Origin of the sequence: Clostridium sp. OF09-36, from assembly GCF_003481985.1 — a bacterium.
GTDB lineage: Bacteria > Bacillota > Clostridia > Lachnospirales > Lachnospiraceae > Brotaphodocola.
This window is the reverse complement of record NZ_QUMD01000002.1, coordinates 1-57,671: the sequence shown is the minus strand read 5'-3', so window position 1 is coordinate 57,671 and position 57,671 is coordinate 1. Positions and strand designations below refer to the sequence as shown.

The 57,671-nt window shown below is 48.2% G+C and carries 46 protein-coding genes, 1 tRNA gene, 1 rRNA gene and 7 pseudogenes (1 of these 55 running past the window's edge); 42 read left to right on the top strand and 13 right to left on the bottom strand.

Translation table 11 applies throughout. The annotated features are described in order from the left end of the window. Positions 1 to 1,517: the 3' portion of an ATP-dependent zinc metalloprotease FtsH gene (gene ftsH, locus DXA97_RS01960; RefSeq protein WP_118718403.1), read on the top strand. Its footprint begins 565 nt before the window's first position; only the last 1,517 of its 2,082 coding nucleotides appear in the window; its start codon lies beyond the left edge, outside the window; its stop codon occupies positions 1,515 to 1,517. Between the two features lie 45 nt (positions 1,518 to 1,562). Here ftsH and DXA97_RS01955 read toward each other — a convergent pair whose 3' ends face one another. Further along, positions 1,563 to 2,000 carry a hypothetical protein gene (locus DXA97_RS01955; RefSeq protein ID WP_118718402.1) on the bottom strand — a complete coding sequence of 146 codons (438 nt, stop codon included), beginning with the start codon at positions 1,998 to 2,000 and terminating at the stop codon, positions 1,563 to 1,565. A gap of 122 nt (positions 2,001 to 2,122) precedes the next feature. Here DXA97_RS01955 and DXA97_RS21795 point away from each other — a divergent pair, with 122 nt between their 5' ends. The 12 genes and pseudogenes from DXA97_RS21795 (at position 2,123) to DXA97_RS01925 (ending at position 12,808) form a co-directional block, all read left to right on the top strand. Continuing rightward, a complete protein-coding gene (locus tag DXA97_RS21795; protein WP_347561422.1) occupies positions 2,123 to 2,461 on the top strand; it encodes a hypothetical protein in 339 nt (112 codons plus the stop codon). Next, positions 2,359 to 4,335 carry a 3'-5' exonuclease gene (locus DXA97_RS21790; protein ID WP_347561421.1) on the top strand — a complete coding sequence of 659 codons (1,977 nt, stop codon included), beginning with the start codon at positions 2,359 to 2,361 and terminating at the stop codon, positions 4,333 to 4,335. Before DXA97_RS21795 ends, DXA97_RS21790 begins: the two co-directional genes overlap by 103 nt. Further along, positions 4,286 to 5,617, top strand: coding sequence for a PD-(D/E)XK nuclease family protein (locus DXA97_RS21785; protein ID WP_347561420.1), 1,332 nt, complete (start codon positions 4,286 to 4,288; stop codon positions 5,615 to 5,617). The genes DXA97_RS21790 and DXA97_RS21785 overlap by 50 nt, the downstream gene beginning before the upstream one ends. Continuing rightward, positions 5,599 to 6,486: a UvrD-helicase domain-containing protein gene (locus DXA97_RS20625; RefSeq protein WP_243107518.1), complete on the top strand. Its 888-nt coding sequence runs from the start codon at positions 5,599 to 5,601 to the stop codon at positions 6,484 to 6,486. Before DXA97_RS21785 ends, DXA97_RS20625 begins: the two co-directional genes overlap by 19 nt. Then, entirely contained in the window at positions 6,483 to 7,367 is an 885-nt protein-coding gene (locus DXA97_RS20620) for a UvrD-helicase domain-containing protein (RefSeq protein WP_243107517.1), read from the top strand. The genes DXA97_RS20625 and DXA97_RS20620 overlap by 4 nt, the downstream gene beginning before the upstream one ends. Continuing rightward, a complete protein-coding gene (locus tag DXA97_RS20615; protein WP_243107516.1) occupies positions 7,364 to 7,594 on the top strand; it encodes a 3'-5' exonuclease in 231 nt (76 codons plus the stop codon). Before DXA97_RS20620 ends, DXA97_RS20615 begins: the two co-directional genes overlap by 4 nt. Further along, positions 7,591 to 8,826 (top strand): 3'-5' exonuclease, encoded by a 1,236-nt coding sequence (locus DXA97_RS20610; protein WP_243107515.1) that lies wholly within the window; start codon positions 7,591 to 7,593, stop codon positions 8,824 to 8,826. The genes DXA97_RS20615 and DXA97_RS20610 overlap by 4 nt, the downstream gene beginning before the upstream one ends. Beyond that, entirely contained in the window at positions 8,757 to 9,230 is a 474-nt protein-coding gene (locus DXA97_RS20605; protein WP_243107541.1) for a PD-(D/E)XK nuclease family protein, read from the top strand. Before DXA97_RS20610 ends, DXA97_RS20605 begins: the two co-directional genes overlap by 70 nt. A 190-nt stretch (positions 9,231 to 9,420) precedes the next feature. Further along, positions 9,421 to 10,763, top strand: a pseudogene (locus DXA97_RS01940) (MATE family efflux transporter). A 64-nt stretch (positions 10,764 to 10,827) separates the two neighbouring features. Beyond that, positions 10,828 to 11,019 carry a DUF6472 family protein gene (locus DXA97_RS01935; RefSeq protein ID WP_118543430.1) on the top strand — a complete coding sequence of 64 codons (192 nt, stop codon included), beginning with the start codon at positions 10,828 to 10,830 and terminating at the stop codon, positions 11,017 to 11,019. Positions 11,020 to 11,105: 86 nt separating this feature from the next. Further along, positions 11,106 to 11,357, top strand: a complete 252-nt coding sequence (locus tag DXA97_RS01930; RefSeq protein WP_118718401.1) for a DUF4321 domain-containing protein — start codon at positions 11,106 to 11,108, stop codon at positions 11,355 to 11,357. A gap of 68 nt (positions 11,358 to 11,425) precedes the next feature. Continuing rightward, complete coding sequence (locus DXA97_RS01925; protein WP_243032000.1) at positions 11,426 to 12,808, top strand: MATE family efflux transporter; 1,383 nt, start codon at positions 11,426 to 11,428, stop codon at positions 12,806 to 12,808. Between the two features lie 128 nt (positions 12,809 to 12,936). On the opposite strand, the gene DXA97_RS01920 is transcribed toward DXA97_RS01925, so the two are convergent. Continuing rightward, entirely contained in the window at positions 12,937 to 13,707 is a 771-nt protein-coding gene (locus DXA97_RS01920; protein ID WP_147355532.1) for a YwaF family protein, read from the bottom strand. A 157-nt stretch (positions 13,708 to 13,864) separates the two neighbouring features. Between DXA97_RS01920 and yqeC the strand changes: the two genes are divergently transcribed. The 8 genes and pseudogenes from yqeC (at position 13,865) to DXA97_RS01880 (ending at position 21,858) form a co-directional block, all read left to right on the top strand. Further along, a complete protein-coding gene (gene yqeC, locus DXA97_RS01915) occupies positions 13,865 to 14,692 on the top strand; it encodes a selenium cofactor biosynthesis protein YqeC (protein ID WP_182436772.1) in 828 nt (275 codons plus the stop codon). 50 nt (positions 14,693 to 14,742) lie between these two features. Continuing rightward, a complete protein-coding gene (gene yqeB / locus DXA97_RS01910; protein WP_118718397.1) occupies positions 14,743 to 16,182 on the top strand; it encodes a selenium-dependent molybdenum cofactor biosynthesis protein YqeB in 1,440 nt (479 codons plus the stop codon). A gap of 22 nt (positions 16,183 to 16,204) precedes the next feature. Next, positions 16,205 to 16,834, top strand: a complete 630-nt coding sequence (locus tag DXA97_RS01905; protein ID WP_118718396.1) for a hypothetical protein — start codon at positions 16,205 to 16,207, stop codon at positions 16,832 to 16,834. After that, complete coding sequence (locus DXA97_RS01900) at positions 16,835 to 17,323, top strand: dihydrofolate reductase (RefSeq protein ID WP_118543436.1); 489 nt, start codon at positions 16,835 to 16,837, stop codon at positions 17,321 to 17,323. Positions 17,324 to 17,468: 145 nt separating this feature from the next. Then, a pseudogene (locus tag DXA97_RS01895) lies at positions 17,469 to 18,352 on the top strand (sulfide/dihydroorotate dehydrogenase-like FAD/NAD-binding protein). Positions 18,353 to 18,503: 151 nt separating this feature from the next. Then, positions 18,504 to 19,891, top strand: a pseudogene (gltA, locus tag DXA97_RS01890) (NADPH-dependent glutamate synthase). Positions 19,892 to 20,137: 246 nt separating this feature from the next. Continuing rightward, on the top strand, positions 20,138 to 20,830 hold the full coding sequence (locus DXA97_RS01885) for a hypothetical protein (protein ID WP_118530060.1): 693 nt from the start codon (positions 20,138 to 20,140) through the stop codon (positions 20,828 to 20,830). Between the two features lie 18 nt (positions 20,831 to 20,848). After that, a pseudogene (locus DXA97_RS01880) lies at positions 20,849 to 21,858 on the top strand (GGGtGRT protein). A 76-nt stretch (positions 21,859 to 21,934) separates the two neighbouring features. On the opposite strand, the gene DXA97_RS01875 reads toward DXA97_RS01880, so the two are convergent. From DXA97_RS01875 to DXA97_RS01865, 3 genes are all read right to left on the bottom strand, one after another. Next, complete coding sequence (locus tag DXA97_RS01875) at positions 21,935 to 22,474, bottom strand: Uma2 family endonuclease (RefSeq protein ID WP_118718395.1); 540 nt, start codon at positions 22,472 to 22,474, stop codon at positions 21,935 to 21,937. Between the two features lie 154 nt (positions 22,475 to 22,628). After that, positions 22,629 to 23,177, bottom strand: coding sequence for a Uma2 family endonuclease (locus DXA97_RS01870; protein ID WP_118718394.1), 549 nt, complete (start codon positions 23,175 to 23,177; stop codon positions 22,629 to 22,631). A 323-nt stretch (positions 23,178 to 23,500) separates the two neighbouring features. Beyond that, entirely contained in the window at positions 23,501 to 24,121 is a 621-nt protein-coding gene (locus DXA97_RS01865) for a metal-dependent hydrolase (protein WP_182436771.1), read from the bottom strand. A 352-nt stretch (positions 24,122 to 24,473) separates the two neighbouring features. Here DXA97_RS01865 and DXA97_RS01860 point away from each other — a divergent pair, with 352 nt between their 5' ends. The 11 genes from DXA97_RS01860 (at position 24,474) to DXA97_RS01820 (ending at position 37,694) form a co-directional block, all read left to right on the top strand. Continuing rightward, positions 24,474 to 26,057 (top strand): glucose-6-phosphate isomerase, encoded by a 1,584-nt coding sequence (locus DXA97_RS01860; protein WP_347561419.1) that lies wholly within the window; start codon positions 24,474 to 24,476, stop codon positions 26,055 to 26,057. Positions 26,058 to 26,335: 278 nt separating this feature from the next. After that, on the top strand, positions 26,336 to 27,724 hold the full coding sequence (locus DXA97_RS01855; RefSeq protein WP_118718391.1) for a Wadjet anti-phage system protein JetA family protein: 1,389 nt from the start codon (positions 26,336 to 26,338) through the stop codon (positions 27,722 to 27,724). Then, the gene (locus DXA97_RS01850) at positions 27,717 to 28,334 is read left to right on the top strand and encodes a DUF4194 domain-containing protein (protein WP_118718390.1); all 618 of its coding nucleotides are present in this window, start codon (positions 27,717 to 27,719) and stop codon (positions 28,332 to 28,334) included. The genes DXA97_RS01855 and DXA97_RS01850 overlap by 8 nt, the downstream gene beginning before the upstream one ends. Beyond that, positions 28,315 to 31,698 carry an SbcC/MukB-like Walker B domain-containing protein gene (locus tag DXA97_RS01845; protein WP_118718389.1) on the top strand — a complete coding sequence of 1,128 codons (3,384 nt, stop codon included), beginning with the start codon at positions 28,315 to 28,317 and terminating at the stop codon, positions 31,696 to 31,698. The genes DXA97_RS01850 and DXA97_RS01845 overlap by 20 nt, the downstream gene beginning before the upstream one ends. 138 nt (positions 31,699 to 31,836) lie before the next feature. Further along, positions 31,837 to 32,880, top strand: coding sequence for a Wadjet anti-phage system protein JetD domain-containing protein (locus DXA97_RS01840; RefSeq protein ID WP_118718388.1), 1,044 nt, complete (start codon positions 31,837 to 31,839; stop codon positions 32,878 to 32,880). A gap of 27 nt (positions 32,881 to 32,907) precedes the next feature. Continuing rightward, a complete protein-coding gene (locus DXA97_RS19995; RefSeq protein WP_182436770.1) occupies positions 32,908 to 33,045 on the top strand; it encodes a hypothetical protein in 138 nt (45 codons plus the stop codon). A gap of 676 nt (positions 33,046 to 33,721) precedes the next feature. Beyond that, complete coding sequence (locus tag DXA97_RS21780; RefSeq protein WP_347561418.1) at positions 33,722 to 34,021, top strand: hypothetical protein; 300 nt, start codon at positions 33,722 to 33,724, stop codon at positions 34,019 to 34,021. Positions 34,022 to 34,094: 73 nt separating this feature from the next. Then, positions 34,095 to 35,261: a sugar diacid recognition domain-containing protein gene (locus tag DXA97_RS01830; protein ID WP_118718387.1), complete on the top strand. Its 1,167-nt coding sequence runs from the start codon at positions 34,095 to 34,097 to the stop codon at positions 35,259 to 35,261. An 86-nt stretch (positions 35,262 to 35,347) separates the two neighbouring features. Further along, positions 35,348 to 35,929, top strand: a complete 582-nt coding sequence (locus DXA97_RS21455) for an SLC13 family permease (protein WP_279221118.1) — start codon at positions 35,348 to 35,350, stop codon at positions 35,927 to 35,929. 68 nt (positions 35,930 to 35,997) lie between these two features. Continuing rightward, positions 35,998 to 36,690 carry a hypothetical protein gene (locus tag DXA97_RS21450; protein ID WP_279221117.1) on the top strand — a complete coding sequence of 231 codons (693 nt, stop codon included), beginning with the start codon at positions 35,998 to 36,000 and terminating at the stop codon, positions 36,688 to 36,690. Between the two features lie 248 nt (positions 36,691 to 36,938). Then, positions 36,939 to 37,694 (top strand): hypothetical protein, encoded by a 756-nt coding sequence (locus DXA97_RS01820; protein ID WP_347561417.1) that lies wholly within the window; start codon positions 36,939 to 36,941, stop codon positions 37,692 to 37,694. 609 nt (positions 37,695 to 38,303) lie between these two features. On the opposite strand, the gene rsmG is transcribed toward DXA97_RS01820, so the two are convergent. From rsmG to rpmH, 8 genes and pseudogenes are all read right to left on the bottom strand, one after another. Continuing rightward, positions 38,304 to 39,038: a 16S rRNA (guanine(527)-N(7))-methyltransferase RsmG gene (gene rsmG, locus DXA97_RS01815; RefSeq protein WP_118718386.1), complete on the bottom strand. Its 735-nt coding sequence runs from the start codon at positions 39,036 to 39,038 to the stop codon at positions 38,304 to 38,306. A gap of 165 nt (positions 39,039 to 39,203) precedes the next feature. Further along, positions 39,204 to 41,086, bottom strand: a pseudogene (gene mnmG / locus DXA97_RS01810) (tRNA uridine-5-carboxymethylaminomethyl(34) synthesis enzyme MnmG). Positions 41,087 to 41,176: 90 nt separating this feature from the next. Then, positions 41,177 to 42,564, bottom strand: a pseudogene (mnmE, locus tag DXA97_RS01805) (tRNA uridine-5-carboxymethylaminomethyl(34) synthesis GTPase MnmE). Positions 42,565 to 42,719: 155 nt separating this feature from the next. After that, on the bottom strand, positions 42,720 to 43,841 hold the full coding sequence (jag, locus tag DXA97_RS01800; RefSeq protein ID WP_118718385.1) for an RNA-binding cell elongation regulator Jag/EloR: 1,122 nt from the start codon (positions 43,839 to 43,841) through the stop codon (positions 42,720 to 42,722). A 12-nt stretch (positions 43,842 to 43,853) separates the two neighbouring features. Next, on the bottom strand, positions 43,854 to 45,161 hold the full coding sequence (locus DXA97_RS01795) for a YidC/Oxa1 family membrane protein insertase (RefSeq protein WP_118718384.1): 1,308 nt from the start codon (positions 45,159 to 45,161) through the stop codon (positions 43,854 to 43,856). Between the two features lie 19 nt (positions 45,162 to 45,180). Next, the gene (yidD, locus tag DXA97_RS01790) at positions 45,181 to 45,396 is read right to left on the bottom strand and encodes a membrane protein insertion efficiency factor YidD (protein ID WP_347560216.1); all 216 of its coding nucleotides are present in this window, start codon (positions 45,394 to 45,396) and stop codon (positions 45,181 to 45,183) included. A gap of 25 nt (positions 45,397 to 45,421) precedes the next feature. Then, entirely contained in the window at positions 45,422 to 45,766 is a 345-nt protein-coding gene (rnpA, locus tag DXA97_RS01785; protein WP_118718382.1) for a ribonuclease P protein component, read from the bottom strand. Between the two features lie 90 nt (positions 45,767 to 45,856). Next, entirely contained in the window at positions 45,857 to 45,991 is a 135-nt protein-coding gene (gene rpmH / locus DXA97_RS01780; protein WP_118532075.1) for a 50S ribosomal protein L34, read from the bottom strand. A gap of 435 nt (positions 45,992 to 46,426) precedes the next feature. On the opposite strand from rpmH, the pseudogene dnaA reads away from it, so the two are divergent. From dnaA to DXA97_RS01730, 10 genes and pseudogenes are all read left to right on the top strand, one after another. Continuing rightward, positions 46,427 to 47,805, top strand: a pseudogene (dnaA, locus tag DXA97_RS01775) (chromosomal replication initiator protein DnaA). Positions 47,806 to 48,145: 340 nt separating this feature from the next. Beyond that, a complete protein-coding gene (gene dnaN / locus DXA97_RS01770) occupies positions 48,146 to 49,261 on the top strand; it encodes a DNA polymerase III subunit beta (protein WP_118718381.1) in 1,116 nt (371 codons plus the stop codon). Between the two features lie 123 nt (positions 49,262 to 49,384). Continuing rightward, positions 49,385 to 49,594, top strand: a complete 210-nt coding sequence (locus DXA97_RS01765; protein WP_118718380.1) for an RNA-binding S4 domain-containing protein — start codon at positions 49,385 to 49,387, stop codon at positions 49,592 to 49,594. Further along, on the top strand, positions 49,591 to 50,676 hold the full coding sequence (recF, locus tag DXA97_RS01760) for a DNA replication/repair protein RecF (RefSeq protein WP_118718379.1): 1,086 nt from the start codon (positions 49,591 to 49,593) through the stop codon (positions 50,674 to 50,676). The genes DXA97_RS01765 and recF overlap by 4 nt, the downstream gene beginning before the upstream one ends. Before the next feature lie 44 nt (positions 50,677 to 50,720). Next, complete coding sequence (gyrB, locus tag DXA97_RS01755; RefSeq protein ID WP_118544000.1) at positions 50,721 to 52,634, top strand: DNA topoisomerase (ATP-hydrolyzing) subunit B; 1,914 nt, start codon at positions 50,721 to 50,723, stop codon at positions 52,632 to 52,634. 109 nt (positions 52,635 to 52,743) lie between these two features. Continuing rightward, positions 52,744 to 55,260 (top strand): DNA gyrase subunit A, encoded by a 2,517-nt coding sequence (gyrA, locus tag DXA97_RS01750; RefSeq protein WP_118718378.1) that lies wholly within the window; start codon positions 52,744 to 52,746, stop codon positions 55,258 to 55,260. Between the two features lie 244 nt (positions 55,261 to 55,504). After that, the gene (locus DXA97_RS01745) at positions 55,505 to 56,347 is read left to right on the top strand and encodes a fumarate hydratase (RefSeq protein WP_347561434.1); all 843 of its coding nucleotides are present in this window, start codon (positions 55,505 to 55,507) and stop codon (positions 56,345 to 56,347) included. Positions 56,348 to 56,359: 12 nt separating this feature from the next. Then, the gene (locus DXA97_RS01740; RefSeq protein WP_118718376.1) at positions 56,360 to 56,917 is read left to right on the top strand and encodes a Fe-S-containing hydro-lyase; all 558 of its coding nucleotides are present in this window, start codon (positions 56,360 to 56,362) and stop codon (positions 56,915 to 56,917) included. Between the two features lie 158 nt (positions 56,918 to 57,075). Next, positions 57,076 to 57,163 (top strand) — tRNA-Ser (locus DXA97_RS01735). 400 nt (positions 57,164 to 57,563) lie between these two features. Then, a 16S ribosomal RNA gene (locus DXA97_RS01730) occupies positions 57,564 to 57,671 on the top strand; the annotation flags it as partial.

Sequence of the window (57,671 nt, the reverse complement as noted above, 5' to 3'; positions counted from 1 at the left end):
TAGAGCTGGTGGATTTCCTTCATAACCCTGGAAAATATACGCACATCGGTGCGAAGCTGCCAAAGGGTGCCCTGCTCGTAGGCCCTCCGGGAACCGGTAAGACATTGCTCGCAAAGGCAGTAGCCGGTGAGGCGGAGGTTCCGTTCTTTTTCCTTTCCGGTTCGGATTTCATGGAAATGTATGTCGGCGTCGGCGCATCCCGTGTCCGCAATCTGTTTAAGCAGGCACAGCAGAACTCCCCGTGTATCATCTTTATCGATGAGATCGATTCCATTGGCCGGAGCCGCAGCGGCGGAAGCGGCGGCGGGGAGTCAGAGCAGCAGCAGACCTTAAACCAGCTTCTTTCCGAGATGGATGGTATGGATACCTCTAAGGGTCTTCTGATCCTGGCAGCTACCAACCGCCCGGAGGTTCTGGATCCGGCACTTCTCCGTCCGGGACGCTTTGACCGCCGTGTCGTTGTTGACCGCCCGGATCTCAAGGGCCGTGTGGAGATCCTAAAGGTTCACGCGAAAAATGTAGCCCTGGATGAAACGGTAGATCTGCATGCAATCGCCCTTGCAACCGCAGGTGCGGTTGGTTCGGACCTGGCAAATATGATTAATGAGGCTGCAATCCTGGCTGTTAAAAATGGCCGTGCGGCTGTGTGCCAGAAGGACCTTTTTGAGGCTGTAGAGGTAGTTCTGGTCGGAAAGGAAAAGAAAGACCGGGTGCTCAGCAGGGAGGAACGGAGCATTGTTTCGTACCATGAGGTAGGACATGCACTGGTCAGTGCCTTGCAGAAGGACGCTGAGCCGGTCCAGAAGATCACCATTGTGCCGAGAACAATGGGGGCACTGGGATATGTCTTAAATGTTCCAGAGGAAGAAAAGTATTTACAGAGTAAAAAAGAGTTGCAGGCACAGATGGTAGTTGCACTGGCTGGCCGCGCTGCAGAAGAAATTGTGTTCGATTCTGTGACAACAGGTGCATCCAATGATATTGAAAAAGCGACTGGGATCGCCCGGGCTATGATCACCCAGTACGGTATGTCCGAAAAATTTGGTTTAATGGGAATCGCAAAGCAGCAGGATCAGTACCTGTCTGGCCGCGTGGTCATGGATTGCGGCGAGGCAACGGCAGCAGCAGTCGATGACGAAGTCATGCGGATCTTAAAGGATGCTTACGAAGAAGCAAAACGGCTTCTGACAGAGAACCGCGATGTCATGGACCAGATCGCCGTATTCCTGATTGAAAAAGAGACGATCACTGGAAAAGAATTCATGCAGATTTTCCGCAAGTGCAAGGGAATCCCGGAGCCGGAGGAGCATCCGGAGGGAGAAGCCCAGAGCGGACAGCTGGCTGGAGCACCGGAGCAGGCTGGCACGGAAGACGTGACTGACGCACTGGAGAACGAAGGCATGCAAGAAGTGACTGGCGTACCGGAGCATGCAAGCACGGAGGCAGCAGCCGACGCGCAGAAGCAGGAAAGCACAGAGGCAGCGACCGATGCTTCAGAGAACGAAAAAACAAAATAGATATTATGCATGAAAGCTGCATCTGCAGCCTGGCCAGATTGCTGGTCAGGCTGTGGGTGCAGCTTTTTTTAGTGCTTTTTTAATGGCCTGTAAAAGTACCTGGGAGGTGTAGCGGGTTTCCTCTGGAAAGGATATGTTTTCGAGGGACTGGCTGTCTAGGATCTGGCTGGTCAGGTTATTTAAGGATGGCTGCATCAGCGGGTACATGGTCGCAACCGCATCACTTAACGGGACCAGGGTGACCGAGGTGATGCGGTTCGCATCCACGCTTACCTCTACGTTCACCTCCTGGGCCCCAAGGGTAATGGAGGAGGCATAGACGCCTGGTATGTATTGTGCGCTTGCAGGTGCGGCGCTGCTTTCCTTTTTCGGGCGGAACATAACCAGCAGAAGCAGGATCAGAAGAATTCCAAGGCCAATGAAAATCGCAGTATAGATAATTTCTTTCATGCGCAGGACAACGATTTTTGTTTTGGAACTCATGGGGAGACCTCCGGTGATGTTTGCTATAATCTATTCTCAGAAATAGGGTTTTATGCTATACTGGATGGAACGGATTCTGATAAGGATTAAATAACGATTATGAACAGGAAAGGACAAACAACATGGCATTGCAATTGATCTTAGGCGGAGCAGGTTCCGGAAAAACCACCCTTTTATATGACGAGCTGATCCGCCTGTCCATGGAGCACCCTAAGCAGCAGTTTTTTCTGATCGTGCCGGAGCAGTTTACCATGCAGACCCAGAAGGACATTGTAACCAGACATCCTTGCCATGGCACCATGAATATCGATATTGTCAGCTTTGCCCGGCTTGCATACCGGTTTTTGAGGAGCTGGCAGTGGAAAATCTGGCAGTTCTGGATGACATGGGCAAGTCTATGGTGCTGCGCAAGGTGGCAGCTGCCCAGAAGCGCCAGCTCGTCCTGTTTGGCGGGCAATTAAATAAATCCGGCTTTGTCGGACAGTTAAAGTCGATGCTGTCGGAATTTTACCAGTACGGGATCACTCCTGAGGCTCTGCGGGAAATGGCTCCGGAGGCAAAATCACCGCTTTTAAGACAGAAGCTGGAGGATCTGGCCCTGGTAGAGCAGGGATTTCAGGAATATATTGAAGGACACTATATTACCACGGAGCAGGTGCTGGATGTGCTCTGCCGCCTGCTCCCAGAATCAAAGCTGATCAGAAACAGTGTGATCGCACTGGACGGTTATACAGGCTTTACCCCGGTCCAGTACCGGCTGGCGGAATTATTTCTTGTTTATGCAAAGAAGGTTTATGTGACGGTAACGGCAGATGCGCATGCAGGGGTTTATGGAAAGATGGGAATCCAGAACCTGTTTTATATGAGCCGCCAGGTAGTATTCCGTCTGTCGGAGCTTGCGGAGAAAAACCAGGTTCCAAAGCTGCCGGATGTTTTACTGACAGACCAGAAAAGCCGGCGCTTTGCAAAAAGCCCGGAGCTTGCCTGGCTGGAGCAGCATCTGTTCCGCTATGGGGCAGAAAACAGATATAAGACAGATGGTCTCAGGCAAAACGAAGGAAAAGAAGCTGCCGGAGTGCAGCAAAAAGGAGACACTGGAATCCAGAAAAAAGAAAATCCAGAGAGACTGGAGGCAGGGAGCATTGCGTTCTGGCAGGCCTCCAATCCGTCGGGAGAGGTAAACCAGATCGTTCACCAGATCCAGAAGCTGGTGCAGGAAAAGGGTGTGCGTTACCGTGAGATCGCTGTGATCACCGGGGATCTTCCCGGATATGGAAAGGAAATCGTACACCAGTTTACCCAGAATGGGATCCCGCATTTCCTGGACGATAAGAAAAGCATTCTGGATAACAGTCTTGTGGAGCTGGTCCGCGCAGCACTGGAAGCTGTGCGCCAGGACTTTTCCTACGAGAGTGTGATGCGCTTTTTGCGGTCCGGACTGGTAAGCCTGGAGCGGGAGAAGCTGGACCGTCTGGAAAATTATATCCTTGCTATGGGAATCCGCGGCGGCAGACGGTACCGGGAGGTCTGGGAGAATACTTACCGTGGGGCAGGAGAGTTAAATGTAACGGAGCTGAACCAGTTTAAAGACCAGGTGCTGGCTCCTTTGCTTGCGATGCAGGAGGCATTCCGCAGGGAGCACCTTACGATCGCGGACATGACTGCGGCTGTGCTGCAGCTTTTAAAGGACTGCCAGGCGGAAAAACGGTTAAGCAGCTATCAGGAGTATTTTGAAAAAACCGGGGAACACCGTCTGGCAAAGGAGTACAGCCAGGTATATGGACTTGTGACGGACATGCTGAAGCGGCTTTCTGATCTTCTGGGTGAAGAGTGCGTAAGCCGGAAGGAGTATCTGGAAATCCTGGATGCCGGCTTTGCAGAGCTGAAGGTGGGTGTGATCCCGGCAGTGGCAGACCGGGTTGTGGTGGGAGATATTACCCGGACACGCCTGGCACACATTAAGGTACTCTTTTTTGCTGGTGTTAATGACGGGATCGTACCATCGCGGGGAATCCGGAAGCCTGCTTTCGGACCGGGACCGGGAATTTTTGGGAGCCCACCATATGGAGCTGGCTCCGACTGCCAGGGAAGAAAGCTTCCAGCAGCGGTTTTACCTGTACCTGATGATGACAAAGCCATCGGACCGGCTCATTTTGTCGTGGTCCAGAACGGGGGCCGACGGAAAAAGCCGCAGGCCGTCTTTTCTGGTCGGGGAGCTTCGCGGCATGTTCCTGGATGCACCATTCGAAGACCAGGAAAGTGCGAACAGCCAGGAGATCTATTCCGTGACGGAGGCAAAGAGAAGGCTTGCAGATGGCCTGAATGCATACCGTGACGGAAGCACCAGTGAGCAGTTTCTGGAATTGTACCGCTGGTTTGCTTCCTCAGAAACCTATGCGGAAGCACTGCACCATTTTATGGATGCGGCCTTTTTCGTCTATAAGAAACAGGGAATTTCCCATGCAGTGGCCAATGCTTTATACGGAAATATCTTAAGTGGAAGCGTGACACGCCTGGAGCAGTATGCAGCCTGTGCATATGGCCATTTTCTCAAGTATGGTCTGGAGCTTTTAGAGCGGAAACGCTATGAGCTGGCATTTTCCGATATCGGAACGCTGTTCCACGAATCGATCGATCTATGCTTCCGCGAGGTAAAGGAGCGGGAATATGACTGGCATACCATGAGCGATGAGACACGGGATGCGCTGGTGGAAGAGTGCGTAGCTGCTGTCACGGGAAGCTATGGAAATACCATTTTAAAAAGCTCAGCAAGAAACGAGTATCTGACCCGCCGTGTCGGGCAGATCGCAAAACGTACGGTGTGGGCCCTGCAACAGCAAATCCAGAAGGGCGATTTTGTACCGGCTGGGTTTGAGGTATCCTTTTCGTCGGCAGATAACCTTCAGGCGATGAAAATCGCGCTGTCAGACCAGGAGGCGCTGCATCTGCGCGGACGGATCGACCGCATGGATGTATGCGAGGATAGGGACAAGGTGTATGTTAAGATCATTGATTATAAATCAGGGAAAACCTCGTTCGACCTTCTGGCTCTTTATTATGGACTGCAGCTGCAGCTGGTTGTTTATATGGATGCGGTGACGGAGCTGGCGAAGAAGCAGTATCCGGAAAAGGATATTGTGCCGGCAGGAATTCTCTATTATAACATTGATGATCCGCTGGCAGACAAAAATGGAGAGCCAGATCAGGAGCAGATTGATGCGCAGATCCTAAAAAAGCTCTGCATGAACGGCCTGGTGAACAGTGAACTGGAGGCGGTGCGGCATCTGGACCATACCATTGAAAAGGAATCGGATGTGATCCCGGTTGTCTTAAAAGATGGTAAGGTGCAGGAAGCGAAATCTTCTGTGGCGGACCGGAAACGCTTTGAACGGCTGAGCCAGTTTGTCCACCGGAAGCTGAAGGAGGCGGGCCGGGAGATCCTGGATGGAGAGATCGGGGTAGAGCCTTACAAGAATGGGAAAAAAACAGCCTGTGATTACTGTCTGTACCATGCGGTGTGCGGGTTTGACCGGAAAACCTCCGGCTATGAATTTAACAGGTGGAAAAAGAAAAAAACAGAGGAGATCTGGGAGAAAATATGCAGGGAACAGCAGTAAACTGGACAAGGGAACAAAGCCAGGTCATTGAAAGCCGGGGGAAAAATCTTTTAGTCAGTGCAGCAGCCGGAAGCGGAAAGACAGCAGTGCTGGTAGAACGCATCATCCGTATGGTGACGGAAGGGGAAAATCCGCCGGGGATCGATGAGCTTCTGGTCATGACGTTCACCAATGCGGCAGCCGCAGAAATGCGGGAGCGGATCGCATCAGCGATTGAACAGAAGCTGAAGGAGCATCCGGAAAATGAGCATCTTCAGATGCAGGCTACGCTGGTCCATCATGCCCAGATCACGACGATCGACAGTTTTTGCCTGAATGTGATCCGGGAACATTTCAACCAGCTGGATCTGGACCCATCCTTCCGCATCGGGGATGAGGGAGAATTGCTTTTAATGCGGGCAGATGTCATGGAAGAACTTCTGGAAGCATTTTATGCTTCCGGTGACAGCCGCTTTGAGCGTTTTGTGGAGACCTTTGCCCAGGGAAAGACCGATGCAGGAATCGAAGACTATATTAGGCAGGTTTACGATTTTTCCCAGAGTAATCCCTATCCGGAGCAGTGGATCGAAGCCTGCAGAAATGAGCTTGCGGATGAGGAATCCGGAAGATGGATGGATTTTCTGATGGAGGATCTAAAGCGCCAGGTCATGGAATTAAAAGACCAGATGGAGGAGGCCAGGGACATCTGTCTGGAGGATGAATTTTTGTGTGCCTATGAGCCGGCATTTTCAGAAGATGTCCATATGCTAAAGGGCCTCGCAGAGGCAGAAGCTTTCCCGGCCTTCCATGAACGGCTTTTTGCTGCTGGCTTTGGGCGTCTTGCAACGGTGCGCAGCAGGAGGCAGATCCGGAGAAAAAGGCTTATGTGACCGGCTGCAGGAACCGTGTAAAGGAAGCAGTCAAGGAAATGAAGAAAATGTACTGTTTTGATTCTGTGGAGTCTATGTTTGCGGATCTTTGCGGTACCAGGGAAGCAATTGGTATGCTGCTTGATCTGGCAGAGGACTTTGCAAGGCGGTTTCAGGAAAAAAAACGGGATAAAAACCTGGTAGATTTTAACGATCTGGAACATGAGGCCTTAAAGGTCCTGATCCGCAGGGAGGATGGAAAAACGGTTTATACCGATGCAGCCGATGAGCTGAGCATGCAGTACCGGGAGGTGCTGGTCGATGAATACCAGGACAGTAATCTGGTGCAGGAAGAGCTGTTAAGAGCTGTTTCGAGGGAACGCTTTGGTCAGCACAACGTGTTTATGGTAGGTGATGTGAAGCAGAGTATTTACCGCTTCCGCCTTGCGAGACCGGAGCTCTTTTTGGAAAAATATACGGCGTATCCGCTGGAACCGGAGACAGATGGTCCAGACCAGAAGATTGAGCTTCACCAGAATTTCCGAAGCCGCGATACGGTTCTTATGGGGATCAATGACATCTTCTACCGGATCATGACGGAAAACATGGGAAATATCCGTTATACAAAGGAAGCGGCATTAAATCCCGGAGCGGTTTTTGCTGAGCCGCCGGCCGGGAGCCATACTGGCGGGATCCCGGAGCTTCTTATGGTCGATACAGGGGCAAAGGCCCTTGAAGACCTGGATGAAGATGCGGCTGATTATACTGCAAAGGAGCTGGAGGCGAAGCTGATCGCATCCAGGATCCGGAGACTGACAGATCCGGACCAGGGCCTCTGGTATGGGATAAAAAGCTCTCTGGGACTGGCGGCTACCGCACGGCGCAGTACCGGGACATCGTGATCCTGCTGCGCAGCACGGGGGAATGGACAGAGACTCTTTTACAGGTCCTGATGAATGCAGGAATCCCGGCTTATGCGGAGTCACGTATGGGGTATTTTAATACGCTGGAGGTGGAAACAGTTCTTGCTATGCTGGCGGTGATCGACAACCCCATGCAGGATATTCCGCTGGCGGCAGTACTCAGATCCCCGGTGGTTGGAATGAGCGATAAGGAGCTTGCCGGATGATGGCTGCTTACCGCAGCCAGGCTGACAAAGGACAGGACCGCGGTATCTATGCGGCGGCCATGTGCTGGGAAGGCCTAAAGGGCTTTTTTGAAAGGCTGGAGCGCTTCCGTCTGCTGGCCTCTTATCTGCCGATCCATGAGCTCATCTACCGCCTCTATGAGGAGACTGGGTATTATGATTATGTATCTGCGATGCCAGCCGGGGCTACCAGACGGGCAAATCTGGATATGCTGGTAGAAAAAGCGGCAGCTTATGAAAAAACCAGCTATAAGGGATTGTTCCACTTTATCCGCTACATCGATAACCTGAAAAAGTACAATTCTGATTTCGGGGAGGCTTCTGTTGTTGGCGAGGAAGATAACACGGTACGCATCATGAGCATCCATAAAAGTAAGGGCCTGGAATTCCCGGTTGTTTTTCTTGCGGGAATGGGAAAGAAATTTAACAAACAGGATGTGCATGGAAAAGTCCTGATCGATCCGGAGCTTGGCATTGCGACAGATTATCTGGATGTGGAGCACCGTGTGAAAACCTCTACGCTCAAGAAAAATGTCCTGCGCAGAAAAATGGAACTGGACAGCATGGGAGAGGAGCTAAGGGTCCTCTATGTTGCGATGACCCGCGCCAAGGAACAGCTGATCATGACGGGGACTGATAAAAGCCTTCAGAGGACGCTGGAAAAATACAGCCAGGTCCCGCTTGTGGATGGACAGATCCCTTACACGATCCTTTCCGAAGCGGCATCGTATCTGGACTGGATTCTGATGTGCACGGGAAAAACAGGAAACGGTCTCCGGGTCCTGGTGGATGAGGTTCCGCTGGCAGATTTTATCGGGGAAGAACTGGAGCAGCAGGTTTTGAAAAAAAGTGCTAAGGAACAGCTTTTAAAGCTTGATCTGGACCAAACATATGATGCAGAATTTGCAGAACGTCTGGGGCAGCATCTTGGCTTTGCATATCCCCATGCTGCAGATGTGACACTGCATGTAAAAATGTCGGTCTCAGAACTAAAAAAGATGGGCCAGCTGACCGATGAGGAGGAAGCAGAGCAGCCTTTGCACCGGTGCTTACCTGGACGGAGGAGGACAGCGGAGCAGACCAGGCGGCAGAGCCTGAGCCACAATCCGATGGTGCCACAAGGGGAACGGCGTACCACCGTGCGCTGGAGCTTCTGCCATTTGACCAGATCCATAGCCAGGAGGATGTGGAGTACTGGCTGGAGCAGTTTGTAGCAGAAAAACAGTATACGCAGGAAAATAAAAATCTGGTCGATACCGGCATGATCTGGGAATTTCTGCAGTCCGGGATGGGAAAACGTATGGCGAAGGCCCAGGCAGCAGGAATGCTTCACAAGGAGCAGCAGTTTGTTATGGGAGTGCCGGCCAGGGAGGTTGGCCCGGTGGACAGTGGAGAGCTGGTGGTGATCCAGGGTATCATCGATGCTTATTTTGAGGAAGACGGAGAGCTAGTCCTGGTCGATTATAAGACGGATAAGACCAGAAGCAGCCGCATCCTTCTGGAGCATTACAAACGCCAGCTGGATTATTATGAGCGCGCCTTAAGCCAGATGACAGGTAAGAAGGTCCGGGAAAAGTGGATTTATTCCCTGACCCTCCAGCGGGCTATCCCATGTTGAAAATGAGAGAGGTTTTCTGAAAAAATATTCCAAAACCGTTGCTGGATACGCACGCGTGTGCAGCAACCGCAAAATCTGAATTGCATAATTTGTAAAAAAGTGGTAGCATTCTAAGGATGCGGCTTTTGGCGCCGGAGCTGATCCGGGCGAAAGCTGCTTTAGATTGAAAGGAATGTGAGGAAAACGTATTATGATGAAAGACCTGACAGAAGGAAACCCGCAAAGCCTGTTATGGCGCTTTACCATTCCCATGTTTATCAGTGTGATCTTCCAGCAGCTGTATAACATTGCAGACAGCGTCATTGCCGGCCGGTTTGCCGGGGAAGATGCATTGGCAGCAGTGGGTGCTTCCTATCCCATCACCATGATCTTTATGGCAATTGCAGTTGGAAGCAATATCGGCTGTTCCGTAGTCATATCCCAGTTCTTTGGGGCGAAACGGTATGAGCAGATGAAAACCTCGGTCTATACGACCCTGATCTCAGCTTCTGTGCTGTCGGTCGTGCTGACCGTATTTGGACTTTTTGGAAGCCGGGCGCTGATGCGCATGATCCAGACACCGGAAAATATATTCAGTCTGGGTGATCTTTATTTAAGAATCTATATCGGTGGTTTTGTGTTCCTGTTTTTGTATAATGTGGCAACCGGTATTTTTACCTCTCTGGGAGATTCCAAAACACCGTTGTATTTCCTGATCGGATCTTCGCTTGGAAATATTTTCCTGGACTACTGGTTTGTGGCGGGGCTGCACTGGGGTGTAGCCGGTGTGGCATGGGCAACCTTTATAGCCCAGGGAATTGCCTGTGTTCTGGCCTTATTCACTATGGCAGGACGCTAAAACAGATAAAAACAGAGAAAAGGGCTGCTTATTTTTCCATGGATATGCTGAAGCGGATCGCACGAATCGCGATTCCAAGCATCCTGCAGCAGAGCTTTGTATCCATCGGAAATATTTTTGTGCAGGGACTGATCAACTCCTTCGGCTCCTCTGTCATTGCCGGGTATTCTGCAGCAATCAAGCTGAATACCTTTACGATCACCAGCTTTACAACGCTTGGAAACGGAATCTCCAGCTTCACGGCACAGAACATCGGAGCGGGAAAGGTGGACCGTGTAAAGCAGGGAATGCGTGGTGGTGTCAGAATGGGACTTCTTCTGGCGGTGCCGTTCATTGTGGCATTTTTCGGCTTTGGACGTCTGATGATGTCTCTGTTCATGCAGGAGGAAAGTGCTGTGGCCATGGAGACCGGTATCCAGTTTTTGCGCATTGTATCACCGTTTTACCTGGTGATCGCCTTAAAGCTGGCATCCGACGGAATGCTTCGCGGTGCCGGGGCCATGAAGGAATTTATGCTGGCAACCTTTTCTGACCTGATCCTCAGGGTAGTGCTTTCTTTTGTGTTTGCATCTTTTCTGGGTGTGACCGGAGTCTGGCTGTCCTGGCCGTTTGGCTGGAGCGTTGGAAGCATCTTATCCCTGTGGTGCAACCGTAATGTGACAAAGCGGCTGGAAAAAAACTTTGCAGGCGCATGAGGCAGTAAATGTTGTGAAAGGTAACTGCGAAGGAACCGGACAGTTACGTGAAAGGAATAAATTCATGAAAAAAAAGAAACAGCAGGGAAGCTGCGAAAGCTGTATGTATTATGAGTATGATGAAGACTACGAGTGCTATGTGTGCGAGGTAAATCTCGACGAGGATGAGATGGCACGTTTCATGGAGGATAAATTCTATGACTGCCCCTATTACCGTCTGGGAGACGAGTACATGATTGTGCGCAAGCAGATGTAATGCGTTTGTGCAGCGCGTGAATCGTAACCTTGCTGCAGCTGTGAAGGTATGGAAGCGTTACAGGATATATATGGAGGGGACAGACGATGAAAAACAAAAATTTCTGGATATTGCTTTTGCTGCTTTTAGCAGGGATCGTGCTCGGTGGTTTTCTCGGGGAAGCAACGAAGACGATCAGCCTGTTATCCTGGTTGAATTTTGGACAATCCTTTGGGCTGGATACCCCACTGGTTTTAAATCTCGGGCTTCTGGTCATTACCTTTGGCCTGACGATCCGCATTACGATGGCAAGTATCATCGGTGTGGCGGTTGCACTTTTGATCTACCGTTATTTATAAAGATTCAGGTCCTGCATTGCAGGAATCAGAAATAGAGATACAGGTTTTTGGAGGGAAATAGGAGAAGAATGATGGAACAGACAGCGAAAAAAAGGGGAAAAACCTATGAAATGGACATGTGCAACGGACCGCTTTTCCCAAAGATCATAGCTTTTGCGGTACCACTGATCCTTTCTGGTATCTTACAGCTGTTGTTTAATGCCGCTGATATCATTGTGGTCGGGCATTTTGCGGGCAGGGAATCACTTGCTGCAGTTGGATCTACCACAGCGCTGATCAACCTGATGATCAACGTGTTTGTGGGCTTGTCGATCGGTGCGAATGTTCTGGTGGCCCAGTATTCCGGTGCCCAGAAGCACAAGGATCTGGAGGAAACCGTACACACAGCGATGATGATCGCACTGGCAGGCGGGATATTGCTGATCTTTATCGGCGTATGCTTTTCAGGGCCAATGCTGACACTGATGGGAACGCCGGATGACGTATTGCCGCTGGCTGCCCTGTATTTGAAAATCTATTTCATTGGCATGCCGGCCACGCTGACCTACAACTTTGGCAGTGCGATCTTAAGGGCGGTGGGAGACACCAAAAGGCCGCTCTATTTTCTGCTTTTTGCAGGTGCGGTGAATGTGGTGCTGAATCTGTTTTTTGTCATTGCCCTGTCTATGGGAGTTGCTGGTGTTGCGACGGCAACGGTTGTATCTGAGTGCATTTCCGCTGTGCTGATCGTGCGCTGCCTGGCTCATTCGGATTCCTCTTACCGTCTTTGCCGGGAGAAGCTGAGACTGACAGAGTCGAAGGTAAAGCTGATCTTAAAGATCGGCCTGCCGGCTGGATTCCAGGGTGCGATCTTCTCCGTATCGAATGTGCTTATCCAGTCCTCTATTAACTCGTTCGGTTCCATCGCCATGGCGGGAAGCACGGCTTCTGCAAACGTGGAGGGCTTTGTATATAATGCGATGAATGCGGTATACCAGACTGCATTAAGTTTTACCAGCCAGAACTACGGAGCTGGGAAGATGAAGCGGGTTACCAGAATCCTTTTGTACTGCCTTGGGGTAGTCATTGTGGTAGGCGTGGTCATGGGCGGCGGTGCCGTGCTGACCGGACCAAAGCTTTTACAGATCTATTCCTCTGATCCAGAGGTAATTTCCTACGGGATGATGCGAATGCGGATCATCAACGGAACGTATTTTCTGTGCGGCATCATGGATACCATGGTAGGCGGATTAAGAGGCCTTGGATATTCTGTCGTGCCGATGCTGGTGTCCCTGACTGGCGCCTGCCTCTTCCGTGTAATCTGGATCTTTACGGTTTTTGCGATGCATCGGACACTGACCACGCTTTATATTTCTTATCCGGTCACCTGGGTCATTACCTTTACGGCACATATCATCTGTTATATTGTGATCCGGAAAAGGATAGCGGCTAAGAGAAACAAAGCATCATGAAATATACAAAGCAATGAAAAAAGGTCTCATGCATAAATGCGTGGGACCTTTTTCCATTGCCTGACGGGAAGCTGCCAGTGGCGCATCCACGGATTTTCCCGTTACGGTTCATGCGCTGCGTAAACAATTCATCTGCTTTTATACTGTGGAATATGCAGCCAGGCGGAAGCCTTGCAAAACAAAGCATGAAGAATGGCCGCACCGACACAGACTGTGAGCAGGTAGAGCAGATTAGCGGGCATAATGCCGATGTACAGGGCGATTTCATGGAACACCGGCTGGGTGCTTGGGTAGTAGGGTGAGATATAAAACATATCGGCCTGTCCATGACCGGGAGCCAGAATGTTGATCAGGAAAGCGGCCGCACAGCTTAGAAAGAAAAGTGGGAGTGTGCGGAGATAGCCCTTCCGGCTCAGGTCGGAACGGCCGCCACAGAAAACAAACAGGCCGATGCATACTAAAAGCATATGCCATACATAGCCGTGCAGGGTCAGCGTCCAGTGGATACCGCGAAAACCATCTGACACGATCAGGGCAGCCAGACCGCCGAGCAGGTTGAAGTCCTGCAAAAAGGTATAGACCGCCGTCTTTTTGGGCCCGGGTTTAAAGGCAGGAAGTAAAAGACACAGATACATGGGCAGGCTGCAGAGCTGGAAAGGAAAAAACCACCAGTCATAGTGCCCATGGTCAATGATAAAATATAAAAAGCATTGCTTGTAGAGCTCTGTCAAAAGCAGGAACAGACCACAAAAAAAGAGAATCCGGTCATAAGTCTTGTCTGAAAGGGCGCGAAAATGATAGAATGGGTTCATGATCGTTTGTAATAGAATGATGTTGGGGTTAACGGTTACCGGTTGAAGTGGACGTAGTGCCAATAATCCAGTACCATAGTATAGCACGGGAAGGGGAAAAGAACAAGGACGGTTGAAGAATCTGGGAGTGGAACAAAAACAGAAAATGAAACAAAATCAATGGATAAAACGAAAACAACAGACAGAACAACAGATAAAACACGGGTATCAGGCGGAGCAAAAACAACAAAGAAAAGCGCCGTTTGTGGAATGCTGGGATCCGGAAAAACACAGTTTTGCGAGAGCGGAGAGCCTTTTGGAGGCACTTGGTTTTGCAGATTGGCACAGTTTGCCGCGTGTGGTCTCCCTGGTTGGAGCTGGCGGAAAGACCAGCACGATGTATGATCTGGCCGGGGAATTGGCAGACAGGGGCGCCAGAGTGCTGGTCACGACCAGTACCCATATTTTTAAGCCGGACCAATATGAAACAGTAGTACTTCCAAGACTGTCCGGGCTTTTTGGGCAGGATAAACCGGACCAGCAAAAATACAGGCTGGAGGAAGGACGGATCCTTGCCGCCGGAAAGCGGACGGAAAAAGAAGGAGGAGAGGGGAAGCTTTGCAAGCCGGAGGATCTGGGAGAAGAGACGGTGATGGAAATGCTGCTTTCCTGGTTCGATGTGATCCTGATCGAAGCAGATGGTTCTAAATGTCTGCCAGTGAAGGTGCCTTCCTCTGCGGAGCCGGTACTGATCCCGCAGACCGGCCTGGTCGTGGCATGTGCAGGGCTGACGGCGCTGGGCGAAACGTTTGAAAGCAGCTGCTTTCGCTTTTCAACGCATGGGCCGTGGCTGAAACGGAACGCGTCAGACCGGATAGAGCCGGAAGATCTTGCACTGATCCTGATGGATGAGCGGGGAAGCCGGAAGGGAGCAGGGGGCCGGTATTACCGGATCATTCTAAACCAGGCAGATACAGAAAGAGAACGAGGCTTTCTGAAATGGTTGTACATGCACTTCCGGAAAAGCTGCAGCAGGCCTGCGTCCGGACAACGAGGGAGGCATGCTCTGCAGGAGAAGATAAAGCTGCGGTAAAATAAGGGCAGCACAGAGCAAAAAGATAAAATGGAGGGGAACAAAATCAGATGGAAACAAAGAAAACAGAAAAAATAATGGAAGCTTCCAGAAATACGGGGAGGGTCCTGGTCAAGGGCTCCGGTGACCTCGCCAGCGGCATTGCGCTGCGCCTTTACCGTGCCGGATTCCAGATCCTTATGACGGAAATCGCAGTGCCGACAACGGTGCGGCGCACAGTCGCATTTTCCCCGGCTGTGTATCTGGGACGGATGCAGGTGGAAGATGTCACCGGAGTGCTGTGTGATTCGGTGGACATGGCAGAAAAAGAAATCGGGAATGGAAATATTGCAGTCATGGTAGATGAGCATGCAGACTGTATCCGGGAGTTTCAGCCGGATGTGCTGGTCGATGCCATTCTGGCAAAGCGAAATCTTGGAACGCACATGACAGATGCACCATTTGTGATCGGAGTAGGTCCTGGATTTACGGCCGGAGAGGACTGCCACTGCGTCGTAGAGACGAAGCGCGGGCACTACCTGGGGCGGTGCATCTGGTCTGGCAGTGCCATCCCCAATACCGGGATTCCGGGCCTGATCGGCGGATACGGGCTGGAGCGTCTGATCAAGGCACCGGCAGACGGAACATTCCGTGGATGCGTCGAAATTGGCGCACAAGTGAAGGCTGGAGACATTGTTGGATATGTGGATGAAACACCGGTAAAGGTTCAGATCGACGGTGTGCTGCGGGGATTATTGCAGGACGGAGTGGAAGTAACGACTGGCCTGAAATCCGGCGATGTCGATCCACGGTGTGAGGTAAAGCATTGCTTTACGGTATCGGACAAAGCTTCATCGATCGGAGGCGGTGTGCTGGAGGCAATTTTGAACCATCGGTACCAGCCTTATGCGCATATTCCGGTTGCCATGGTGCTTCTTGCTGCAGGAGACAGCCGGAGATTTGGGGATGGAGACAACAAGCTTCTTGCCATGGTTGGGGATAAGCCGATGTACCGCCATGTGGCAGACGAGATAAATATGGTCACGCCAGACTGTTTTGCAAAGAAAATCGTAGTCAGCCAGTATGATGAAATTTTACAAGACCTGGAACAGGATGGGTTTGAAGCAGTGAAAAATACTGAAAGCATTCTTGGAATTTCGCATTCCATCCATCTTGCACTAGAGCAGATTCCGGAGCATTATGCAGTCTGCTTCTCGGTCTGCGACCAGCCGTGGCTGACAGGGGAAACGATAAAGGGGCTGCTATCCGCGTTTCGCAAAAACAGAAAAGGCATTGCCTGTGTGACGTGGCAAGAACAAGACGGAAATCCGGTCTTGTTTGCACCGGAGTACCGGAATGAATTGTTAAAGCTGACGGGAGATGTGGGTGGTAAGAGGATCCTTCTGGTTCATCCGGAAGACGTGATCCGCTACCCGGCAAATAACAGCCGGGAACTGGCAGATGTTGACGAGAAATCCCAGCTTTGCTATAATCAAGAACGATTGAGTTGAAACCATAAGGAAGGAATAGAGAATGATTAAATTAGAACGTACCAGCGTCATGAATCTGGAAAATGCCATGCGTGGGGCACGCAATCCCATGAACAGCTGGGACCGGATGGACAGCTTCTATGACGAAGACGGAAATTATGTGCTTGGCCCGAATGATCTGGGCTTGGCAAAGCGTCTGCGCCGTGCCGGAAGCGACCATCGCAAATATATTCGTCAGGTGTTCGTTTCGGTAGATATTACGGCACCGATGTACTGGTGGAAAGAGTACGATACTTATAAAGTGGCCACAGTAGCAAACTCGACCAGCACCATGCATAAGATCCACAGCAAGCCATTCGAACTGGACGATTTCAGCCACGATCATCTGACACCGGAGAGTGAAGCCTATATGCAGACCATCGTGGATCATCTGGAAACCATCCGTTTAAAGTATGTGGAAACAAAGGACAAAGCGTACTGGTATGATATGATCCAGCTTCTGCCGTCCAGCTATAACCAGATGCGGACCTGCACTTTAAACTATGAGACACTGATCAACATTTATTTTGCCAGAAAGAACCATAAACTGGATGAATGGCACACCTTCTGTGACTGGATCAGGACACTGCCTTACGCAAAAGAACTGATCCTGGCAGAGGAAGAGGAGGATTAAGTGAAACTGATTGCAGCGGTAGATAAAAACTGGGCGATCGGAAATAAGGGGCAGCTCCTTGTATCCATTCCCCAGGATCAGAAAATGTTCCGGGACCAGACACTCGGAAAGGTCATCGTGATGGGGCGCAAAACCTTGGAAAGCCTGCCTGGCGGACAGCCGCTTTATGGCCGGACCAACATTGTGCTGAGCACAGATCCGGCATATCAGGTAAAAGGGGCAACGGTCTGTCATAGCCTTGAGGAAGTGCAGGACCTGCTTACAGCGTATCATTCTGACGATGTTTATATCATCGGCGGAGAAAGCATTTACCGTCAGTTCCTGCCTTTTTGCGAGGAAGCGCAGATCACCTGGATTGACTTTGCTTATGCGGCAGACACGCACTTCCCGAACTTAGATCAGGATAATTCGTGGGAACTGGCAGAGGAGAGCGACGAACAGACATATTTTGACCTTTGTTACGAATATCGACTGTACAAAAGGAAATAAATCTGTATAATATATGTTATGTTATTAACAATAATGTATTGCTATTCAAAACCAGACGTGCTAAAATACTTTTAGCACGTCTGAAAATAAGTTATATTCATGGATGGCATACAGAATTTGCAGATTGCAAAACAGGAGGAAGGAAATGTATAAGATTTTAAAAGCAGAAAAGCTTGCGGAGAAGATTTTCCTGATGGATGTGGAAGCTCCGAGAGTGGCAAGATCCTGTCAGCCGGGAGAATTTGTCATTGTAAAAATGGATGAGAAGGGAGAGCGTATCCCGCTTACCATTTGCGATTTCGACCGCGAGAAGGGCACCGTTACCATCGTGTTCCAGATCGTAGGTGCATCTACCTTAAAAATGTCTGAGTTAAAAGCAGGCGATGCATTCCAGGACTTTGTCGGACCGCTTGGTCAGCCGTCTGAGTTTGTCAAGGAAGATTTGGAAGAGGTAAAGAAACGCAAATACTTATTCGTTGCAGGTGGCGTTGGTACCGCACCGGTTTATCCGCAGGTAAAGTGGATGAAGCAGCACGGCATCGATGTCGATGTAATCGTAGGCGCAAAGAACAAAGATCTTCTGATCCTGGAAGACATGATGAAGGAGCAGGCTGGAAATCTTTACATTACCACCGATGACGGTTCCTATGTGCGCAAGGGCATGGTAACCGAAGTGATCAAAGACTGGTAGAGAACCAGGGCAAACAGTACGATGTATGCGTAGCCATCGGACCGATGATCATGATGAAATTTGTATGCAAACTGACTAAAGAGCTGAATATCCCGACCATCGTCAGCATGAACCCGATCATGGTAGACGGAACCGGTATGTGCGGAGCATGCCGCTTAACCGTAGGCGATGAGGTGAAGTTCGCATGTGTAGACGGACCGGAGTTTGACGGTCATCTCGTGAACTTTGACGAGGCGATGAAGCGTCAGCAGATGTACAAGACCGAAGAGGGCAGAGCGATGTTAAAGGCTGTCGAGGGCGACACCCATCATGGCGGCTGCGGACAGTGCAACGGCTAATAGAAAAACGCTGAAAGCCGGAATAAGATACTGTTCACGCGTTGCGCAAACAGTGACGGAAAAAGTCTGCAAACAGCTGCGGACAGGCCAAAGCAGATTCGGATTCATTAGGCAAGGCAGCAAAAAGCTGTCTGCGATCGGAGGATAAGAAATGGACGTATTAAAGAAAACTCCTGTCAGAGAGCAGGACGCAAAAGTGCGCGCTACCAACTTTGAGGAAGTGTGCTATGGATATAACAAAGAAGAGGCGATGGAAGAAGCTTCCAGATGCTTAAAGTGTAAGAACAACGCAAAGTGCATGGGCGGCTGCCCGGTTTCCATCAACATTCCTGGATTCATCAAAGAAGTAGAGGCTGGAAACTTCGAGGCTGCAGCGAATGTTATTGCAGAGTCTTCTGCACTTCCGGCAGTCTGCGGCCGTGTATGCCCGCAGGAAAGCCAGTGTGAGGGACAGTGCATCCGCGGCATCAAGGGCGAGCCGATCTCCATCGGTAAGCTGGAGCGTTTCGTGGCAGACTGGTCCAGAGAGAACGGCTTCGTTCCGAAAGCATCTGACGTAAAGAACGGCAAGAAGGTTGCAGTTGTCGGCTCCGGCCCTGCAGGCCTGACCTGTGCAGGTGACCTGGCAAAGCTTGGTTACGATGTCACCATCTTCGAGGCACTTCATGAGCCGGGCGGAGTACTGACCTACGGTATCCCGGAGTTCCGTCTCCCGAAAGAGACCGTTGTCCGCTCTGAGATCGAAAACGTAAAGAAGCTGGGCGTTAAGATCGAGACTGACGTCATTATCGGTAAGTCCGTTACTATTGACGAACTGATGGACGAAGAGGGATTCGAGGCAGTCTTCATCGGTTCCGGTGCAGGTCTTCCGAAGTTCATGGGAATCCCGGGCGAGAACGCAAACGGCGTATTCTCCGCAAATGAGTACTTAACCAGAAATAACCTCATGAAAGCATTCCGTGAGGATTACGATACCCCGATCGTTGCAGGCAAGAAGGTAGCCGTTGTCGGCGGCGGAAACGTAGCCATGGATGCTGCAAGAACCGCACTGCGTCTCGGCGCTGAGGTACATATCGTATACCGCCGCAGCGAGGCAGAGCTTCCGGCGCGTGTAGAGGAAGTACACCACGCAAAAGAAGAGGGCGTTATTTTTGACCTGCTGACCAACCCAGTAGAGATCCTGACCGATGAAAACGACTGGGTTAAGGGCATCAAGGTTGTGAAGATGGAGCTTGGCGAGCCGGATGCATCCGGAAGACGCCGCCCGGTAGATATTCCGGGTTCTGAGTACGTGATGGATGTAGACACCGTCATCATGTCTCTTGGTACCTCCCCGAACCCACTCATTTCCTCCACCACCGAGGGACTTGAGATCAATAAGCGCAAATGTATCGTGGCGGAAGCTGCAAACGGACAGACCTCCCGCGAGGGCGTGTTCGCAGGCGGCGATGCCGTAACCGGCGCAGCAACCGTAATCCTGGCTATGGAGCAGGAAAGCACGGTGCAAAGGGCATTCACGAGTACTTAAGCAATAAATAAAAATAACAAAATAATAGACAAAATGCTAAAAAAGGAGCAGGTGGCACAAATCTTTGTGCCACCTGCTCTTAAATTTCTACAAAAAAATACTGGACTATTTGTCTCTTTTATGAGAAAATAACATCAAGTATGGTGTGATGTTTTTGACAATCTCATATCGTTGCCGGGTACAGGGCAATGCAGATTTTCGGAAGCATCATTTAGCACGTACTTTCAGGACATTACATAGTTGAAAGGAGTTTTAACATGATTTATTCACATGAAGTAGAAGAGATGTGCACAGTTGCACAGGGCGTTCATCATGGCGCTGCTCCGATCCCGGAAGAAGCAAAATGGGTACAGTCCAAACAGGTTTCCGACATTTCCGGTTTGACCCATGGTGTGGGCTGGTGTGCTCCGCAGCAGGGTGCCTGCAAGCTGACCCTGAACGTAAAAGAGGGTATTATCCAGGAGGCTCTGGTAGAGACCATCGGATGCTCCGGTATGACCCACTCCGCTGCAATGGCAGCTGAGATTCTTCCTGGCTTAACTGTTCTGGAAGCTCTGAACACCGACCTGGTATGTGACGCAATCAACACCGCTATGAGAGAGCTGTTCTTACAGATCGCATATGGCAGAACCCAGAGTGCATTCTCTGAGGACGGTCTGCCGATCGGCGCTGGCCTGGAGGACTTAGGTAAGGGTCTTCGTTCCCAGGTTGGTACCATGTACGGAACCTTAAAGAAAGGTCCTCGTTACCTGGAGATGGCTGAGGGCTATGTAACCGGTATCGCTCTGGATGCAGACGATCAGATCATTGGTTATCAGTTCGTAAGCCTTGGCAAGATGACTGACTTCATCAAGAAGGGTGACGATCCGAACACCGCTTGGGAGAAGGCAAAAGGTCAGTATGGCCGTGTTGCTGATGCAGTTAAGATCATCGACCCGAGACAGGCGTAAAGAAGGAGGACTATAATCATGGCATTATTTGAATCATATGAGAGACGTATCAAACAGATCAATGAAGCATTAAACAGCTATGGCATCGCTTCCATTGAAGAGGCAGAGAAGATCACCAAAGACGCAGGTCTTGACGTATACAAAATGATCGAGGGCATTCAGCCGATCTGCTTCGAGAACGCAAAATGGGCTTACACCGTAGGCGCAGCAATCGCAATCAAAAAAGGCTGCAGAAAAGCATCTGAGGCAGCAGCAGCAATCGGCGAGGGCCTTCAGGCATTCTGTATCCCGGGTTCCGTTGCAGATACCCGTAAAGTAGGTCTTGGCCATGGTAACCTGGGCAAGATGCTTCTGGAAGAGGAGACCGAGTGCTTCGCATTCCTGGCAGGCCACGAGTCCTTCGCAGCAGCAGAGGGCGCAATCGGTATCGCTGAGAAAGCAAACAAAGTTCGTCAGAAACCGCTTCGCGTTATCTTAAACGGTCTTGGAAAAGACGCAGCTCAGATCATCGCACGTATCAACGGCTTCACCTACATCGAGACTGAGTACAACCCATACACCAATGAGGTTAAGGAAGTATTCCGTAAATCCTACTCTGAAGGCCTTCGTGCAAAAGTAAACTGCTACGGCGCAAACAGCGTTCCGGAAGGCGTTGCAATCATGTGGAAAGAGAACGTAGACGTTCCATCACCGGTAACTCTACCAACCCGACCCGTTTCCAGCATCCGGTAGCAGGTACCTACAAGAAGGAGAGACTGGAAGCAGGCAAGAAGTACTTCTCCGTAGCTTCTGGTGGTGGTACCGGACGTACCCTGCATCCGGATAACATGGCAGCAGGCCCGGCTTCCTACGGTATGACCGATACCCTTGGCCGTATGCATTCCGATGCACAGTTCGCAGGTTCTTCTTCCGTGCCTGCTCACGTTGAGATGATGGGTCTGATCGGCGCTGGTAACAACCCGATGGTCGGCATGACCGTTGCAGTTGCAGTTGCGATTGAGGAAGCAGCTACCGCTGGTAAATTCTAATTGAAAATGGCTTAAAATAAAGTGAAAAGGGACTTTCAGAGATTGCTCTGAAAGTCCCTTTTTTAACGCGCTTCAGTTACAGTAAATCATTGATTTTGATTGTCAGTCCCGGATAGATTCCGACCGGAATATCCTGTGTAAAGGAGTAGATCACTGGTGCTGCATCTTCTTCGTAATGGTAAACAGTAACGCGTTCTTTTGCTGGATCGACAATCCAGTATTCCCGGACGCCTGCGTCGGAATAGAGTGTATTTTTTCGGTTATAATCCATTCTCCGACTTGATGGAGATACAATTTCGAAAACCAAATCCGGAGCTCCGGAACATCCACGATCAGTCAGCTTATTTGAATCACAGATTACAGAGACATCCGGTTCTACCCAATCTTTGTCATCAGCGTCGAGATTGACAGCAAATGGAGCAGGATAGACTTCACAAGAGCCGTGGTGATCTGAAATGTATTGATCAATGATAGAAGTCAATTTAGAGACCAGTTTCTGATGAATCCGGCTTGCTGGTGCCATATCGTAGAATTTTCCATCGATCAACTCCGCACGTTCGCCCTCTGGCAGATTCCAGTAATCTTCTGCGGTGTAGTAGTCTTTTAATAGCGGCATAAAAACATTTCCTTTCTGCAATAATATTGCTCTTCAAAATTTTCATATGACGATTAGCGATGGATAGTTTTACGCTTTATAAGCTAATTATCAATAGATCGATCCCTCTGGATGAGAAATTCTGAAGAAAATTTTTTTTATGAGGGTTTACCGGTCAAGGCGTTTGTAATAAATCTGCAATAGTAATGCTTAAATCGGGATAAATACCTACAGCAATAGGGGTATCAAAAGGATAGAATATAGGTGTAGCGTCTTCGTCGTAACAGTAGACTAAAGTGCTTTTTCTCATAGGATCTACAATCCAGTATTCTTTTACTCCGGCATCTAAGTATAAAGCATTCTTTTTGATATAATCTATTTTACGGCTGGATGGAGATACAATCTCGATGATCAGATCTGGAGCACCAATGCAACTGCGTTCTGTGAGCTTGTCTCTGTTGCATACGACCATAACATCCGGCTCAACCCAGTTTTTATCATTGGCGTCGAGATTAACTGCAAATGGAGCTGTAAGAGCACGGCATGAGCCACCCTTGGATTTTATATAATTACGAAATGTAGATGCAAGTTCAATGGATAAAGTTTGATGCGTAAGACTTGGCGGTGCCATATTGTAGAATTTTCCATCAATTAGCTCTGCACGTTCACCCTCTGACAGATTCCAGTAATCTTCTGCGGTGTAGTAGTCTTTCAATAATGGCATAAAAACACTTCCTTTCTGCAATAGTATAGTTCTTTAAAATATTTCTATATTCTCTTTTCTGATGTAATCATCTGTATCTATAAATAATGCTACCATAAAAATGAAAAGAAGACAACGAGACATTGAGCAATATGATTAAGGTGATCAGGGCGGCGTCAGCGCAAAAACGAATGTCAGGAAAGGTCATGCGTCCTACCGCCACAAAGGCGGATATGGAAGAGCTATGCGCTACACGGCGCATGACCAGAGAAATGTTGACCATCTGGAGGAGCAATAAGAAGGGCTGGTCAATGGTGATTGCTGATGAAGCGGGTTTTACGGTTCTACCTGTGTGCCGCAATCACCATACCAGCCAAAAGCTTTAAGATTACTCCTGCCGACATGACTGAGCCGCAAAGAAGAAAGATCTTATTGATCAGTCCGGACGCGGAACAGATTCCGAGGCTGAAACGTTTCTGGTAAGGATAAAAAAGCTGTTCTCCTTTGCGATTCAGCAAATCCAGAATCAGGTGGGAAAGGAATGCGGCTCCAAAGTAAGGTACCAGCGTCGGAAGAAATACGGCTACGGAGCTGGAAAGGAGCCCGCCTGCCAGAAACGAATGCATAAAAGAACGGTGCGGTGTTTTCTTTCCATAGGCGCATATGGCCAGAAATGCAGCACATGCTAAGATGATGCGGCTGACAGAACTGTTGCTCATAAGTTTCTGGTAGAGACCGATATGCCAGTGCGCTTCGACAGCAGCAATTCCGATCACGATTGTTTCTGCTGCAAATATAATCTTGTCTGCTCTGCGGCTGCTTTCCGAGGAACTGCAGTCGATATCACTGATTACGGAACCGATTGCCGCTGCCCCGGCTCCAAAAATCAGTTCTGGTAATGTATTTGGTTGAAAAAGCAGCATGGATGCGGCAACTCCAACTGCCATATGTGTTTTTCCTAACATGGTTTTCTCTTCCTTTGTGTGATTGTGTCTCATCTTGTTTTGTCTTACCTGGCTGTCATATTTTTCTGCCGGAAAGGAAAACTATCGGAGTTTTATTAAAAATTCAGGAACTTACAGTATATCACAGAAAAGAAAATTTTCAAGGGAATCATCGTGATACTTTGCTGAGTGTATATTGCCGGAAAACATAAGTTTTAGAGAGATTGTTCGTGCATTGCGCAAACAGGTGATCTTATAGTTGTACAGCGTATCCTTGAAATCTCTTGAAATCCCCCGTATTCAATAGTATAATTATCATGATTGACAGAAAATTATCGGCTGAAGATCAGTATAATGTATTGAAGGAGGAATCATGATGATTACCTGGAACAACCTGGACACTCTTACTTCCTATCAGGAGCTGGAAAAAGCATCCCGCGTAAACCTTGCGGAGGCTATGACCGGAGATAACGGCGCAGAGCGCGTGAAAAAATACAGCGTGCCGATGGCAAAGGGACTTGTTTACCACTACGCAGCAAAGCAGGTCGATGACAATGTACTGGAGGCATTAAAGAAGCTGGCTGCAGAGGCTCAGCTGGCAGAGAAATTTAAAGCTCTTTACAATGGTGAGGTGATCAATACCGGTGAGAAGCGACTGGTACTGCATCACATGACCCGCGGACAGCTTGGTGACGCAGTCACTGCAGATGGTGTGGACAAGCGTACCTTCTACAAAGAGCAGCAGGAGCGCATTGCTGAGTTTGCAAACAAGGTTCACAGCGGTGAGATCACCAATGCGGCAGGAGAAAAGTTTACCACGGTTGTTCAGATCGGTATCGGAGGAAGTGACCTTGGACCGAGAGCAATGTATCTGGCGCTGGAAAACTGGGCAAAGAAGAATGGTACATTTAAGATGGAAGCAAAATTCATCAGCAATGTAGACCCGGATGATGCAGCAGCAGTTCTGCATGGAATCGATGTCGCACATTCTATTTTCGTACTGGTTTCCAAGTCTGGCACAACCCTTGAGACCCTGACGAATGAGTCTTTCGTAAAGGACGCATTAAAGAATGCAGGTCTGGATGCATCGAAGCATATGATCGCAGTAACCAGTGAGACCTCCCCACTTGCGAAGAGCAGCGATTATCTGGCTGCATTCTTCATGGATGATTATATTGGCGGCCGTTATTCCTCTACCTCCGCAGTTGGCGGTGCAGTTCTCTCCCTGGCTTTCGGACCGGAGGTGTTTGCACAGTTTTTAGAGGGTGCAGCAGAGGCAGACAAACTGGCAACAGAGACCGATGTAACGAAGAATGCAGCAATGTTAGACGCACTGATCGGTGTATACGAGCGCAACGTGCTTGGCTATCCGTGTACCGCAGTGCTTCCGTACTCCCAGGCACTGAGCCGCTTCCCGGCACATCTGCAGCAGCTTGACATGGAGTCCAATGGTAAGTCCGTAAACCGTTTTGGCGAGCCGATGAACTATGTGACCGGACCGGTAATCTTTGGTGAGCCTGGAACCAATGGCCAGCATTCCTTCTACCAGCTGCTGCATCAGGGAACTGACATTGTTCCGCTGCAGTTCGTTGGCTTTAAGAAAAACCAGATGGAGACTGATGTTGTCATTCAGGGCAGCACCAGTCAGCAGAAGCTTTGTGCAAACGTGGCAGCACAGATCATGGCATTTGCATGCGGCAAGGCCGATGAAAACCGCAATAAAAACTTTGAGGGCGGACGTCCATCGAGCATCATCATTGGTGAGCAGGTAAATCCGGGTGCTCTTGGCGCACTGCTTGCACACTTCGAGAATAAGGTAATGTTCCAGGGCTTTTTATGGAATGTAAACAGTTTTGACCAGGAGGGCGTACAGCTTGGTAAGGTCCTTGCAAAACGTGTTCTGGCTCATGAAACCGATGGAGCATTGAAGGCATTCAGTGATCTGTTAGAAATTTAAGGATTGTTTTGAAAAAAGTTGCTGTTGGCACCGTGCGTGAACAGGAACAAAATCTCAGATACAACGATAGGATAAATAAAAGTTTGTTTATCATGGAGAAGTAACAGATGCTGCTGCAGCAGGCATGACCTGGGCAGCAGCATTTTTCGACAAACGGTAGCAAGGATTCTCCTATTCTCTATAAATAGTGAGATGAATTACAAACAGAAACAAACCACAGTCAGTCTCCGTGAAATTACTGACTATGCATTGCAACAAAAAATAAGGAATCAATTACTATGGCAAATCAGTTTTTAGAAATACCGGATTCGTTCTGGGGTCTGTTCCGTTCCAGAAACCGGCAAGTTTATATTGACGCGCTTTTGCAGATCAATGACGAATACCAGTACAGCAATTACTTTTTAAGCCGGGAAATCTGCATTCAGACCCTGAGCGATTATTTTGCGAAGGCCCGCGTGGTGATGGTACAGGACGAGCTGGAAGATGAACTGGATATGCTGGAGCCGCTTTCTACCCGCATTTTAAACTGGCTGCTAAAGGCCGGGTGGCTCCGGAAGGTGGATGATTACCACAATATGACAGTGAACATTGTCATTCCGGATTACGCTGCTGTGTTTGTGGATGCGTTTATGCATCTGGCCGGGGAGGATGAGGATGACAGCCAGGTCTACATCCAGAATGTCTATGCAATCCTGTTCGCATTCAAGAACGATCCAAGGTGCAACATTTCTCTCTTGAAAACCGCTCTGGTCAATACGAGAAAGCTCAATAAGACGCTGCAGGATATGCTCCACAATATGGACCGTTTCTTCGCCAGCCTTCTGGAACAGAAAAATTACGGGGACCTTTTGAAAGAGCATCTGGACGGATATGTACAGGAAATCGTGCAGAAGAAATATCACATTTTAAAAACCTCCGATAACTTTTATCTGTATAAGACCGATATTAAAAAATGGCTGGTCCAGATGCGCCAGGATACTTCCTGGCTGGAGACAGTTTGTGTGCGCAATAAGCAGCTGCGAGGGTTGGATATTACGCCGGAAGACATTATCAGCCAGCTTGACCTGATCGATCGTGGCTTTGATGATATCGAGCACCGCATTTTAAATATGGATACAGAGCACACGAAATACATCCGTGCTACCGTGACAAGGCTCAATTACCTCCTGAACCAGGAGGACAACATGAAGGGGCTGGTGATCCAGATCTTAAATGAATTGTCTGGTTTACCGGATGAATCATTCGATGAAAAACTGGCGCTTACAGCCTCAAAGATGAATTTTTCCCAGTTTACCGTCATTTCAGACCGGTCATTATATAAGCGCAGAAAATCCCGTCAGGATTTTACGGCAGAGTTACAGCCGGAGGAGGAAATCGTGGAGCTGTCTAAGGATGAAATCCTGCAGCTAAACCGCATGAAGAACCGATATAGCCGGAAACAGATCCGTTCCTTTGTACTGGATCAGATGGTGAATGGGAAATTTACAGTAACCAGTGACACCGTATCTTCCCTGGAGGACTTTGAGAAGCTGGTGCTTGCATACGATGATTCGGTACGCAAGGACAGTCCGTACCGCGTCCTGGACCAGGAGGCGCCGATGGTGGAGCATGCAGGCTACCGTTATCCGGGACTGGTATTTGTGAGAAAGGATAGAAAGAATGATTGATTATTTTGAGACACTTTCCAGCTCGGAGCAGGAGCAGGTTTCGGAAAGCATCCGTCTGTTATACCGGCAGACCTTTTTGCTGGAGCGGACCTATGACCGGAAAACAAAGCGCTACCAGACGAACCCGGAATTTTACCAGTGCAACCAGCATCTGGAATTCATCCAGAAGTATTTCTCTATTATGGGAATCGAGGTAGTGGAAAACAGTCAGATGGGACTCATTTACATCCGCGGCGAGCAGGTGGTGGGAGAGAAGCTGCCGAAGCTGGCTACGCTGTATGTGCTGGTCTTAAAGCTGATCTACGACGAGCAGATGTCATCGGTCTCTACTTCGGTGAATGTCATAACGACCTTAAGCGAGATCCACGAAAAGCTTGGAACTTACCGGTTATTAAAAAAGCAGCCGTCGGTGTCGGAAATCCGGAGAAGTCTGGCAATGCTGAAAAAGTACCAGGTTGTAGAACCGTTAGATGTTCTGGAAGAGCTGGACGGCTTCAGCCGTCTTGTGGTATATCCGACCATCAATGTCATTTTGCTGGGAGACGATGTCCGTGCGCTGCTTGAAACATTCCGCGAAGGAGAAGAGGAAGATGGAGAACCAGAGATTTGAAGCACTGTCCAGGATCTGCCTGAACAACTGGCATTACATAAAACACAGAACCCTGTCCTTTGATGACGGGATCAATTTTTTTACCGGTCATTCCGGAAGCGGAAAATCTACCGTGATCGATGCCATGCAGATCGTGCTGTATGCGAATACCGATGGCCGCGGATTTTTCAATAAGGCCGCAGCGGATGATTCGGACCGAAGCCTGATCGAGTATCTGCGCGGCATGATCAACATTGGTGATGACAATAGTTTTTCATATTTACGGAACCAGAATTTTTCCAGTACCATTGTGCTGGAACTGCGTCAGACAGATACCGGGGTCTGCCAGTGCGTGGGTGTGGTCTTTGATGTAGAAACCGCTACGAATGAGATTAGCCGTATGTTTTTCTGGCATAAGGGACCGATGCCGGACCATGAGTACCGTAAGTCCGACCGCACTATGTCCATCGATGAGGTGAAAAACTGGCTATTATCGAATTTTTCAAAAGAAGACTGCTATTTCGGCTCGCACAATGAACGCTTCCGCAAACAGCTTTACGATATTTATTTAGGCGGTCTGGATGCGGAAAAGTTCCCGCTTTTGTTCAAGCGTGCCATTCCGTTCCGCATGAACATCAAGCTGGAAGACTTCGTGAAGGAATATATCTGCATGGAGCAGAACATCCACATTGAGGACATGCAGCAGAGCGTGACGGAGTATGGCCGCCTGCGCCGCCGGATCGAGGACACCTGCCGGGAGATCGAGAGCCTGAAGAAGATCTGTGCGCAGCATGAAGCGATGACTGCAGTGCGCGAAAATAAAGAAATGTATGGGTATTTTGCGCAGAAGCTGGATATCTTAAATGACCGCAGAAAAATCCGGGAAAGCCAGGAAAAGATCCAGAACCTGAAGGCGGATTATGAAAAAGCTAACCAGGAAATTGCCGGACTTGAGACGGAGATCCAGGATATGACCGCGCAAAGTGAGGAGCTGCTTCGCAAGATTTCAAGCAGTGGTTATGAAGAATTAAAGAGCCAGTTAAAGGCTGTGAATGAGCTGGTGGAGCACCTGGGAAGCAGCCAGGCCCGCTGGAAACAGACTGCCGAAAAGCTTCATGCCTGGGATGATGAGGAAATCACTTCAAACCGGACTTTGTGGGATATTGAGGCTTTTGATAAGGGAGATATCACCGAAGAAGCATTAAAGCGCCTGCAGGATGACCTTGCCCAGATGCGGAAAGAAACAGAGCGCCAGATGCAGGAGGCCCGCAGCCAGATCCGGGAACTGAACCGCGAGCTGGAAAAAGCACAGGAGGAAGTGGCACAGTTAAAAGCTGGAAATAAAGCCTATCCGAAGGAATTAGAGGCAGTACGCGAAATCCTGAAAACGCAGCTGTTTTTGAAGACCGGAAAAAGTGTCGATGTGGAAGTGCTTGCCGATCTTTTGGAGGTGCGGGATGATGCATGGCGTAATGCGGTCGAGGGTTATCTTGGCAATAACAAATTGCTGCTGACCGTAGAGCCGAAGTATGCAAAAACGGCGATGGAAATCTATAAGGAGCTGGATCCGAAGAAATATTACCGGGTTGCGGTCCTGGATACCGAGCGTGTGATGGCAGATGAACAGGCGGTCCAGGATGGAGCGCTGGCAGAAGAGGTAGAAGCAAGCCGCGATTATGCGCAGGCCTACATCAATTTCCAGCTTGGCAAGGTGATCAAATGTGAGAGCGTGGATGAACTGCGCAGCCACCGCATTGGTATTACCAAAGAATGCGTTCTGTACCACAGCTACCGGATCCAGCACATTAACCCAGATCTGTACACAAAATCGGCATACATTGGAAAGAAGAGTGTGCGCCAGAGAATCAGGCTTCTGGAAGAATCCATGGAAACCATGAAGCAGGAGCTTGAACCGCTGCAGACACTTCTGGCAGATGGGGAACGTGTGCTTGGACATGAGGCACTGGGCCAGGAGCTGGAGGTTTATCTTGGCTGGCAGAAGGATAAGGCAGCTTATCTGGAAAAACAGGAAGAGCAGAAAGACTTGCGGGCCCGTCTGGAGCAGTTAAAGAGCCAGAATGTTGCCGCCTGGGTAGAAGAACGCACAGCACTTGACAATTTGCGTGACAGCCGGAAGGCAATGTTGCGGGAAAAAGAGCGCCAGTCAGCCCGGCTGCAGGAAAACTGTGAATCGGAGAACAAAAATCTATTCCAGTTCAATGAAATTGTTACGGGAAAAGAGCGGAATCTGGAAGAATGCGCAGAGTATGAAGAAAAGCTTCAGGAGATCCTGACGGCGAAAGAAGAAAGCGGTGCAAGGATCCGCTACGACCAGATGCGTAACGATTATCAGGCCAAGGTGGAGACGGAAACGCAGAAGCAGGCAGAAGAAATGCAAAAGCTTCAGGACACCCGGAGTGCTTATCTGCGCACTTATCCGCAGCGGAATTTCTCTCTGGGCTCTGAGAGCAATGAGGAATACCAGAAGCTGCTTGATAACCTTGCCTGTGACCGCCTGGAGGAATACCGGAAGCGTGCCGCAGAACAGGCCAAAGCAGCTGTCGAGCATTTTAAAGATGATTTCATGTACAAGATCCGCAGTGCCATCAAAGAGGCATTGCAGCGCAAGGATGAGTTAAACCGCATCATCAGCCGTCTTGACTTCGGTAAAGACCGTTACCAGTTCTATATTGGAAAGAATAAAGGCGATGACGGCAAATATTATGATATGTTCATGGATGATGCGCTGGAAGTCAATCCGTCGGATTTGGATATTGGTCTGGATAATCAGCTGAATCTGTTTACCATGGAGCATGAAAGCCATTACGGTGCCATGATCAACGACCTGATCAACATCTTTATCCCGCCGGAGCATGCAACCCCGGAGGAGATGGAAGAGGCCAAGCGCAACATGGAGAAATATGCAGATTACCGGACGTATCTTTCATTCGATATGCAGCAGCTGATCCAGAATGAGGACGAGACCATAAAGATCCGCTTAAGCAAGATGATCCGTAAAAACTCCGGAGGCGAGGGGCAGAACCCGCTCTATGTAGCGCTTCTGGCAAGCTTTGCCCAGGCTTATAAGATTGATCTGAAGCCGGGACTTAGGCGAAATCCGACGATCCGTCTGGTAGTGCTGGATGAGGCTTTTTCCAAGATGGATGCAGAAAAAGTGGCGAGCTGTATCAAACTGATTCGCGGACTGGGTTTCCAGGCTCTGATCAGTGCGACCAACGACAAGATCCAGAACTATCTGGAGACGGTCGATAAGATCTTTGTATTCGCAAACCCGAATAAGAAGGCAATTTCCATCCAGGAATTTGAGAAACCGGAATTTGAACAATTAAAACCGGAAATTTCAGAGGAAGACGATGAAGACTAGGCAAGAGCCGGGCTATCTGGTCCATAAGATTATAGAACAGAATGAAAAAGCAGCGTAGACTGGAGGGAAGGAGCATCGGGAAACCGAAGCTTAAATATCCAACAGGAGGATTTTGACCGGGCAGGAAAGTCTGATCTTTTGCAGGAAGCAAAGGAATTGGAGCGAGATGGTCTTATTAAAATCAAATGGATCGAATATGGAAATGATATTGAAAAGATTACCTACCGGAGGGAAAAGACCGGGCAGTTTTATGAGCTGCTTGGCCTTGTTCCCAAGTGGAAGCGGCTGCAGGAAGAGAAGCAGACACTGTGTTCCCTGATGCAGCAGGCTGAGACGGACTGGCTGAGACAGTATTATCAGGAGCTGGAAGCATCCCTGGATCAGGGAAAGACGCCGGCAGATCTGGATAAATACGGTGTAATGCTTTTTGATTGTCTGAATGCGTTGGAGAAACAGAAGGAGCCGCTTTACCAGCGCGTGTTCAGCATTGCTGTGCTTGGCGGAAGCAAGATCTTCGAAGAAAAACTCAAAAGCCGGGTGGTTTCTGTATTATCCCGATATCACCCTGAGGCAGATGACGCCATGAGTGAGCGGGAAATTTTATCTTTGGTATATCTGGAGGATTATGCGCAGCAATTGGCAATAAAAGGGAATCTAAAGATTGAATTAGAAGGAAAAGAAATCGATTATGGAGACCAGGTTTATGGAACAGTGTTAACAACCGACACACTCCGTTATGCCCGGATTTTGCCGGATCAGAGTATTCGAAAGATTATTACCGTGGAGAATAAAGCAAATTTTGTTTCCACGCCATATGAAACGGACACATTGATTGTTTTTTCTCATGGCTTTTTTTCTCCGTTGGAATGCACTTTTTTAAGACAGCTGATTGGAAAAATTCCGGATGTGGAATTTTTCCATACCGGAGACCTGGATTACGGCGGCATCCGCATTTTCCGGCACATCCGCGAACATATCTGTCCTCGGGTCCGCCCGCTTCAGATGGATGCAGACTGGTATGACCGTTACTTGCAATATGGGTATAAAATAAAACCGGAAACATTGAAAAAGCTGGAAAACATGAGGGGGACAGAACCTCTTATGGAAGAGCTGATAGACCGCATCATCAAAGGGAAAATGGGAATTGAACAGGAATGTTTTCTGGTTCGAAAACGGAAATAAAAAATTCCCATAAAAAGGGAGGAGCCGGTGAGTTTTAAACCCACCGGCGATTATGAAAAAATTTTATCAAATTGTAGTTGGCAGCTTCATTTGATGATGTTAGTATATCGAGAAAATATGAAAGAAGTTTTTCCTGGATATGGAATGTTTGTAACGATTTTATGAACAAACCATGAACAGGAGAAACTTCTTTTTATATTACTGCCATAAAACAAAAGTAAAAAATAAGTCAGATAATTGTGATGAATCACAATGCCAGAACGAAGGAAACGTGATATACTATTTTATACAATGAAATTGGAAATATAAGGGGGTGAGATGGTGAAAGTGACGACGATTATGGACAATAAACGGGGCGAGCACAAAGCCCTGGTTGCGGAACATGGTCTTTCTTTTTTAGTCGAAACGGAAAAATCTAAGATTTTGTTTGATTTTGGCGCTGGGAAATCTGCCTGTGAGAATGCTGTCAGGCTGAACATTGGTCTGGAGAACATATCTTATGCGGTGGGGAGTCACGGACATTATGATCATGCAAGTGGATATCCGGAATTTGTCAGACATGGACTTTCCTGTCCGTTGTATACAGCGAAAGGGTATTTTGCAGAAAAGTACGCTTTGAATGGTCTGAAAGCAACGTATCTTGGCTGCGGTTTTGATGAAGCCTGGCTGAACGAACGGATCTGGAACACCGGTACTGCGATGGTTATCTGGAATTGGAACCGGGATGCTATCTGGTCGGTAATTTTGAGAGACGTTATGAGTTTGAACAAATTCCTGACCGGTTTGTACTGCGCAAGAATGACAAATGGGAAAAGGATGATTTCTCCGATGAATCTGTCTGGTGCTGGATGGAACGGAGGGGCAGACTGTTATCGTCGGATGCAGTCACCCTGGAATTTTGAACATTCTGACAACGGTGCAGCAGCGTTTTGGAAAACCGATCCGTGCGGTTTTTGGAGGAACGCATCTGGTAGAAGCAGACGAGAAACGGATCCGCATTACGCTGGACAAAATGAAGCAGATGGGGGTTGGTCTCATCGGATTTAATCATTGCTCGGGAGAAGAGCTTCAGACAATCATGAGTCAGGAAACGGAACTGAAACATTGTTATCTTGGTGCCGGAGACTGCATTTACTTGTAGAAAAAGGGTTCGGTTGATTTTCGGAAAGGTTGTGCTGATTCTGGAAATGTGCGGGGAAAGTGGGTGAAGAAGCATGAATGAATTTGCAAAGCTGGCGCAGGATTTTGTAGAAGCTACCTCTTTGCTGGTGGGTCAGCGCACGATCAATATCATGGACCAGAAGGGCGTTATCATTGCTTCTACGGAAAAACACCGGATCGGAGATTTTCATCAGGGTGCGGCAGAAGTTCTGGAGACAGGAAAACCGGTCCTGATCAAAAAAGAAGATCTGTATCGTTACCCGGGTACCAAAGAAGGCTACAACATGCCGATATTTCTGAACGACAGGATCATTGGTGTGGTGGGAATCTTTGGGTGTGAGGAAGAGGTGCAAAGCATCGCGAATCTGCTTCGTGTCTATGTGACCCAAAGCTTTTCCCAACTGCAGATGACACAAAAGCAGAATCTGGAGGCGGAACTCCGCAATCAGCTTTTGCGGCTTTTATTATTTGGAGGCAGCAGCCAGAAAGAGATGATTGAAAATCTCTGTGGAATGCTGAATTTGCAGCTGGATTTTCCAATCCATGTCATTCTTCTTCATGAATCCGCAATCGGACGCCACATGAAGCATTTGCAGGATTATTCCCAGCTGATCCAGAATCTGATCTGGAAGAATATTCTTGACCGGAAACGGGACGTATTTGGCATTCAAAATGAAGATTACGTGATCCTGCTTGGTGGAAATTATGACAGGCAGGAGATGCACAAACGCCTGGAGCGCCTGCTCGATGAGATCAAAGCAGAGGATGCCTGGAATGTGACAGTCAGCAGTCCCTGCAGAACGATAAAAGAAGTTTCAGACGGTATGAGAGAAGTATCTATGTTAAAAAAGAGGAAAGGAGGAAAAATCCGGAATCTGGAAGAACATTCCTGCAAAATGCAGTATCTGTTTGGAAATCTGCTCATGCAGGAAGGCGGAAGAACCGCAGAAGAAATGTTTGAAAAACTGGAAATCCAGTATGGAAGCAATCAGACGGAGCAGTTGCTTCACACTGCACAGACGTATTATGAGTGCGCGGGAAGTGTTGCAAAGGCGGCAGAAGAGCTGCATGTACATAAGAATACACTGTTGTATCGTATGAAGCAGCTTTATCAGACGCTGGAGATGGAAACGGACACTGCTTTTGTGCGGGAATTCTTTATCCGGATGCTTCTCGAATACCGGATGTTCCTGGAATCAGAAAAAGATCCGGGAATATAAGATATGATGTAACTGGGGAGATACCGGTCAGTTACGATATGAAATTTTGAGAATGGATCGCGAAACGCGAGAAGGAGGTATTGTTTATGTCAGGATTATTTATTTTTGGCGTGATATTTTTAGCGGTTGTATGCATGGTCATTGCGATATCGAAATTTAACATGCACCCGTTTCTGGTGCTGACGGTCATTGCGGTTTTGGTTGGTCTTGTATGTGGAATTCCGACAGAAGAGGTAATCAGCACCGTGAAAAGTGGTTTTGGTAATATTCTGGCCAGCATTGGTATTGTCATTTTGGCCGGAACCATCATTGGTACCATTCTGGAAAAGACTGGTGCAGCCCTTACCATGGCGAACACCATTTTGAAGATTGTCGGAAAAGAAAAGAGTGTTCTGACCATGGGTATCACCGGTTATATTACCGGTATCCCGGTATTCTGCGATTCCGGTTTTGTTATCTTAAGCCCGATTTCCAGAGCACTGGCAAGCCAGAGCAACGTGTCCCTGGCAGTTATGGCTACCGCACTTTCCGGCGGCTTATATGCAACCCATTGTCTGGTGCCGCCGACCCCGGGCCCGATCGCTATGGCAGGTACCCTGGAAGCCGATCTTGGACTGACCATCCTGGTTGGTCTGATCATTTCCATTCCGGCTGTGGCTTCTGCCTGATTTACGCAAATAAGGTATCCAGCAAGATCGATATTCCGGCAAATCCGGAGTACACGGTAGAAGAACTTGTGGAAAAGTATGGAAAACTTCCAGGTGCCCTGCACAGCTTTTCCCCAATTCTGCTGCCGATCATTCTGATCGCATTAAAATCCGTCGGTGATTTCCCGAGTGCACCGTTTGGGGATGGCGCAGTGAAAGCCTTCTTCTCCTTTATTGGTAACCCGGTTATCGCACTGATCTTTGGAGTATTCCTGGCTATGACCCTGATTCCGAAGGAAGAAAAACAGAATTCCCTGAAGTGGATCACCGAAGGTGTTACCAACTCTGCAGGCATTCTGGCTATCACCGGTGCAGGTGGTTCCTTTGGTGCCATTCTTCAGAAACTGCCGATCGCAGACGCTTTAAGCGCATCATTACTGGGACTTGGTGTGGGTGTATTCCTGCCGTTCATCATTGCAGCACTCTTAAAGACAGCAATGGGCGCTTCTACGGTAGCCATGATCACGACCTCTGCCATGATCGCACCGATGATGCCGGCACTCGGTTTCACATCTCCGTTAGCCAAGGTTCTGGTTATCATGGCCATCGGAGCAGGTTCTATGACCGTATCCCACGCAAACGATTCCTACTTCTGGGTAGTATCCCAGTTCTCGGATATGGATACGCAGGATGCTTATAAGTGCCAGACCGGTATGACTGCCGTCATGGGTATTACCACGATCATTGTGGTATTTATCCTGTCCCTGATCTTTGTACACTGATCTTATTCATAAAATGAAAGCAATTTGCGACAAATAGGGATGCCCTGCGGATGACAAATTCCGCGGGGCATCTGTGTGTGCGTCCGGCGGAGCATGTTTTCAGGTATCCGTAGCGGTGTATCTGCAGAAAGCTTCTGCTGGCAGATCAGGTGCCAAGCAGAAGTACTGTGTATGATACAAGCCCTGCACCAGTGTTCCGGTTCTGTCATATGTTATAGTGTAACCACACAAAAAGGAGACAACAGCATATGGCATTTTTTACGAATCAGGCGCAGCTGCGTTATGGCAATGAAATAACCAATTCAAATATTACTGTGGGAGAGATTCAGGAAGTACTGACGGTTACCAAAACCGCAGTAAAAGAAACGTACCGGCAGGGAGGAACCGTGACGTATATCATCAGCATTGTCAATGCCGGCACTGCAGAATATACAGGACTTACCCTGTCAGATGATCTTGGAACTTATGCCTTTGGGACAACGACGCGTACTCCGTTGGATTATAGTGCGGGAACGATCCGCTATTATCAAAATGGCGTGCTCCAGACAGCACCGACCGTAGAAGCGGGACCGCCACTTACGATTACCGGAGTGAATGTACCGGCAGGCGGCAATGCCACGATCGTGTATGAGACACGGCTGAATGCGTACGCGCCGCTGCAGCTTGAAGCAGAAATCACGAATGTTGTGACAGTATCGGGAACCTGTGTCAGCGGAATTACCGCATCGGAAACTGTTTCTGCTGTGGCAGAGCCAGTCCTTTCCATCACAAAATCCGTCAGCCCGGTTCCGGTCACAGAATGCGGCAGACTGACTTATACTTTCGTCATCCAGAACACCGGAAATGTCCCGGCAGATTCCACAACCGAAGTTTCTGTAACCGATACCTTTGACCCGGTTTTGAGAAATCTGACTGTCACCTTTAACGGAACTGCCTGGACTGCTCCTACAAATTACACCTATGATGAAACAACAGGTATGTTACTACCGTACTGGGTGAAGTGACCGTACCGGCAGCCACCTACACCCAAAATTCGGAAACAGGAGAGTGGAGCACCAACCCTGGCGTCAGCACTTTAATCGTGACAGGAACAATCTAGCTAGGATAAAAGTCTCAAATCCCCATCGATGGTTTTGGAGACCGCTGCTCTGCCATTGAAATAGGGCGTGTATGAGTCTGGCTTCCGAAATTTTCAGCATATCAAACAATATCGCACAGTAAGTCGATTAGAAGGTCCGGGCGTGTACGAGTCTGACTTCCTCCATTTTCACATATCGTTGTTCGCTTGCTTTCGCTGACACATGTTCGCCTGCATCGGATTTACATCCGCTGCATTCGGACATGTGTCCTCAAGAGGCGAAACAACTGATATGCTGAAAATTCCAGAAGTCAGACTCATACACGCCCTACTTTATTGACACCGCTGCGTACGAAAAAACCTGCAACCATTACTGATTTGGCCAATAGTTATCCTATTTTCGCCGTTTCAGTAATGGTTGCAGGTTTTTTATATGTAATGGAGCCAGTATAGCAGGAAGCCCCCGCCCCGCCATGCGTTTACGCATGGCGGGGCGGGGGCTTTCGGACTTATTGATATTTACTGTGCGATATTGTTACTTCCCTATCGGCTCTTTCGACGGTACTCCCGCTTTCCGCGGATATTTCTTCGCCGTCTTAGCGATCTTATCAATCACCACCAGGGATCGGTCTGCATCTGCCCCGGTCAGTTCAAAACGGATCACATCTGTAATGCTGCCGCCAAGGCTTTCGATCGCTTTGGTTCCCTGCTCCAGCTCCTCATCTATTTTACCGGATTTATACGGAATAAATGCACCACCCACTTTTACGAATGGCAGGCAATATTCCGATAAGGTTGCTGCGTTAGCAACTGCCCGGGAAACACAATAATCATACTGCTCACGGTATTTTGCATCCCGGCCAAAGTCCTCTGCTCTTCCGTGAATCGTTTCTACATTCTGAAGTCCCAGCTGGCTGATCACTTCATTTAAGAATTTGATTCTCTTATTTAAGGAATCCAGCAAGGTGATCTTCAAATTCGGAAATGCAATTTTTAACGGAATTCCCGGAAATCCTGCTCCTGTCCCTACATCAATAGCAGATGCTTTTCGGCCATCCTGAAGCGGCACTGCTTTTACAAGTGCCAGACTGTCTATGAAATGTTTGCTTACCACTTCTTCCAGTTCTGTGATTCCGGTCAGGTTCATGACCTTATTCCATTCTACCAATAATTCATAATAATGATAAAACTGCTCCATCTGCTGTTCGGAAAGCGTAATCCCCAGCTCCGTGGTTCCCGCCTTCATTTTATCCACAAAAATCTGTTCCATAATCCCTCCTGTGTGGAATTTCGGCAAAGTCTGCCTCTTATAACTGTTTTATACGGAATTTTCAGTTGCATTACATATCGCGGATATACCAGTAATACGTCCGTTGATTCAGAAAATTGTTACTGTTCACACATTGCGCAAACAACAACAATATCCCTTAATCCTTTACTTACTATGTCGCATCTGCTCCAGATGAACCAGAAGCACAGAAATATCTGCCGGGGATACTCCGGAAATACGGGATGCCTGTCCGATCGATGATGGTTTGTACAGGTTTAGCTTCTGCACCGCCTCTTTGCGCAGACTGTTTACCGTACTGTAGTCGAAATCCGGATCCAGTTTTTTCTTCTCCAGCTTCTTAAACTGCGCTACCTGCTGCTGCTGCCGCTTTAAATATCCTTCATATTTAATATTTATGTTAACCTGTTCTGCAGTATCGTATGGCAGTTCTGGCCGCTTCTCATCAAGTTCAGTTAACATAAAATAATCTAGTTCTGGTCTGCGCACAAGCTCTGCGAGTGTTGCACCTGTCTTTAAAAGCGTGCTGTTATGTGCTTCCAGAAACGCCTGTACTCTTGGATTGGCACCTACATATGTTTTTTCCAGACGCTCTGCCTCTGCCTGAATGTCTTTTTCTTTCTGAAGAACCCTTGCATAGGTTTCATCATCGACAAGGCCGATCTCATGGCCGATTCCCCTTAAACGCAGGTCTGCATTGTCCTGACGCAGCAACAGGCGGTACTCCGCACGGGAAGTCATCATACGGTATGGCTCATGGTTCTCTTTTGTCACAAGATCATCGATCAAAACGCCGATGTACGCCTGGGAACGGTCCAGAATAACTGGCTCGCGTCCAAGCACCTTCATAGCGGCATTTATCCCCGCCATAAAGCCCTGCACTGCTGCCTCCTCATAACCGGAGCTTCCGTTAAACTGGCCACCGCTGAACAAACCGCTGATTGCCTTAAACTCCAGAGAAAGCTTTAACTGGCGGGCATTGATGCAGTCATACTCGATCGCATAGGCGTTGCGCACGATCCGCACATGCTCCAGCCCCGGTACCGTCCGGTACATGGCATACTGCACATCTTCCGGCAGAGAGCTGGACATACCGCCCAGATACATCTCATTGGTGTAAAGTCCCTCCGGCTCAATAAATACCTGATGACGTGTCTTATCTGGGAATTTCACTACCTTATCCTCGATGGACGGGCAATAGCGCGGCCCAGTTCCTTCGATCGCACCGGAAAACAGCGGAGAGCGGTCAAGATTATCACGGATGATCTGATGTGTCTCCTCATTGGTGTAGGTCAGCCAGCAGGAAACCTGTTCCTTCTGTACGGACTCTGGATCTGTAGAGAAGGAAAACGGGACAACCCGCTTGTCACCAAACTGCTCTTCCATCTTGGAAAAATCGATGCTGCGGCGGTCTGCACGGGCCGGGGTTCCGGTCTTAAAACGGAACATCTCGATGCCGTTAGCGATCAGGGAATCCGTCAGATGGTTTGCCGGCTGCAGGCCATTCGGCCCTGTTGCATTGCTGACATCGCCATAAATGCAGCGTGCCTTCAAATAAGTTCCGGTGGCCAGTACTACAGCCTTTGCGTGGTAAACCGCTCCGGAATAGGTCTTCACACCGGTAATCTTGTGATCCTCCACAATAATTTCAGATACCTCTGCCTGACGGATGGTCAAATGGTCCGTGTTTTCCATGGTATGACGCATCTGTCTGCTGTAATCCTGCTTGTCTGCCTGCGCACGCAGGGAATGGACTGCAGGTCCCTTAGACTCATTTAACATCTTGGACTGGATAAAGGTCTTATCTATATTTTTTCCCATTTCTCCGCCCAGAGCATCCAGCTCGCGCACTAAATGTCCCTTGGAGCTTCCTCCGATATTCGGGTTACAGGGCATCAAGCAATACTGTCTACACTGACGGTAAACACGATCGTCTCAAGCCCTAGTCTTGCACAGGCCAGCGCTGCCTCACAGCCGGCATGCCCGGCGCCGACAACTACAATATCATACGATTCTTCTAAGTACGGCATATTCTTAATTCCTTCCAGCTAATCTTTCTTACCAGGGAACTGTCTCATCCTCTCACAGTTCCTAAAGCATTCCCACACAACTTAGTAACTTTATTTTCCCATACAGAACTTACCAAAGATCTCATTGACCAGATCATCCTCCACGGCTTCCCCGATAATGGTTCCAAGCTGCTCATACGCGTCCATCAGGTCAATCGTCAGAAAATCCTCCGGCATCTGGTTTTCAATACTCTGCTTTACCATATACAGACTGTTTAATGCATTCTGCAGTGCAGTCTTATGGCGTACATTTGTGATCAGGATCTCATCGTTAAAATCAATGCTTCCCTCATAAAACAGATTCTGGATCGTTTTTTCCAGTTTGTCAATACCGGTCTCCTCTTTCGCTGAGATGGAAATAACCGTCTTGCCAGTCTTCTCCTGCAGCAGTTCTTCGCTGATCACCGTCTCCAGATCTGTTTTGTTTAGCAGCACCACAGCTTTGCGGTCACGGATCAGCTCCATGATCTGGGCATCGTTTTCATCCAGCTCTCTCGATCCATCCACAACATAAATGATCAGATCCGCCTCATCTGCTGCCAGCTTTGCCCTGCTGACACCGATCTGCTCCACCACATCGTCTGTCTCCCGGATGCCAGCTGTGTCGATGATGTTCAGGCTGATACCATGCATGCGAATATGCTCCTCCAGCGTGTCCCGCGTGGTTCCTGCAATATCTGTTACAATTGCACGTTCTTCCCCAAGCAGTACATTCATTAAGGAAGATTTTCCCGCATTTGGTTTTCCCAGAATGACCGTACGGATTCCCTCAGATACCACTCTTCCGCTGTCTGCGGAACGCACCAGCTTTTCTATTTCCCCAGTCATAGTATCCAGCTTTCCAGACAGCTCCTCCTCGTATCCATCCAGGGAAATATGCTCCGGATCGTCCAATGCCGATTCAATAAAAGCGATCTGGTACAGGATCCGCTCCCGTAAATCTTTCACCTTTTTTGATACAGAGCCCTTCAGCTGGCTGACGGAGCTTTTCACTGCGTAATCGTTCTGAGCATTGATCACATCAATGACTGCCTCTGCCTGGGACAGATCGATCCGCCCGTTTAAAAATGCCCGCTTGGTAAATTCTCCCGCTCTGCCGGTCTTGCTCCATATTTAATTACTGTCTCCAGTATTTTTTTCATCACTAAAACACCGCCATGGCAATCAATCTCCACCGTGTCTTCTGCCGTATAGCTGTGCGGCCCCCGCATCAGCATGACCAGCACTTCATCCAGCATCTCGTCCCCATCGTGGATCATTCCATAGTAGATCCGGTGCGATGGCGCTGTGTTTAAATCGAAATTTCCTTTTTTACTCTCAAAAATCCGGCTTACAATCGGAACTGCCTGGTCTCCGCTTACACGGATGATTCCGATTCCGGAACTGCTCATGGCCGTTGCAATGGCCGTGATCGTATCTGAACTTCTATCCTTCAGCATAATTTCCTCCGACCCGGTCTGCACTGACCGGTCCATCCATAAATATAAAAAACGAAAAAGCGGATGCCAGGTGGTGGCCGAACCACTACCAGACACCCGCCTGATGCTTTTCCTTATGCACTACCTGCTGTTCACGTGTACGTGTCCAGCTTTTCTTATGCCTCAGCTTCTTTCACTGCAGCCTCTTTTTTCTCTGCAGCTGCTTCTGCTTTCGGCGCTTTGTTTTCTGCGTTTCTTCCTCTTCCACGGTTATCGCGGCGGGAACCATAACGCTCTTTTCTTCCATTTCCCGCCGGTACCTCTTTCTTTAAAGAAATGACAACATGGCGGAACGGATCTTCACCCTCACTTCTTGTCATAACGTATTTATCGTTCTGAAGTGCGGAATGAATGATTCTTCTCTCATACGGATTCATCGGCTCTAAGGATACCGGATGCTTGGTCCGCTTTACCTTGTAAGAAATATTTTTCGCCAGATTTTCCAGCGTCTCTTTTCTTCTCTCGCGGTAATTCTCTGTATCAAGCTTTACACGTAAATAGCCTTCGGTCTCCTTATTTACAACCAGGCTTACCAGATACTGTAAGGAATCCAGTGTCTGGCCACGTTTTCCGATGAGGATTCCCATGTCATCACCTTCCATGGAAACCAGAAGCTCCCGGTCGCTGGCATTGTATACTGTCTCGATGGAAACCTGCATTCCCATCGCGCCAAATACCTGCTCCAGGAATTCCTTCGCTGCTTTTTTTACAGCATCCTCGTTGATCTTTACAGAAGCCTTCTTCGGCATTTCCTCAGAGGCAGCTTCCTGTGCTGTCTCCGGTGCAGCTACTGCCTCATGCTTTGCTGCCGCTTTTTCGGAAACCGGAGCCTTCATTGCAGGTGCTGCTTCTGCCTTCTTTGTTTTAACAGCTTCTGTCTTTCTGGCCTCTTCTGCATTTCTGGCAGCCTTGGCCTGCGCAGCCTTCTTCGCTGCTTCGGCAGCTTTTTGTGCTTCCGCCTTTTTCGCTTCGGCAGCTTTTTGTGCTTCCGCCTTTTTCGCTTCAGCAGCTTTTTGGGCCTCCAGCTTCTTTGCCTCAGCCAGCTCCTTCTCCTCCGCCTCACTCATCACATGGGCACGGATGATACAGGGTTTCTTACCAAAGATGCCAAGCAGACCAGCGCTCTCCTTCTGTACAACTTCATAATGAAGATGCTCACTGGTCGTCTGCAGTTCAATCAATGCTTTTGTGATTGCCTCGTCCAATGTATTGGCAGAGATTGTAATCTTCCCATCCATGGTGTTACCCCCTTATTTATTATTGTGTTTTTCGTTATATCTGGCAACCATGTTTGCCTTAGATGCCAGACTGCCAGGCTTCGCATTCTTATTATAATAGCTGTTAGCCTGCTCTACCTGCTTTTTGGTCTTCTCGATCTTCTCGGCACGCTCTGCCTCCTCCTTCGCTGCAACAGCCTCCATATGCTTCAGGCTTGCAGTCGCATTCTGGTTCACCTTCTGAGGCGGAAGACCTTTTTTCGCGCGTTTCTTGTTTGCCTTCTCCACATTCTTGCGGATCAGCTCATCCATATCCACCTTATTCAGGTAAGAATTTACGATCAGCTGCTGCAGAAGCTGGAACGCACTGCTGGCTACCCAGTAGATACCGATCGCTGCCGGGAAGGTAAAGCAGAAAAATACAGACATAAGCGGCATGGTAACGTTCATGCTCTGCATCATCTGGGAGCCCATATCTTCCTCATTATTCTTCTTCGGCTGGGATGCCATCATCAGCTTGGTGCTGGCGTACTGGGTTAAACCTGCCAGAATCGGGATCAGCCATGCCAGGTTCGGCACAAAGCTTCCGTTAAACGGGTTCGATGACAGGTTGATACCAAGGAAGGTGTTCATCTTCTCGATGGTAGCCGCATTGTCTGCAATGACAGATGCTGCACCCGGGAATGCCTGCGCTAAATCTCCCCACTGTGCCGGATTCAGCTTATAAAGGATATCGACCATTTTATTGGCCAGCGCCTCACCGCTTACCCCGGTCAGGTCTCCGATCGGGTTCACTCCTGTTAATGCGATATTGTGGTCAGTCGCAAACTGCAGCAGGCTTGCTGCTGCTCCCTCAGTCAGGGAAGACGCGGAAGAAGTTCCGGTCAGTGCATAAACCACATTTAAAAAATGCTCCTTTACCGGCATAACATAAGCCGGAATACAGTAGATCACGCGGTACAGTGCAAACAGAATCGGCATCTGGATCACAAGCTGGAGACATCCTCCAGTCATGGACGTGCCGTATTTTTCATAAACAGCCTTCGTCTCCACGTTCATCTTCATCATGGAGTCATTGTCTTTCTTACCCTTGTACTTTGCCTGGATCGCCTGCAGCTCAGGCTGCATGACAGCCATCAGCTTGGATGCCTTCTGCTGCTTGATCGTCAATGGGAACATCAGTACTTTCACAACTAAGGTAAATAAAATAATAGATAAACCAATGTTCAGGATACCAAAGGAATTGGTAAACTCAACCAGTATATTCAGGATCCAACCCAGGATCTGGGAAATCGGACCAAGAATCGCCCCATGAACCTTCGTTAATACTAAGTAATCCAATGTGCTACCTCCTCATGTGTTACGGAACTGGGTCATAACCGCCTTCTGCCCATGGATGACACCGGAGTATCCTCTTCACAGACAACCATAAACCTTTCACCACGCCGTACCTGGTAAGTGCCTCAATGGCGTATTGGGAGCACGTCGGCGTGTAAATACAGTGAGTTCTTACTTTTAACGGGGATAAAAAAATCTGGTACCCGCGTATCATTAATATAAGAAGCTTTTTGATCAGATCCATAATCCTGCTTATCATATTCTCACTTCGATTCTCTTATAATGTTATGCAGTCCGCACAGGTGCATAAATGCACGTTCAATTGTCTTGTAATCTGAGTCTTTCGCAGCAGCTCTCGCTACCACAACGATGTCTAATCCTTCTTCCAATGTGTCCCGGTTCAGCCGGAAACTTTCCCGAACCAGACGGGCCAGATGATGTCTCACCACGCTGTTTCCAACCTTTTTACTGACCGATATTCCAATACGGGACTGCTGCCCCCCGGTCTTTTTTACATACATGACCAACTGTCTGTTGGCATAGGATTTCGCAGTGCGGTAAATTGCCTGGAAATCAGAATTCTTTTTAATACTCGGAAATCGTTTCATCTTCTATTACCACCATACCACTACTTTTTCATCTGGTAATACAAAATACAAAAGGTCACAATTTCTTGTGACCTTCAATTCAATGATTCATTAAGCGGATAATTTCGCTCTTCCTTTTGCTCTTCTTGCAGCTAATACTTTTCTTCCACCTGGAGTACTCATTCTAGCTCTGAAGCCATGAACCTTAGATCTCTGTCTATTTTTCGGCTGGAAAGTCATCTTCATGTTGCGGCACCTCCTTTTTTACATCGCTTATTTGATTGAACACATTACGACTATTTTAATTAAACATCTTCTCAATTATATAGAAAACATGCGGGTTCGTCAAGCCTTTTCTTAAAAAAGAATCCGCAGGAAATCCACAAAAAATAAAGGATCTCCAAAGACCTCCCACACACAACCTGTTGATATTGTGAATAAGTTATCCACAACTTGTGGATAAGTCTGTTGATAATTTTCACAAAACGGCTAAGATTTTTCGGTTTTCATTGAAAAACAGCCGTTTATGGTATACAATGTTTCTAGATTGGGTGCTCTCGCATATCCACAAACAGGCCCATTTTTTTCCACATACACTGTGGATAGCTTACGCCGGATTTTAATTCTGATCATGGCCGCACAGCAACCACCCGTATAGATTAAGTACAGGAGACTGAAAGAATGTTAGAAACACTGAAAGAAAAATGGAACGACATACTGAAATATTTAAAAGAAGAATATGAGATCTCCGATGTCTCCTTCGATACCTGGCTTCTCCCATTGGAGGTCTATGCCTTAGAGCAGCCGGGAAACATCGTGAAGATCATCGTTCCGGATGCCAATTTCCTCGGATATATTAAGAAGAAATACAGTGTCATGCTGAAAGTATCCATTGAAGAAGTTACCGGCATCAAGTGTGATACGGTCCAGTTTCTTGTGGAGGAAGACATTGTTCCGGAACCGGCATCTGCAAACCAGCTGATTCAGAATAATACCAATACGGTAAGCCCGGCCACCCTGCAGAACGCCAACTTAAACCCGAAGTATACCTTCGATACCTTCGTGGTCGGTGCCAATAACAACCTGGCACATGCTGCATCCCTGGCCGTTGCCGAATCTCCGGGAGAGATTTACAACCCGCTTTTCATTTATGGAGGCGTAGGTCTTGGAAAAACGCACCTGATGCACTCCATTGCAAACTTTATTTTAAAAAACAACCCGAAAGCCAAGATCCTTTACGTTACTTCCGAGAAATTTACCAATGAGCTGATCGATGCGATCCGTAATAAAAACAACATTTCCACCACGGAATTCCGCGAAAAATACCGCAACAACGATGTACTTCTGATCGATGATATCCAGTTCATCATTGGTAAGGAAAGTACCCAGGAGGAATTTTTCCACACCTTCAATGCACTTCACGAGGCCAAAAAACAGATCATTATTCTTCTGATAAACCTCCGAAGGAAATTGAAACCCTGGAAGAACGCCTGCGTTCCCGTTTCGAATGGGGCCTGACGGTCGATATCCAGTCTCCGGATTACGAAACCCGTATGGCAATCCTCCGCAAAAAAGAGGAAATGGAAGGCTACAATATAGATAATGAAGTAATTAAGTATATTGCGACCAACATCAAATCCAATATCCGTGAGCTGGAAGGTGCCCTCACCAAGATTGTTGCCCTTTCCAAGCTGGAAAAGAACCGTGAGATCGACATTGAGCTGGCTGAAAAAGCACTGAAAGACATCATTGCTCCGGGTGATAAGCAGGAGGTTACCCCGGAATTCATCATCCAGATCGTTGCCGATCATTTTAACCTTACCCCGCTCGACATTATGTCCGCAAAGCGCAGCAAGGAAATCGTTTACCCGCGCCAGATCGTCATGTATTTGTGCCGTACCATGACAGAAACCGGCCTGCAAAATATCGGTAAAGCTCTGGGCGGCCGTGATCATACCACGATCCTTCATGGCATTAAGACCATCAGCGCAGACCTGGAGAAGAATCCATCTCTCCAGAATACGATTGATATTTTAAAGAAAAAAATCAGTCCTCAGTAAATTAGTTAACATAAAGCTTAGCTTGGTTGACATAAAACATGCCACAGCCCCCTTTTCCAGTTATACACATTTTTCTGTGGAAAAGCAGTGGATTCCCTGTGGGTATTCTGTGGACGCTTTTCAAGACAATTTTTTCCATTTTTCCACTTGTGGATAACCTCCCAGTCATCCAGAAGATTCAGGAGAGTTTTCAACAGTCTTATTCACGCCCGGAAATCCTTTTATTTTCTGGGCTGAACAGGCTTTTACACAAATCCACATCCCCTACTACGATTACGACGGAATTTTATTTTATATATCTTTAAAAAGACTTTGAACCGACAGAAAGGAAGTTATCAACATGAAGCTCGAATTTAAGAAAGACTCTCTCTTAAATGGAATCAATATTGTATCCAAGGCAATTCCATCCAGAACAACCATGTCCATCCTCGAGTGCATTCTGATTGATGCCGACACCAATGAGATTAAGCTTACCGGTAATGATATGGAACTGGGAATTGAGACAAAAGTAGAAGGTTCCATCCTCGAACGCGGTAAAATTGCACTGGAAGCAAAGCTTTTTTCTGAAATTATCAGAAAACTTCCAGATGGCGATACGCCCGTATCGATTACTTCTGATAATCATTTTAATACGGTCATTGAATGTGAGAATGCAGTATTCAATATCCAGGGCCGGGACGGCGAAGAATTTTCTTATTTACCTTATATTGAGCGGGACCAGCATATCAGTCTGAGCCAGTTTACCTTAAAAGAAGCAATCCGGCAGACTATTTTCTCCATCTCTCCAAATGACAGCAATAAGATGATGGCGGGCGAGCTTCTGGAAGTGAAAGATGATTTTCTCAAGGTGGTTTCCCTGGACGGACACCGGATCTCCATCCGCAACATTCAGCTGAAAGAACATTATGATAACCATAAGGTTATAGTTCCGGGTAAGACACTTTCTGAGATCAGTAAGATCCTGACAGGTGACAATGAAAAAGAGGTTCTTATTTATTTCAGCAAAAATCACATTTTATTTGAATTCGATGATACTGTAGTGGTTTCCCGCCTGATCGAAGGCGAGTACTTTAAGATTGACCATATGCTTTCCAGCGATTATGAGACCCGTGTAAAGATCAATAAACGTGATTTTATGGATAATATCGACCGCGCGATGATCCTGATCCGCGACAGTGACCGCAAACCGATCATCATGAATGTAGAAGATAATAATCTGAACATGAGGGTGAAGTCCGCATTCGGTTCTATGAATGCCAATGTTCCGGCACACAAATCCGGTAAAGATATCATGATCGCATTCAATCCGAAATTCTTGCTGGATGCGCTTCGTGTCATTGACGATGAGGATGTGGAGCTTTACATGATGAACCCGAAGTCCCCATGCTTTATCAAGGATGAAGAAGGAACCTATATTTATCTGATCCTGCCTGTAAACTTTATCAATGAAGCATAAAACCATGAGGGCACCAGGGTGCTATAAAGCATCGGCAAAATCCGTTGCTGTTTGCGCAAAGCGTGAACAGCAGCGTACAAATGGATACGAAACAGAGCAAACAGAGGTTTAGAGAGGAAAATTATGGAAATCATTAAACTGAGAGATGAATATATCAAGCTTGGCCAGGCCTTAAAGGCAGCTGGTCTTTGCGAATCTGGCGTCGATGCCAAGTATGCGATCGAGGACGGACTGGTAAAGGTAAACGGAAATGTAGAGTACCAGCGTGGCAAAAAACTTCACGACGGCGATGAAGTAACTTTTCAGGGAGAGACTATCCGGATTACATTATGATCATAGAGTCCATTGAGCTTCAGAATTACCGGAATTACGATCAATTACATATGGAGTTTTCTCCGGGCACCAATATTCTTTACGGGAACAATGCCCAGGGAAAGACGAACATTTTAGAGGCAGTTTATGTCTGCTGCACCACCAAATCACACCGTGGCAGCAAGGACCGGGAGATGATCCAGTTCCAGAATGATGAATCCCATATTAAGCTTACGGTGCGCAAGCGGGATGTCCCGTACCGCATCGATATGCATTTAAAGAAAAATAAGGCAAAGGGTGTGGCGATCAACGGGATTCCGATCCGGAAAGCCAGTGAGCTGTTTGGGATTGTGAATGTGGTGTTTTTCTCACCGGAGGACTTAAACCTGATTAAAAACGGTCCGGCGGAGCGGCGCAAATTCATTGACCTGGAATTGTGCCAGTTAAATAAGCTTTACGTGCACTCTCTGGTGTCCTACAACCGGGTCCTGCTGCAGCGGAATAAGCTTCTGAAAGAACTGTTCTTTCATCCGGAATATGAAGGAACCCTGGATGTGTGGGATATGCAGCTAGTCCAGTATGGAAAAGAAGTGATCCGCTTCCGGGAAGAATTTATCGGACAGCTCAATGAGATCATTTCTGAGATTCACCAGAAGCTGTCCGGCGGAAAAGAAAACTTAAGGATCGTGTACGATCCCAATTCCCAGGCAGAGGAGCTGGAAGCAGGCATTGCCAGAAGCCGCAGCCAGGATGTGAAACAGAAGACAACCCTGGTGGGTCCGCACCGGGATGACATTGGTTTTTACACCGGTGATATCGATATCCGGAAATTTGGTTCCCAGGGACAGCAGCGCACTGCGGCGCTGTCGTTAAAGCTGGCAGAGATTGAGCTTGTAAAAAAGCTGGTGCGCGATTACCCCATCCTTTTACTGGATGATGTTCTTTCTGAGCTGGACGGGGAACGGCAGAACCATCTTCTGTCTGCGATCGATCATATCCAGACAATGATCACCTGTACCGGATTGGAGGATTTTGTAAATAACCGTTTTCAGATGGATAAGCTGTTTTGCGTGGTAAACGGAACCGTGACCAGTGAAAACTGACGATAGATAAGCAATAGAGATATTTTTGACTAGGAGGAAATAACATGAGTGCAGAATACGGAGCAGACCAGATTCAGATCCTGGAAGGGCTGGAAGCGGTCCGGAAGAGACCTGGTATGTATATTGGCAGCACTTCGTCCAGGGGACTTCATCACCTGGTTTATGAGATTGTAGATAATGCGGTAGATGAAGCTCTGGCCGGTTACTGTGACAGAATTGACGTCACGATCCATGAAGACAATTCCATCACGGTACTGGATGATGGTCGCGGCATTCCGGTCGGCATTCAGAAAAAAGCCGGTATTCCTGCGGTAGAGGTTGTCTTTACGATCCTTCATGCCGGCGGCAAATTCGGTGGTGGGGGATACAAGGTATCCGGCGGTCTGCATGGCGTAGGCGCGTCGGTTGTAAATGCTCTCTCTACCTGGCTGGAGGTACGTGTTTACCAGGATGGCAAGATCTACCAGCAGCGCTATGAGCGTGGTAAGGTGATGTATCCGTTAAAGGTAGTTGGGGAATGCGATGCGGACAAACACGGAACCGAGGTTCATTTCCTGCCAGACCCGGAAATTTTCGAAGAGACCGTATATGATTTCGATATCCTGCGTATCCGTCTTCAGGAGACTGCGTTTTTAACCAAGGCATTAAAGATCACTCTGCGGGACGACCGGGAAGAAAAGAAAGAAAAAGTATTCCATTATGAGGGTGGTATCCAGGAATTTGTTACCTACTTAAACAAGGGCAAGGCAGCGCTCTACGATAATGTGATTTACTGTGAAGGCACCAGAGACGGTGTGTTTGTTGAGGTTGCCATGCAGCATAACGATTCTTATACCGAGAACATCTATACCTTCGTAAATAACGTAAATACCCCGGAGGGTGGTACCCATCTGGCTGGTTTAAAAAATGCGCTGACCAAGACCATCAACGATTATGCCCGCAAGAATAAGCTGTTAAAGGACAGCGAGCCGAATTTAAGCGGTGAAGATATCCGTGAGGGTTTAACTGCGATCGTCAGCATCAAGATCGAGGAGCCGCAGTTTGAGGGCCAGACCAAGCAGAAGCTTGGAAACAGCGAGGCCATGGGAGCGGTAAACAGCATCGTCAGTGAGCAGCTGACGTACTTCTTAGAGCAGAATCCTGCTGCAGCCAAGACCATCTGCGAGAAATCTGTTCTGGCCCAGCGTGCCCGTGCCGCAGCGAGAAAGGCCCGTGACTTAACCAGAAGAAAGACTGCATTAGAGGGAATGGCACTTCCGGGCAAGCTGGCAGACTGTTCCAACAAGGATCCGGAAAAATGTGAGATCTTTATCGTAGAGGGAGACTCCGCAGGCGGTTCTGCGAAGACAGCCCGCTCCAGAGATACCCAGGCGATCCTGCCGCTGCGCGGTAAGATTTTAAATGTGGAGAAGGCAAGACTGGACAAGATCTATGCCAATGCGGAGATCAAGGCGATGATCACGGCATTCGGAACCGGAATCCATGACGATTTCGATATTTCCAAGCTGCGTTATCACAAGATCATCATCATGACCGATGCGGATGTAGACGGAGCTCATATCAGTACCCTGATGCTGACCTTCTTATACCGCTTCATGCCAGAGCTGATCAAGCAGGGGCATGTATACCTGGCACAGCCGCCGTTATACAAACTGGAAAAGAATAAAAAGATCTGGTACGCTTACAGCGATGAAGAACTGGCTTCGATCATCAAAGAAGTGGGACGAGACAATAACAATAAAATCCAGCGTTACAAAGGTCTGGGAGAGATGGATGCAGAGCAGCTCTGGGAGACCACCATGGATCCGGAGCGCCGTATCCTGCTTCGTGTCAACATGGACGACGATGTGGCATCCGAGCTGGATCTGACCTTTACCACCTTAATGGGTGACCAGGTTGAGCCGCGCCGTGAGTTTATCGAGGCAAACGCAAAATATGTACAGAATCTGGACATCTAACTGGGCAGTGCAAGGCTTTGGGCAGCAGGCAGCTGTTCATGGCCTACAGTATTCTGCAGGATGCCGGACGGATATGCAACCGTAACAATGAGACAACAAGGAGAACAATATGGAACCAAATATTTTTGATAAAGTTCACGATATAGATTTGAAATCCACGATGGAAAAATCCTATATCGACTATGCCATGAGCGTTATCGCGTCCCGTGCCCTGCCGGATGTGCGGGACGGTTTAAAGCCGGTTCAGCGCCGCGTGCTTTATTCCATGATCGAGCTGAATAATGGACCGGATAAGCCACACAGAAAATGCGCGCGTATCGTCGGCGATACCATGGGTAAATATCACCCGCATGGTGACAGCTCTATCTATGGAGCTCTTGTAAATATGGCACAGGAATGGTCTACCCGCTATCCGCTGGTAGACGGGCATGGAAACTTTGGTTCCGTGGATGGCGATGGTGCGGCTGCGATGCGATATACTGAGGCCCGCTTAAGCAAGATCTCCATGGAGATGCTGGCAGATATCGGAAAAGACACCGTTGATTTTATACCAAACTTCGATGAGACCGAGAAAGAGCCGGTTGTGCTCCCGGCCCGGTATCCGAACCTGTTAGTGAATGGTACCACTGGTATTGCAGTCGGTATGGCAACCAATATTCCGCCTCACAATCTGCGTGAAGTCATTGGTGCTGTCGTAAAGCTGATTGACAATCGCATTGAGGAAGACCGCGACACGACCCTGGAAGAAATCTTAGAGATCGTAAAAGGACCGGACTTTCCGACCGGCGCAACGATCCTTGGAAAAGCAGGCATTGAGGAAGCTTACCGCACCGGACGTGGCAAAATCCGGGTACGTGCGGTATCCGATATCGAGACGATGCCGAACGGCAAGAGCCGTATTGTAGTGACGGAACTTCCGTATCTGGTTAACAAAGCAAGACTGATCGAGAAGATCGCAGAGCTGGTAAAGGAAAAACGGATCGACGGAATTACCGATCTGCGCGATGAGTCTGACCGTCAGGGTATGCGCATTGTTATCGAGCTGCGCCGTGACGTCAATGCAAACGTGATTTTAAACCAGTTATTAAAGCATACCCAGCTGCAGGATACCTTTGGTGTCATCATGCTGGCCCTGGTCGATAACCAGCCGAAGGTATTAAATCTGCTTGAGATGCTGACTTACTATCTGCGTCATCAGGAAGATGTTGTTACCAGAAGAACAAAATACGATTTAAATAAAGCAGAAGAGCGTGCCCACATCTTACAGGGCTTGCTGATCGCCTTAGACCACATCGATGAGGTCATCCGCATCATCCGTGGTTCTGAGAATGTCCAGATCGCAAAGCAGCAGTTGATGGAGCGCTTCGGACTCAGCGATGCCCAGTCCCAGGCAATCGTAGACATGCGTCTGCGTGCACTGACCGGTTTGGAACGGGAAAAGCTGGAAAACGAATACAAAGAACTGATGGCAAAGATCGAGGAGTTAAAGGCAATCCTGGCAGATGAGAAAAAGCTGTTAGGCGTGATCCGTAAGGAAATCCTTGTGATCTCTGACAAGTACGGCGATGACCGTAAGACTGCCATTGGCTTTGACGAGTTTGATATGTCCATGGAGGATCTGATCCCGAATGAGAATACCATCGTGGCGATGACCAAGCTTGGCTACATCAAGCGCATGAGCGTCGACAATTTCAAGAACCAGAACCGCGGCGGCAAGGGAATCAAGGGCATGCAGACGATCGATGAAGATTACATCGAAGACCTGCTCTTGACCAAGACTCACAATTACATTATGTTCTTCACCAACAAAGGCCGCGTATACCGCCTGAAGGCTTACGCAATCCCGGAGGGCAGCAGAACCGCCCGCGGAACTGCGATCATCAATCTTCTGCAGCTGCAGCCGGAGGAGAAGATCACGGCGATCATTCCGGTGAAGGAATACCATGAGACCGATTATCTGTTCATGGCAACCCGCGGCGGCATGGTCAAGAAGACTCCGGTAAAGGAATACGAGAACGTCCGCAAGAACGGTCTTCAGGCAATCGTGCTGAAGGAAAATGATGAGCTGATCGAAGTAAAGGCAACCGATAATACGAAAGATATCTTCCTGGTAACGAAGAAGGGACAGTGCATCCGCTTCCATGAGACCGATGTGCGCGTAACCGGCCGTGTATCCATGGGTGTGATCGGTATGAAGCTGAATGAAGGCGATGAAGTAGTCGGCATGCAGATGGATACCCAGGGTGAAAAGCTTTTGATCGTTTCTGAGAACGGTATGGGCAAACGGACCCCGATCGAGGAGTTCACGGCACAGAACCGTGGCGGTAAAGGTGTGCTCTGTTACAAGATCACCGAAAAGACCGGTGATATCGTAGGTGCAAAGCTGGTACACGACGATCATGACATTATGATGATCACGAACGAGGGCGTTGTGATTCGTATTTCCGTAGAGGATATTTCTGTAATCGGCCGGAACACTTCCGGTGTCAAGCTGATGAACATCGATCCGGATTCTGATATCCGCGTAGCAAGCATCGCGAAGGTGCGGGATGACGGAGCAAAATCCGAGGGAGATGGAATCGAAGATCTGGAACTTTCCGAACAAGAAACAGATCAGCAGGAATAAAGAACAGGGTCTGGTTCTTATAAGAATAAAATTAAAAGGCAAGTAAACGAGGATGCTGCCGGCTGTTTTCCCTGAAAAAATAAGAGGGAAGGGCAGTTGGCAGCATTTTTATGTTCCATAGGAAATTGGAACGCAGAGTGCGCTCGGAGCAAAGGCAGATGGCTGCAAAAGCAATCGCGCCTCGGTGCGGGCATGTGCCAAGACACATTGATTTTCACATTTAATAGGAGATGGTCAGAAGATGATAAGAACAGTAAACGTAAGTGAAATTACAGCTGCAGTAAAAGAAATGTGTATCGAAGCCAATCATTTTTTGTCAGAAGATATGGCAGAGCGGATGAAGCTGGCAGTAGAGCAGGAAGAATCACCGCTTGGAAAACAGATTTTAAACCAGCTGCAGGAAAACCTTAAGATTGCAGGTGCGGATATGATCCCGATCTGTCAGGACACCGGAATGGCAGTTGTATTTATCAAGATAGGCCAGGATGTGCATTTGGAAGGCGGCAGCCTGACCGATGCCATCAACCAGGGCGTACACGATGGTTATGTAGATGGCTTTTTGAGAAAGTCCGTTGTGAAGGATCCGATCTTAAGAGAAAATACGAAGGATAATACTCCGGCTATCATTCATTATGAGATTGTGGAGGGTGACCGTATCGATATCACGCTGGCACCAAAAGGCTTTGGCAGTGAGAATATGAGCCGCGTCTTTATGCTGAAGCCGGCAGACGGAATCGAGGGCGTAAAGAATGCCATTCTGACGGCAGTAAAGGATGCCGGTCCGAACGCATGCCCGCCTATGGTTGTGGGTGTAGGAATTGGCGGCACCTTTGAGAAATGCGCCATCATGGCAAAGCATGCCCTGACCAGAAATCTGCATGAGCATTCCGAGGTTCCTTATGTAGCAGACCTGGAAAAAGAAATGCTGGAGCGCATCAACGGATTGGGAATCGGACCGGGAGGCCTGGGCGGACGTGTAACAGCATTATCCGTGAATATCGAGACCTATCCGACCCATATTGCCGGACTTCCAGTTGCAATTAATATCTGTTGTCATGTAAACCGTCACGCACACCGTGTATTATAGAAGGAGATTCCTATGGACAGAAAAATTCAGGTACCGATCAGCAAAGAAGATGCAAAAAGTCTGAGAGCAGGGGACTATGTATACCTGACCGGAACGATTTATACCGCAAGAGATGCTGCTCATAAACGGATGCAGGAAGCACTGGATGCAGGAAAGCCGCTTCCCATTGATATGGAGCGCAATGTCATTTATTATATGGGACCTTCACCGGCCAGGGAGGGCAGACCGATCGGCTCAGCAGGACCGACTACCGCAAGCCGCATGGATAAGTATGCTCCGAAATTAATTGATCTGGGACTCGGTGCCATGATCGGAAAGGGAAAAAGAAGCCAGGCGGTGATCGATGCGGTCGTAAGAAATAGCTGTGTTTATTTTGCTGCAGTCGGAGGCGCAGGTGCACTGCTTTCCAAATGCATCCTTTCCTCCGAAGTGATCGCGTATGATGATCTGGGAACCGAGGCAATCCGCAAACTGGAGGTAAAGGATTTTCCTGTGATCGTTGTCATTGATTCAGAGGGAAATAACCTGTATGAAACCGCAATCCGCTCTTATTCGCGTGCTGCGCAATAGCAGCGGGATCTTGCCGATGCTGTGCATTTCAAACCGGCAAGATCTGCTGCGAAATTTTTTTGAAAATGTTGTTGACAAAGTGGAGTCCGTGCTATATAATAGGCAATGCGTCTGAAAACGTAAGTTGAAGCGCAAGATCATATGGAATTATGAAATTTGGAGAAATACTCAAGAGGCCGAAGAGGCGCCCCTGCTAAGGGTGTAGGTCGGGCAACCGGCGCGAGGGTTCAAATCCCTCTTTCTCCGCTCTATTCCAGATGATTCTTTTTTTCTCTGAAAGACAAAAAAGTCTGGAAAGAAAAATAAAAAAAGTTGTTGACAAAAGCGAAAACATCTGATAAGATATAACACGCTGCTGAAAACAGCAAAGCGAATCTGAAAAGATTCAAAAAGAAATTTAAAAAAGTTGTTGACAAAAGCTTGAAGCTGTGCTAAACTATCAAAGTTGCCGCTGAGAGCGAGACAACAAGATGAACCTTGAAAATGAAAGATTGAACAGTGTTTAAAACCCTGAAAATTCTAATAAAAAAGAGTCCTGGTTGGACATCTTTGAATGAGAAAATTCAGAACAAAAACAAACCAAACAACAGTAGAACGGTTTAAACAATTAGCTAGTGGTTAATTTTTGAACCGGGAAACAAACTTTTTATTTGAGAGTTTGATCCTGGCTCAGGATGAACGCTGGCGGCGTGCTTAACACATGCAAGTCGAGCGAAGCACTTATGAAAGATTCTTCGGATGATTTCATTTGTGA

Bases quoted from the DNA above. Each gene is read 5' to 3' on its own strand.
- DXA97_RS21455 (WP_279221118.1), top strand. From the start codon at position 35,348: ATGTCAGGATTATTTATTTTTGGCGTGATATTTTTAGCGGTTGTATGC.
- DXA97_RS01865 (WP_182436771.1), bottom strand. From the start codon at position 24,121: ATGTTAGGAAAAACACATATGGCAGTTGGAGTTGCCGCATCCATGCTG.
- DXA97_RS01850 (WP_118718390.1), top strand. From the start codon at position 27,717: ATGATTGATTATTTTGAGACACTTTCCAGCTCGGAGCAGGAGCAGGTT.
- DXA97_RS01885 (WP_118530060.1), top strand. From the start codon at position 20,138: ATGATTTATTCACATGAAGTAGAAGAGATGTGCACAGTTGCACAGGGC.
- DXA97_RS20610 (WP_243107515.1), top strand. From the start codon at position 7,591: ATGATGGCTGCTTACCGCAGCCAGGCTGACAAAGGACAGGACCGCGGT.
- rsmG (WP_118718386.1), bottom strand. From the start codon at position 39,038: ATGGAACAGATTTTTGTGGATAAAATGAAGGCGGGAACCACGGAGCTG.
- gyrB (WP_118544000.1), top strand. From the start codon at position 50,721: ATGAGTGCAGAATACGGAGCAGACCAGATTCAGATCCTGGAAGGGCTG.
- DXA97_RS01860 (WP_347561419.1), top strand. From the start codon at position 24,474: ATGATGATTACCTGGAACAACCTGGACACTCTTACTTCCTATCAGGAG.
- DXA97_RS21795 (WP_347561422.1), top strand. From the start codon at position 2,123: ATGGCATTGCAATTGATCTTAGGCGGAGCAGGTTCCGGAAAAACCACC.
- DXA97_RS01870 (WP_118718394.1), bottom strand. From the start codon at position 23,177: ATGCCATTATTGAAAGACTACTACACCGCAGAAGATTACTGGAATCTG.
- DXA97_RS01955 (WP_118718402.1), bottom strand. From the start codon at position 2,000: ATGAGTTCCAAAACAAAAATCGTTGTCCTGCGCATGAAAGAAATTATC.
- DXA97_RS01845 (WP_118718389.1), top strand. From the start codon at position 28,315: ATGGAGAACCAGAGATTTGAAGCACTGTCCAGGATCTGCCTGAACAAC.
- recF (WP_118718379.1), top strand. From the start codon at position 49,591: ATGATCATAGAGTCCATTGAGCTTCAGAATTACCGGAATTACGATCAA.
- gyrA (WP_118718378.1), top strand. From the start codon at position 52,744: ATGGAACCAAATATTTTTGATAAAGTTCACGATATAGATTTGAAATCC.
- DXA97_RS20625 (WP_243107518.1), top strand. From the start codon at position 5,599: ATGCAGGGAACAGCAGTAAACTGGACAAGGGAACAAAGCCAGGTCATT.
- DXA97_RS01855 (WP_118718391.1), top strand. From the start codon at position 26,336: ATGGCAAATCAGTTTTTAGAAATACCGGATTCGTTCTGGGGTCTGTTC.
- DXA97_RS01830 (WP_118718387.1), top strand. From the start codon at position 34,095: ATGAATGAATTTGCAAAGCTGGCGCAGGATTTTGTAGAAGCTACCTCT.
- DXA97_RS01935 (WP_118543430.1), top strand. From the start codon at position 10,828: ATGAAAAAAAAGAAACAGCAGGGAAGCTGCGAAAGCTGTATGTATTAT.
- jag (WP_118718385.1), bottom strand. From the start codon at position 43,841: ATGGATGGGAAGATTACAATCTCTGCCAATACATTGGACGAGGCAATC.
- DXA97_RS01905 (WP_118718396.1), top strand. From the start codon at position 16,205: ATGATTAAATTAGAACGTACCAGCGTCATGAATCTGGAAAATGCCATG.
- dnaN (WP_118718381.1), top strand. From the start codon at position 48,146: ATGAAGCTCGAATTTAAGAAAGACTCTCTCTTAAATGGAATCAATATT.
- rnpA (WP_118718382.1), bottom strand. From the start codon at position 45,766: ATGAAACGATTTCCGAGTATTAAAAAGAATTCTGATTTCCAGGCAATT.
- DXA97_RS01820 (WP_347561417.1), top strand. From the start codon at position 36,939: ATGGCATTTTTTACGAATCAGGCGCAGCTGCGTTATGGCAATGAAATA.
- DXA97_RS01930 (WP_118718401.1), top strand. From the start codon at position 11,106: ATGAAAAACAAAAATTTCTGGATATTGCTTTTGCTGCTTTTAGCAGGG.
- DXA97_RS01765 (WP_118718380.1), top strand. From the start codon at position 49,385: ATGGAAATCATTAAACTGAGAGATGAATATATCAAGCTTGGCCAGGCC.
- DXA97_RS01875 (WP_118718395.1), bottom strand. From the start codon at position 22,474: ATGCCGCTATTAAAAGACTACTACACCGCAGAAGATTACTGGAATCTG.
- yqeB (WP_118718397.1), top strand. From the start codon at position 14,743: ATGGAAACAAAGAAAACAGAAAAAATAATGGAAGCTTCCAGAAATACG.
- rpmH (WP_118532075.1), bottom strand. From the start codon at position 45,991: ATGAAGATGACTTTCCAGCCGAAAAATAGACAGAGATCTAAGGTTCAT.
- DXA97_RS01925 (WP_243032000.1), top strand. From the start codon at position 11,426: ATGATGGAACAGACAGCGAAAAAAAGGGGAAAAACCTATGAAATGGAC.
- DXA97_RS01740 (WP_118718376.1), top strand. From the start codon at position 56,360: ATGGACAGAAAAATTCAGGTACCGATCAGCAAAGAAGATGCAAAAAGT.